General features: G+C 43.8%; 60 protein-coding genes, 1 tRNA gene and 1 pseudogene (2 of these 62 cut by a window edge). 9 read left to right on the forward strand and 53 right to left on the reverse strand.

The window, feature by feature from the left end; genetic code table 11:
* The 4 genes from PPM_RS16850 to PPM_RS16865 form a co-directional block, all read right to left on the reverse strand.
* Nucleotides 1-58, reverse strand: partial view of a GNAT family N-acetyltransferase gene (locus PPM_RS16850; protein WP_040103355.1) — the 5' end (the start) only. Its footprint begins 485 nt before the window's first position; the window shows 58 of its 543 coding nt (coding positions 1-58); the start codon lies at nucleotides 56-58; the stop codon falls past the left edge of the window.
* 200 nt (nucleotides 59-258) lie between these two features.
* A complete protein-coding gene (locus PPM_RS16855) occupies nucleotides 259-1,245 on the reverse strand; it encodes a ketoacyl-ACP synthase III (RefSeq protein ID WP_013371963.1) in 987 nt (328 codons plus the stop codon).
* Between the two features lie 31 nt (nucleotides 1,246-1,276).
* Nucleotides 1,277-1,627, reverse strand: coding sequence for a hypothetical protein (locus PPM_RS16860; protein ID WP_013371964.1), 351 nt, complete (start codon nucleotides 1,625-1,627; stop codon nucleotides 1,277-1,279).
* Nucleotides 1,628-1,813: 186 nt separating this feature from the next.
* The gene (locus PPM_RS16865) at nucleotides 1,814-2,467 is read right to left on the reverse strand and encodes a cell wall hydrolase (protein ID WP_013371965.1); all 654 of its coding nucleotides are present in this window, start codon (nucleotides 2,465-2,467) and stop codon (nucleotides 1,814-1,816) included.
* Between the two features lie 456 nt (nucleotides 2,468-2,923).
* Between PPM_RS16865 and PPM_RS16870 the strand changes: the two genes are divergently transcribed.
* Nucleotides 2,924-3,589, forward strand: coding sequence for a cupin domain-containing protein (locus PPM_RS16870; RefSeq protein ID WP_013371967.1), 666 nt, complete (start codon nucleotides 2,924-2,926; stop codon nucleotides 3,587-3,589).
* A 115-nt stretch (nucleotides 3,590-3,704) separates the two neighbouring features.
* Nucleotides 3,705-3,932, forward strand: coding sequence for a hypothetical protein (locus tag PPM_RS16875; RefSeq protein WP_013371968.1), 228 nt, complete (start codon nucleotides 3,705-3,707; stop codon nucleotides 3,930-3,932).
* Between the two features lie 190 nt (nucleotides 3,933-4,122).
* Here PPM_RS16875 and PPM_RS30425 read toward each other — a convergent pair whose 3' ends face one another.
* On the reverse strand, nucleotides 4,123-4,251 hold the full coding sequence (locus PPM_RS30425) for a hypothetical protein (RefSeq protein ID WP_013371969.1): 129 nt from the start codon (nucleotides 4,249-4,251) through the stop codon (nucleotides 4,123-4,125).
* A 169-nt stretch (nucleotides 4,252-4,420) separates the two neighbouring features.
* Here PPM_RS30425 and PPM_RS16880 point away from each other — a divergent pair, with 169 nt between their 5' ends.
* Nucleotides 4,421-4,687, forward strand: coding sequence for a DUF2642 domain-containing protein (locus PPM_RS16880; RefSeq protein WP_025676485.1), 267 nt, complete (start codon nucleotides 4,421-4,423; stop codon nucleotides 4,685-4,687).
* A 71-nt stretch (nucleotides 4,688-4,758) separates the two neighbouring features.
* Here the strand turns inward: PPM_RS16880 and PPM_RS16885 are convergent, their stop codons facing one another.
* Both PPM_RS16885 and PPM_RS16890 read right to left on the reverse strand, forming a co-directional pair.
* A complete protein-coding gene (locus tag PPM_RS16885; protein WP_013371971.1) occupies nucleotides 4,759-6,303 on the reverse strand; it encodes a GH25 family lysozyme in 1,545 nt (514 codons plus the stop codon).
* A 190-nt stretch (nucleotides 6,304-6,493) separates the two neighbouring features.
* Nucleotides 6,494-7,519, reverse strand: a complete 1,026-nt coding sequence (locus PPM_RS16890; RefSeq protein WP_013371972.1) for a YeiH family protein — start codon at nucleotides 7,517-7,519, stop codon at nucleotides 6,494-6,496.
* A 118-nt stretch (nucleotides 7,520-7,637) separates the two neighbouring features.
* Here PPM_RS16890 and PPM_RS16895 point away from each other — a divergent pair, with 118 nt between their 5' ends.
* On the forward strand, nucleotides 7,638-8,525 hold the full coding sequence (locus PPM_RS16895; RefSeq protein ID WP_013371973.1) for a LysR family transcriptional regulator: 888 nt from the start codon (nucleotides 7,638-7,640) through the stop codon (nucleotides 8,523-8,525).
* 58 nt (nucleotides 8,526-8,583) lie between these two features.
* Here PPM_RS16895 and PPM_RS16900 read toward each other — a convergent pair whose 3' ends face one another.
* The 7 genes from PPM_RS16900 to PPM_RS16930 all read right to left on the reverse strand — a co-directional run bounded on the left by PPM_RS16900 (nucleotide 8,584) and on the right by PPM_RS16930 (nucleotide 16,763).
* The gene (locus PPM_RS16900; protein WP_013371974.1) at nucleotides 8,584-10,161 is read right to left on the reverse strand and encodes a glycoside hydrolase family 43 protein; all 1,578 of its coding nucleotides are present in this window, start codon (nucleotides 10,159-10,161) and stop codon (nucleotides 8,584-8,586) included.
* Nucleotides 10,158-11,135 (reverse strand): pectinesterase family protein, encoded by a 978-nt coding sequence (locus PPM_RS16905; RefSeq protein WP_013371975.1) that lies wholly within the window; start codon nucleotides 11,133-11,135, stop codon nucleotides 10,158-10,160. Before PPM_RS16905 ends, PPM_RS16900 begins: the two co-directional genes overlap by 4 nt.
* Before the next feature lie 25 nt (nucleotides 11,136-11,160).
* On the reverse strand, nucleotides 11,161-12,045 hold the full coding sequence (locus tag PPM_RS16910) for a dienelactone hydrolase family protein (protein ID WP_013371976.1): 885 nt from the start codon (nucleotides 12,043-12,045) through the stop codon (nucleotides 11,161-11,163).
* Nucleotides 12,046-12,068: 23 nt separating this feature from the next.
* Nucleotides 12,069-13,430, reverse strand: a complete 1,362-nt coding sequence (locus tag PPM_RS16915; protein ID WP_013371977.1) for a glycoside hydrolase family 28 protein — start codon at nucleotides 13,428-13,430, stop codon at nucleotides 12,069-12,071.
* 173 nt (nucleotides 13,431-13,603) lie between these two features.
* Nucleotides 13,604-15,124 (reverse strand): extracellular solute-binding protein, encoded by a 1,521-nt coding sequence (locus PPM_RS16920; protein ID WP_013371978.1) that lies wholly within the window; start codon nucleotides 15,122-15,124, stop codon nucleotides 13,604-13,606.
* Nucleotides 15,125-15,152: 28 nt separating this feature from the next.
* A complete protein-coding gene (locus PPM_RS16925) occupies nucleotides 15,153-15,776 on the reverse strand; it encodes a YesL family protein (RefSeq protein ID WP_013371979.1) in 624 nt (207 codons plus the stop codon).
* 21 nt (nucleotides 15,777-15,797) lie between these two features.
* Nucleotides 15,798-16,763 (reverse strand): ABC transporter permease, encoded by a 966-nt coding sequence (locus PPM_RS16930; RefSeq protein ID WP_013371980.1) that lies wholly within the window; start codon nucleotides 16,761-16,763, stop codon nucleotides 15,798-15,800.
* A 269-nt stretch (nucleotides 16,764-17,032) separates the two neighbouring features.
* Here PPM_RS16930 and PPM_RS16935 point away from each other — a divergent pair, with 269 nt between their 5' ends.
* Nucleotides 17,033-17,932: a carbohydrate ABC transporter permease gene (locus PPM_RS16935; protein WP_013371981.1), complete on the forward strand. Its 900-nt coding sequence runs from the start codon at nucleotides 17,033-17,035 to the stop codon at nucleotides 17,930-17,932.
* On the opposite strand, the gene PPM_RS16940 is transcribed toward PPM_RS16935, so the two are convergent.
* The gene (locus PPM_RS16940; RefSeq protein ID WP_013371982.1) at nucleotides 17,929-20,190 is read right to left on the reverse strand and encodes a helix-turn-helix transcriptional regulator; all 2,262 of its coding nucleotides are present in this window, start codon (nucleotides 20,188-20,190) and stop codon (nucleotides 17,929-17,931) included. The two genes, PPM_RS16935 and PPM_RS16940, sit on opposite strands and share 4 nt — an antisense overlap.
* Nucleotides 20,191-20,355: 165 nt before the next feature.
* Between PPM_RS16940 and PPM_RS16945 the strand changes: the two genes are divergently transcribed.
* The 3 genes from PPM_RS16945 to PPM_RS16955 all read left to right on the forward strand — a co-directional run bounded on the left by PPM_RS16945 (nucleotide 20,356) and on the right by PPM_RS16955 (nucleotide 23,848).
* Complete coding sequence (locus PPM_RS16945) at nucleotides 20,356-21,852, forward strand: GDSL-type esterase/lipase family protein (RefSeq protein WP_013371983.1); 1,497 nt, start codon at nucleotides 20,356-20,358, stop codon at nucleotides 21,850-21,852.
* Nucleotides 21,853-22,139: 287 nt separating this feature from the next.
* The gene (locus tag PPM_RS16950) at nucleotides 22,140-22,472 is read left to right on the forward strand and encodes a hypothetical protein (protein ID WP_019688017.1); all 333 of its coding nucleotides are present in this window, start codon (nucleotides 22,140-22,142) and stop codon (nucleotides 22,470-22,472) included.
* A gap of 578 nt (nucleotides 22,473-23,050) precedes the next feature.
* A complete protein-coding gene (locus PPM_RS16955; protein WP_013371985.1) occupies nucleotides 23,051-23,848 on the forward strand; it encodes a DUF4352 domain-containing protein in 798 nt (265 codons plus the stop codon).
* 247 nt (nucleotides 23,849-24,095) lie between these two features.
* Here PPM_RS16955 and PPM_RS16960 read toward each other — a convergent pair.
* From PPM_RS16960 to PPM_RS16970, 3 genes are all read right to left on the reverse strand, one after another.
* Nucleotides 24,096-24,161, reverse strand: a tRNA-Met gene (locus PPM_RS16960).
* A 270-nt stretch (nucleotides 24,162-24,431) separates the two neighbouring features.
* Complete coding sequence (locus tag PPM_RS16965; RefSeq protein ID WP_013371986.1) at nucleotides 24,432-24,632, reverse strand: hypothetical protein; 201 nt, start codon at nucleotides 24,630-24,632, stop codon at nucleotides 24,432-24,434.
* A 27-nt stretch (nucleotides 24,633-24,659) separates the two neighbouring features.
* Entirely contained in the window at nucleotides 24,660-25,631 is a 972-nt protein-coding gene (locus PPM_RS16970) for a radical SAM protein (RefSeq protein WP_013371987.1), read from the reverse strand.
* Between the two features lie 418 nt (nucleotides 25,632-26,049).
* On the opposite strand from PPM_RS16970, the gene PPM_RS16975 reads away from it, so the two are divergent.
* Nucleotides 26,050-27,267, forward strand: coding sequence for a caspase family protein (locus PPM_RS16975; protein ID WP_013371988.1), 1,218 nt, complete (start codon nucleotides 26,050-26,052; stop codon nucleotides 27,265-27,267).
* Nucleotides 27,268-27,367: 100 nt separating this feature from the next.
* Here PPM_RS16975 and PPM_RS29300 read toward each other — a convergent pair.
* The 35 genes and pseudogenes from PPM_RS29300 to PPM_RS17145 all read right to left on the reverse strand — a co-directional run.
* A pseudogene (locus tag PPM_RS29300) lies at nucleotides 27,368-27,593 on the reverse strand (hypothetical protein).
* A 188-nt stretch (nucleotides 27,594-27,781) separates the two neighbouring features.
* Nucleotides 27,782-29,197 (reverse strand): helix-turn-helix transcriptional regulator, encoded by a 1,416-nt coding sequence (locus PPM_RS16985; RefSeq protein ID WP_013371991.1) that lies wholly within the window; start codon nucleotides 29,195-29,197, stop codon nucleotides 27,782-27,784.
* A gap of 866 nt (nucleotides 29,198-30,063) precedes the next feature.
* A complete protein-coding gene (locus PPM_RS16990; RefSeq protein WP_043886004.1) occupies nucleotides 30,064-30,615 on the reverse strand; it encodes a hypothetical protein in 552 nt (183 codons plus the stop codon).
* Between the two features lie 16 nt (nucleotides 30,616-30,631).
* Nucleotides 30,632-33,253, reverse strand: a complete 2,622-nt coding sequence (locus PPM_RS16995; protein ID WP_013371993.1) for a lipase family alpha/beta hydrolase — start codon at nucleotides 33,251-33,253, stop codon at nucleotides 30,632-30,634.
* A gap of 440 nt (nucleotides 33,254-33,693) precedes the next feature.
* On the reverse strand, nucleotides 33,694-33,912 hold the full coding sequence (locus tag PPM_RS17000) for a hypothetical protein (RefSeq protein ID WP_013371994.1): 219 nt from the start codon (nucleotides 33,910-33,912) through the stop codon (nucleotides 33,694-33,696).
* The gene (locus PPM_RS17005; protein WP_013371995.1) at nucleotides 33,893-34,675 is read right to left on the reverse strand and encodes a M15 family metallopeptidase; all 783 of its coding nucleotides are present in this window, start codon (nucleotides 34,673-34,675) and stop codon (nucleotides 33,893-33,895) included. Before PPM_RS17005 ends, PPM_RS17000 begins: the two co-directional genes overlap by 20 nt.
* Nucleotides 34,632-35,129 (reverse strand): phage holin family protein, encoded by a 498-nt coding sequence (locus PPM_RS17010; RefSeq protein ID WP_013371996.1) that lies wholly within the window; start codon nucleotides 35,127-35,129, stop codon nucleotides 34,632-34,634. The genes PPM_RS17005 and PPM_RS17010 overlap by 44 nt, the downstream gene beginning before the upstream one ends.
* A 235-nt stretch (nucleotides 35,130-35,364) precedes the next feature.
* Nucleotides 35,365-35,691, reverse strand: a complete 327-nt coding sequence (locus PPM_RS17015) for a hypothetical protein (protein WP_148266406.1) — start codon at nucleotides 35,689-35,691, stop codon at nucleotides 35,365-35,367.
* Between the two features lie 71 nt (nucleotides 35,692-35,762).
* Nucleotides 35,763-36,692 carry a phage tail protein gene (locus tag PPM_RS17020; RefSeq protein WP_013371998.1) on the reverse strand — a complete coding sequence of 310 codons (930 nt, stop codon included), beginning with the start codon at nucleotides 36,690-36,692 and terminating at the stop codon, nucleotides 35,763-35,765.
* Between the two features lie 14 nt (nucleotides 36,693-36,706).
* Nucleotides 36,707-37,096 carry a phage tail protein gene (locus PPM_RS17025; RefSeq protein ID WP_013371999.1) on the reverse strand — a complete coding sequence of 130 codons (390 nt, stop codon included), beginning with the start codon at nucleotides 37,094-37,096 and terminating at the stop codon, nucleotides 36,707-36,709.
* A 9-nt stretch (nucleotides 37,097-37,105) separates the two neighbouring features.
* A complete protein-coding gene (locus tag PPM_RS17030) occupies nucleotides 37,106-37,858 on the reverse strand; it encodes a putative phage tail protein (protein WP_013372000.1) in 753 nt (250 codons plus the stop codon).
* The gene (locus PPM_RS17035; RefSeq protein ID WP_013372001.1) at nucleotides 37,855-38,679 is read right to left on the reverse strand and encodes a baseplate J/gp47 family protein; all 825 of its coding nucleotides are present in this window, start codon (nucleotides 38,677-38,679) and stop codon (nucleotides 37,855-37,857) included. Before PPM_RS17035 ends, PPM_RS17030 begins: the two co-directional genes overlap by 4 nt.
* Nucleotides 38,676-38,996 carry a DUF2634 domain-containing protein gene (locus tag PPM_RS17040; RefSeq protein WP_013372002.1) on the reverse strand — a complete coding sequence of 107 codons (321 nt, stop codon included), beginning with the start codon at nucleotides 38,994-38,996 and terminating at the stop codon, nucleotides 38,676-38,678. Before PPM_RS17040 ends, PPM_RS17035 begins: the two co-directional genes overlap by 4 nt.
* A 71-nt stretch (nucleotides 38,997-39,067) precedes the next feature.
* Complete coding sequence (locus tag PPM_RS17045) at nucleotides 39,068-39,493, reverse strand: hypothetical protein (RefSeq protein WP_013372003.1); 426 nt, start codon at nucleotides 39,491-39,493, stop codon at nucleotides 39,068-39,070.
* Between the two features lie 2 nt (nucleotides 39,494-39,495).
* Complete coding sequence (locus PPM_RS28695) at nucleotides 39,496-40,014, reverse strand: hypothetical protein (RefSeq protein ID WP_148554143.1); 519 nt, start codon at nucleotides 40,012-40,014, stop codon at nucleotides 39,496-39,498.
* A gap of 5 nt (nucleotides 40,015-40,019) precedes the next feature.
* Nucleotides 40,020-40,472 carry a hypothetical protein gene (locus tag PPM_RS28700; RefSeq protein ID WP_016324535.1) on the reverse strand — a complete coding sequence of 151 codons (453 nt, stop codon included), beginning with the start codon at nucleotides 40,470-40,472 and terminating at the stop codon, nucleotides 40,020-40,022.
* Nucleotides 40,473-40,478: 6 nt separating this feature from the next.
* Nucleotides 40,479-41,126: a hypothetical protein gene (locus tag PPM_RS17055; protein ID WP_013372004.1), complete on the reverse strand. Its 648-nt coding sequence runs from the start codon at nucleotides 41,124-41,126 to the stop codon at nucleotides 40,479-40,481.
* 3 nt (nucleotides 41,127-41,129) lie between these two features.
* The gene (locus tag PPM_RS17060; RefSeq protein WP_228392864.1) at nucleotides 41,130-44,675 is read right to left on the reverse strand and encodes a tail tape measure protein; all 3,546 of its coding nucleotides are present in this window, start codon (nucleotides 44,673-44,675) and stop codon (nucleotides 41,130-41,132) included.
* 158 nt (nucleotides 44,676-44,833) lie between these two features.
* Nucleotides 44,834-45,262, reverse strand: a complete 429-nt coding sequence (locus PPM_RS17065; RefSeq protein ID WP_013372006.1) for a hypothetical protein — start codon at nucleotides 45,260-45,262, stop codon at nucleotides 44,834-44,836.
* 64 nt (nucleotides 45,263-45,326) lie between these two features.
* Entirely contained in the window at nucleotides 45,327-45,773 is a 447-nt protein-coding gene (locus PPM_RS17070) for a phage tail tube protein (protein ID WP_013372007.1), read from the reverse strand.
* 3 nt (nucleotides 45,774-45,776) lie between these two features.
* A complete protein-coding gene (locus PPM_RS17075) occupies nucleotides 45,777-47,129 on the reverse strand; it encodes a phage tail sheath subtilisin-like domain-containing protein (RefSeq protein ID WP_013372008.1) in 1,353 nt (450 codons plus the stop codon).
* On the reverse strand, nucleotides 47,110-47,370 hold the full coding sequence (locus PPM_RS17080) for a hypothetical protein (protein ID WP_013372009.1): 261 nt from the start codon (nucleotides 47,368-47,370) through the stop codon (nucleotides 47,110-47,112). The genes PPM_RS17075 and PPM_RS17080 overlap by 20 nt, the downstream gene beginning before the upstream one ends.
* Nucleotides 47,367-47,861: a hypothetical protein gene (locus PPM_RS17085; protein WP_013372010.1), complete on the reverse strand. Its 495-nt coding sequence runs from the start codon at nucleotides 47,859-47,861 to the stop codon at nucleotides 47,367-47,369. Before PPM_RS17085 ends, PPM_RS17080 begins: the two co-directional genes overlap by 4 nt.
* On the reverse strand, nucleotides 47,861-48,355 hold the full coding sequence (locus PPM_RS17090) for an HK97 gp10 family phage protein (protein WP_013372011.1): 495 nt from the start codon (nucleotides 48,353-48,355) through the stop codon (nucleotides 47,861-47,863). The genes PPM_RS17085 and PPM_RS17090 overlap by 1 nt, the downstream gene beginning before the upstream one ends.
* Complete coding sequence (locus tag PPM_RS17095) at nucleotides 48,342-48,668, reverse strand: hypothetical protein (RefSeq protein ID WP_016324536.1); 327 nt, start codon at nucleotides 48,666-48,668, stop codon at nucleotides 48,342-48,344. The genes PPM_RS17090 and PPM_RS17095 overlap by 14 nt, the downstream gene beginning before the upstream one ends.
* Nucleotides 48,665-49,048, reverse strand: a complete 384-nt coding sequence (locus PPM_RS17100) for a DUF3199 family protein (RefSeq protein WP_013372013.1) — start codon at nucleotides 49,046-49,048, stop codon at nucleotides 48,665-48,667. The genes PPM_RS17095 and PPM_RS17100 overlap by 4 nt, the downstream gene beginning before the upstream one ends.
* Nucleotides 49,017-49,379, reverse strand: a complete 363-nt coding sequence (locus PPM_RS17105; RefSeq protein ID WP_016324537.1) for a Rho termination factor N-terminal domain-containing protein — start codon at nucleotides 49,377-49,379, stop codon at nucleotides 49,017-49,019. Before PPM_RS17105 ends, PPM_RS17100 begins: the two co-directional genes overlap by 32 nt.
* A complete protein-coding gene (locus tag PPM_RS17110; RefSeq protein ID WP_013372015.1) occupies nucleotides 49,379-50,311 on the reverse strand; it encodes a P2 family phage major capsid protein in 933 nt (310 codons plus the stop codon). Before PPM_RS17110 ends, PPM_RS17105 begins: the two co-directional genes overlap by 1 nt.
* 24 nt (nucleotides 50,312-50,335) lie before the next feature.
* The gene (locus PPM_RS17115; RefSeq protein ID WP_013372016.1) at nucleotides 50,336-51,595 is read right to left on the reverse strand and encodes an XkdF-like putative serine protease domain-containing protein; all 1,260 of its coding nucleotides are present in this window, start codon (nucleotides 51,593-51,595) and stop codon (nucleotides 50,336-50,338) included.
* 28 nt (nucleotides 51,596-51,623) lie between these two features.
* Nucleotides 51,624-52,454 (reverse strand): phage minor head protein, encoded by an 831-nt coding sequence (locus PPM_RS17120; protein WP_013372017.1) that lies wholly within the window; start codon nucleotides 52,452-52,454, stop codon nucleotides 51,624-51,626.
* Nucleotides 52,447-53,943 (reverse strand): phage portal protein, encoded by a 1,497-nt coding sequence (locus PPM_RS17125; protein WP_013372018.1) that lies wholly within the window; start codon nucleotides 53,941-53,943, stop codon nucleotides 52,447-52,449. Before PPM_RS17125 ends, PPM_RS17120 begins: the two co-directional genes overlap by 8 nt.
* A 3-nt stretch (nucleotides 53,944-53,946) precedes the next feature.
* Entirely contained in the window at nucleotides 53,947-55,632 is a 1,686-nt protein-coding gene (locus tag PPM_RS17130; protein WP_013372019.1) for a hypothetical protein, read from the reverse strand.
* Nucleotides 55,626-56,510: a phage terminase small subunit gene (terS, locus tag PPM_RS17135; RefSeq protein WP_013372020.1), complete on the reverse strand. Its 885-nt coding sequence runs from the start codon at nucleotides 56,508-56,510 to the stop codon at nucleotides 55,626-55,628. The genes PPM_RS17130 and terS overlap by 7 nt, the downstream gene beginning before the upstream one ends.
* A gap of 127 nt (nucleotides 56,511-56,637) precedes the next feature.
* Nucleotides 56,638-57,480, reverse strand: coding sequence for a hypothetical protein (locus tag PPM_RS17140; protein ID WP_013372021.1), 843 nt, complete (start codon nucleotides 57,478-57,480; stop codon nucleotides 56,638-56,640).
* 160 nt (nucleotides 57,481-57,640) lie between these two features.
* Nucleotides 57,641-57,671, reverse strand: the final stretch of a protein-coding gene (locus tag PPM_RS17145) for a hypothetical protein (protein ID WP_013372023.1). 470 nt of this gene lie beyond the right edge of the window; only the last 31 of its 501 coding nucleotides appear in the window; the start codon falls outside the window, past its right edge — the gene reads right to left on this strand; its stop codon occupies nucleotides 57,641-57,643.

Consider the following 57,671-nt stretch of genomic DNA (forward strand, 5'->3'; position numbering starts at 1 on the left):
CTTCCCTAACAGCGGCCAGTTTTATTCGTTCCCCGTAAAATAAATTTTCGATTTTAATGACTCTTCAGCTCCTATTATGAATTGTGTACGAAGTTTTCGTCATCATTGTCATGTTATCCAACGTCCGCAATATAAGCTCTCCCTAATGAATTCATTGTTTAAATTTTACAAAATAATCATACCTAACACAACCAAATCATTACAAATATCATGGTGGGATATACAAAAAGACCTTGCAGCTGCAAGGTCTTCGTATTCCTAATATTTAAACAACATAGCAACCAGTTGATATCCAGCTCCAATCGTCCAAAATAGCACATAATCGCCGCGCCGGATACGACCCGATTCGATACCTTCATATAGAGCAATGAACGGGCTGCTGGTACCTGTATAACCATAACGATCACCCACATAAATCATTTGATCATTCTCTAGCTCCAAATGATCCTGGATCTTCAACACATTGGCCAATGAAAACTGCGACAGACAATAAGCCCGTACATCCTGAGGTGTAAGCCCATTCTTTTTTATAATGCGTTCAAGCAGTTCAAATGTTGGAGGCAAGGCCATATTGGCGTCGAACGGAAGCCACTGAATAAATTTGCCGGGTGCGTTCCTTTGGAGGGTCGCCGCTAACCCCCGGGCCGGGTACAATATTTTATCTATATTGATGGGGTCCGTATAATACAGGGAATCTATAAATCCAGTGTCCTCTTCTGTACGCTCCAAAATAGCTGCACATGCAGCATCGCCATAGTTCGCATACGTAATCTCATCCGCGGGATCGGAAATGAGCGAATTATAATCTGAGCCGATAATAAGCGCTGTCCGCACATCGGGATTAGACATCATCGACCGACTGGCTTGATCGACAGCTACTGTCATCCCTGCGCAATTTGCATTGGAATCCATCACTGCCACATCATGTCTGGCCCCAATCGCCTGGTGTACAAACAAGGCATTCATCGGAAACAGCGACTCAGGAACTTGAGTGGAGAACACGATCATATCCACATCACGACCTGTCATACCGGCTTGCTCCAGAGCTTTTTGCGCAGCTGCTATTCCCATGGTTAGACCGTTTTCGTTCGGATCATCAATGATATAACGCTGTTTTCTACCCATATGCTCCATGAAGCGTCGAATATCCTTTCCCCGCTCGTCAAAATGGCGAACATAATATTCGTTATCCAACGAATGGGACGGATGGTGCACTCCCAGTGCTTTTATTCTGATATGGCTCATCAGGTTTCCCCCTTACACATACGTCAGCGCATTATTGTACTACAATATCTACGTTGTTTAATCCTGCTTCACGTGCTACACGACCAAGCTGCATTTTAATAATCGTTTGCTGGAGGCTGATGACAAAAATTATTTTGGCAAATCCAGTTTCTTTATAACGTGCAAAAGAACCCTTCAGTTTCTCTACTTCACCTGGTCCCAAAAGTGCCATTTGGGTGCAATCTACCCTGAGTGTAAAGTTCGATGCCTGAATAGATGAAGTTTTGGCTATATAATCCTTTACAAAGCTGTCATACTCCTCTTGGCTAAAAACTCCATTCACTGCCATATGTACCGTTTTAATGACTTGATCCACTTCGATGGTATAAGGATGTTGACTCATTTTAGAAAGACTCCTTTGATTTCATTTTTTGTCTATTAAGAGTATCGGAATAATAGGTAGAATTTTTAATATGAAACGAGATACATCATCCCTAACATATTACAAGTTTGTGAATACACAAAAAACCGTCACCGCTTCTAGAAGAAGCTACTGACGGCTGAAAAAAATACAAATGCTCATATGGAATTAATTCGTAAATGTATGACGACCAAGCGAAATGACAGCCGGACGGCTTTTACTCCATTTGGCTGTGGCAATGGCTGGGTTGTAATAAAACAAAGACCCATTGGTCGGGTCAGCACCATTAAGTGCCTGTCTGGCTGCTCGGTACGCAGTCTTGTTGGGTTTCAAGCGGTATTGACCATCCCGTACAGCGGTGAATTGACCCGGCTGTAAAATAACGTCCGGAATTGAGCTTGGAAACTCGCCGGACTGTACACGGTTTAATACGACAGCGCCGACAGCTACTTGTCCTTCAAACGATTCTCCGCGCGCCTCGGAATAAATGATCCGTGCCAGTTGATCCAATGCGGTTACGCGGACCTTTCCGAACGAATCGAGCTTGGCCTGTGTTGCCGCTCCGGCAATACCGTCAGGCGCCAGACCGTGATCCCTCTGAAAACGAGCCACCGCTTTGCTGGTCAAAGAGCCATAGTATCCCGTAAAACCAGCTTTGAAGTAACCGAGTGAATGAAGCTGCTGTTGAAGCTCCAGCACTCGTTCGCTTTGAATCCCTTTCTTTAAAGCTGACGATTGTGCCTGTGCTTGTCCTGGTGCGACTGATAATACAGTACCTAACATGCATGCGCAGGACAGGATTAAAATAGATAATTTTTTCATATTCCAGACAACCTCCTCTTTCATGTTCTGTCCGGTGCAACCATTCCGGCCTGTACAACTCAGGGACGTTTATCCGATGATGCTTCTTGTGCCATAACTTATGACTAGCTGCGGAAATGACGCGTGGCTACATATGGCATCGGACATTGATGCGTTCACACGTCCGTTGCAGTATACCACAAGCCGCATTTACGTATCATCCGGCTCTAGTCCTAAGAATACCCAAATCAATAAAACACTATCCAGCAAGGGATGACGTGTATGAGAAGCAATGGATCACATTTTGACTACACTTGAATACGTGACTTTTTTCGCTATTTTTCGATTCAATCTACCCAGGACCTGAACCTGACATTTGCTTTTTTAAACCACATTTTTGTGCACATATATATGGGCAAATGCATAGAGTAGCGTACGATCATTCATTTCGAGTAACAGAAAGGCAGGAAAGAACACGTGAATTCATATATGGATTACACCTCTCCCACTGTACAGTTCACCTATGATTTAAGCGACAATATTTTGTTTCAGAAAGATGCTCAGAACTCAATCAACGAGCTGTCGATCCAGCAGCTGAATACATTAGCAAATGTATCGCTACTGGATATCCGTCTCAGCACTGCTAATGTTGTAGAGCCTCACTACCATCAAAATGCCACAGAACTAATATACTGTATCTCTGGAGCAGTGACCGTGTCACTGATTAATCCTTTTACCCGCGAGTTACGACATTTTCCGATTACACCTGGACAGGTGGCTAACGTCCCTCAGGGATGGTGGCACTATCTAGTCGCCACGGTGGACAACACTCACTTGTTGGCGATTTTTAACGCTCCAGTCCCTGAATTCATTTTGGGCTCCGATGTTTTGCGGCTCACGCCAAGTAACATTATGGCTCATACTTACTGTCTGGATGAGAAAAAGGTCCAGGAAGCGCTCGCCCCTATAAAAAAACCTATCATCATCGGTCCTTCCAATGACTGCAAACAGCAGCCACCTCGAAAACCAGGGATTCACGTAAGGCTAACCGATACTTCATCACATCGTCAGGTCGCCCCCCAAAGAGGCTACATCTATACCCATGGATATCCTGGCTTTTCCTTTAATCCCTATCAAGAGTAAGATTAACCCTAGTCAGACCTTAAGTACGACGGAATCCCCCTTCCCTGTATGTTCGCCGTTACCATAAGGCTTTCTCTCTCATAAAATGCCAATGTGTATAAGAGGGGGTGATTGAATGGACGCTTACTACAACTGTTTGAACTGTATGAATAAAAGGGTGCGTATTCTCACCATTGATGGAAAACAGTACGAAGGAACCATTACAGATGTGGATCGTAATAATGTGTACTTAAAAACTGAACGGAATGGACGTGTACAAACGTCTGCCTTTTATCCTTACGGGTACGGTAATCAAATCTTAACTTTAAGCCTGTTCACCCTGTTGGCGATTGCTTTAATTTAGTCCTCAATCCATTGCCCGTTCCTGTCTATAGATGCCAAAGCACCTCATGTGACAGCTGCCCAGCCCGGCACAGTTTGTGTAGGGCTTGTACGCTGTTATTTGGGGTGTTTTATCATACGATCCATTCTCTAAAACACTTAACCCCCCATCGGTTATATCCCAATGGGGGGTTAAGCTAACTCAATTCAATTTAGACCCACAAAGACTTTGTAATGATAACGAGCAGAATGAACAGCACCAGAATAGCTCCTGTCGATGTCCAAACGCCTGGGTAGCCCCCTACTGAACCGCCACCGCAACCTCTTTCACATTCACTCATGGATCATTGCCTCCTTCAATTCAAGGTACAACATAGCTTATGTATTGAGCTTTCCTATGGACCGGGCTTTTTGGCAATGTTATGAATATTCTCGCTGATGGGCATTAGCCTACACCTTTTCTAGGCAGGAGCATAGGATATCACAACTAATTCTGAAGGAGTGAAGCAATTGAATTCAAATCAAATGTTCAATTATAACGTTAACCAACCTTTTCCTCACCATCCTACCTCCCACCATGTCGTGGTACACCCCGTAGATCCGTATGTCGTAGAAACATTAAAATCGATGATCGGCAAGTACGTTGTACTTGAAACAACACGTGGCAGAATTGATGGATGTGTAGTAGATAGTAAGCCTGACCATGTCATCTTGGATGTATACGGTAAAAAATTCTTTGTTCGAATCAGCGAAATCGTATGGATCATGCCTGGCTAACCAAATCAGACATTAAAAATCCTCGCAGATCCTAATTCGGATTCGCGAGGATTAATCATGACATGAACCTGCTAATCAAGCGAGCCTGCCAATGAAGCACGAAGTTCATCTATCGTTCCATTGTACTCATCTAGATCGACTTGGCCGCTAATACCTGGAACACTGCCTGTACTACTGTACTGCCAAGCCCACCAGCTATTCCAAGCTGGAACTGCGGTCGGCTTTTGCGTAGTGCTGTATCGCGCTACCCACAATTTATACATAGAAAACGTAGGATCAAACTTGGAAGCAAAGACGTTTCCCGTGTATACGATCGGCTCACGCCCGGTAAGCTTCTCCATTTCATCCAAAAATGCATGAGCCACTTCACTGATCTGTGCGGAAGTAAGACCTTTGGGATTATTTTCATAATCCATCACAGGGGGCAGATCTAGCCTTCCTCCTGCTGAATCTATAGCCCTAGCAAAATTAGCTGCTTCCTGACGAGCTCCATCCACGGTAGTTGCGTTCAAAAAGTGGTAAGCGCCAACCAGGATGTTAGCATCTCTGGCCCCCTGAACATTTGCTAAAAATTGATTATCTTGATACTTGGTGCCCTCTGTAGCTTTAATAAAAGCAAATGTCTTGCCTGCCGCCGCCACTTGCTGCCAATCAATATTGCCATTATGGTGCGAGACGTCAATCCCCTGCGCATGTCCGTCAGAAGAAATCGTAGGCTCAACAGGTATAGTAGATATAACAGTATCGGTAGATGCTGACTCCTCCGTTGCCTGATCCAACGCTACGATCACTTTACCATCATCTGCATTAATAAGATGAAAGGGTGTGCTGTGATCAAGATCAACTACAATACGTACCGAGGCTGGGTTTGTACTAAACATGGAGTATCTTACCTTGGAAACATCTAGATCTTCTGTGACTGGAAAGCTTCCTTGTCCACCATTGTTAAATGATTGTGAGGCTGGAAATTCCTCACCAAACTTCGAATCAGGTATATCTACAACAATACGATCTGGTTGAGTTAACTTGGTGACTTTGGGGCTTACTTTTCCATCCACCGTTATCGTCAATTGGTGATTGTTGAAGCGAATTTGGTTTACAGCCGTACGCTCACTCTCTATAGCATCGCTTGCAGCTTGAGTAGCAGAGTGATCACGGGTGGTCACGCTATTTCCGCTTGAAGCAGGCGGAGTCGTCAAGAATACGGTTTTAAGTTCGTTGTTCCAGACCACTTCCACTCCTGTCTGTTCAGATACAAAGCGAAGCGGAACATAAGTCGTTCCCCCGTTAAGCAAAGGAGCTACAGCCAACCCCATCGGTTGATCATTGACCGAGGCAATGGGATTGTTGACCTGAAGGCTCAGGTTAAGATTTTCTTTATGTATAGTTATAGTCCCTGTCTTGGACTCCCAATTCACACTATAACCCAATTCTTCTACAATAAGACGAAGTGGAACCAGCACATTGCCCTTTACTTCCTGGATCTGCACCCCCTTGCTGACACTTATATCTTTACCATCCAGCTGAATATGTGAATTTGAAGACGCAGCGTGACTTTCTCTTGGAAATGCTAATAGAAACAGAAACAAAAAAGCAAATAAACAAATTTTCTTCATATGTACCCTACCAATCTCTAATTTTTCACTATGTAAATTTTACATTCTATGCCCCTCTAAAGCCTCCATTTTGATAGACGCGACTCCTATGTAAAAAGTTACGATTCATTCATTATATATTTCAGCCTTATAATACGAAAGCACTAAAAAGCTCTGCCAGCTATACGCAAGCAGAGCTTATTCCAGTTATTCATACGGTTACAAATGTTAGTCCTACAAGAATAATCGAAGTAACAGATAGTACCAGTAAGGGCAGCATTGCTTTCTCTCGCAAAGTCTTAAAGCTCACATTTAGCCCCATGCCTACCATAGCCATCGTTAACATAAAGGTAGTAAGCTGAGAAAGTTCGTTCATTAGACTAGGTGAAACTACAATATATTTTCCAAAAACATAACTTCCCAAAATACTTGCCGCAATAAAGCCCATGAGGAACCAGGGGAACTCTACTTTAGTACCTGTACGAATCTTTCCGGTTCGTTTCATCCAATACATTAAAATAAAGCTAAGCGGTATGAGTAAGAAGACACGCCCCAATTTGGCTAATAAACCCATGGCAAGAGCATCCTGTCCAGCAGGTGCTGCCGCTAAGGCCACATGTGCAATTTCATGTAAACTGATGCCTGACCAGATTCCATACTGTATATCTGTCAGAGGAAGCCAAGGTCGAAGCACTGTAAACAAAATAGCAAATACCGTTCCAACCAAGGCAATAAGTCCAACTCCTATGGCTGTGTCCTCATCGTCGGACTTCAACAAGGGAGAAACAGCTGCAATGGCTGCTGCACCGCAAACTCCTGTTCCAATCCCAAGAAGAAGCGAAAGCGAAGCATCTGCCTTGAATCGTTTTGCCAGCCAAACCGTAAAAAAAATGGCAAATACCACAGTGCCTACATCCCGTAAAAGCAAACCCAGCCCATGATGAATAACAACATCCATATTTAGCTTCAGCCCATATAACACAATAGCTCCGCGCAGTATTTTCTTGGCTGAAAATTCAATTCCTGAGCGTACAGCTTCAGGGTACCCCCACAACTGTCGGTATAGTATAGCGAGAAACATTGCACATGCCAATGGACCTACATAATGAAAGCCCGGCACTTCGTTCAGGACGTATCCTGCCAGTGCAAAGATCATCGTTAGCACAATGCCAAATAAAAACTGAAATAATCGACCCCTGTTCAATAAAAATTTGACGTGTTGAATATGACTCTTCATGCTGATTCCCTCCAATTCTACATGCATACAGCTTAATATGTATTTTGTCATAAGAAAAATAAATCATTATAATAATGATGATAAGTAAATATGCATGATAAATTTGGAGGAATAGACTTTGGATCAATCTTTAATCGTCTTTGTTAGGGTTGCGGAGAAACAAAACTTCACACGAGCTGCTGAGGCACTACATATGACCCAGCCTGCGGTAAGTCAATATATTCAAACACTGGAACGCAGTGTAGGAACCCGGCTCCTGGAGCGAAGTAATAAATATGTGCGCTTAACTAAAGCAGGTGAAATTGTGTATCATCATGCCCAGGAGATTATCCGACTCCATACACGTATGCAGTACTTGGTGGACGAACTAATGCATACGGCAAAGGGTAACCTGTCTATTGGTGCAAGCTACACGTATGGTGAATATGTACTACCCCATGTAATTGCGCAAATGAGAATCCAGTACCCGCTCATTCAGCCCTCTATTACCATCGGCAATACATTGGAAATTGAAAAGCTCGTAATTCATAATCAACTGGATGTGGGCATTATCGAAGGAGAATTTCAGCATGACCATTTACACATTGAATCCTTCGCCGATGATGAAATGGTTATTGTCGTTCCGCAAAATCATCGTTTGGCCGGTACATCTCAAGTGGATATAAATGAGCTGCATGATGACATCTGGATTCTGCGGGAAGAAGGCTCTGGAACCCGGGAGGCGGCTGAAAAGATGTTTGCACAGCTTCGATTTTATCCTTCTCATATGATGAATTTTGGCAGTACACAGATCATCAAAGAGTCTGTAGAAGCAGGCTTGGGGATTTCTTTGCTGTCCCAATGGGTAATTCAAAAGGAACTTGCTTTGGGAACATTAGAAGTATTGGATATTCTCAATCTCCCGTTCATTCGGAAATTCTCCTTTCTGACCCCTTCTGCGGTATTTGAGACGAAAGCAACCACTGCTTTTTTGGAGATTTTGCGAGATTATAATGTAAAAAGGTAACCTGTAAAAGAAAAAAGCACCGATTAAGGTGCTTGCAATATAGTCAGTATTATATTTTTTATGAGGAGAGATGGTCCTTACCATAGTATAAGAAATGGGAAAAGTCAGCGTAGCTCCCTTGGAATTGTTGCATATCATGAGCAGCAATACCTACAAAATTCCCTGTAAATCCTCCCGACAAAAAGCTGATATCCTGTATTTCAAAAAGTCGCTTCCAGGAAGGCTCATCTCCGACTCCATAATAAAATTGTGCATAGGAGGCATGGACCTCTACAGCCAAATGTACAGGAAGATCATTCTGAAGTGCAATCACTTGCGGAACTAACGTAAATGAATTAGCTTCACAGCGCATCATGCGCAGCACTTTTCCCACTCCCTCTTCATAGCTGACATACGTATACAAATAGTCCTCTTCATTGAGATACAGCAAAAGTCCCGCCATTTGCAAATAGCTTGTTGGCTGATACTCCAGTGCTGTTTCTACCCGAAAATGATGATCCGTTTGCCGAATGGCAAGCATGTGGTGCTTGAATAGACTTTGTATGGATTCTCCAGCATGAATTCGAAGGTAGCCTGGGCGCTGACTTAATGAACACCAGCTATCGTCCGCCAGGATACGCAATGTGTTCCACGATTTATCAATTGTGGGGCCCTCGAAAAAGTCTTCGAAAATATACTCCTGCTGCTCTTGCTTAATCGAAACTGTCCCTTGAGGCGCAGGCACCTCCAATTGAGGTGTATGGCCCCCGGCGGTTAATCGCAGCCAGCCTTCATCATTCCAATAGACTTGTTGCAACGCTGTCTCGCGCCCTAAAATGGCGTATTTCCCCTCCACTGGACGTGTGCATAAATGGGCCATATACCATTCTCCGTCAGGTGTTTGCACAAGACTGCCATGTCCTGCGCATTGTAACGGGAAATTCAGCTGATCACGAGATGTAAGCATCGGATTATGCGGGTCCACTTCATACGGGCCGGATATTTGCTTGGAGCGTGCTACGGTAACTGCATGCCCCGTACCTGTTCCACCTTCCGCTGTAATAAGATAGTAATAACCGTTCTGCCTGTAGATGTGGGGCGCTTCTGTCTTCTTCAATGGAGTGCAATCAAAAATTTTAACAGGCTCGCCAACAAGCCGCTGTTGACTGCTGTCATACTCCTGCATGACGATACCTGAAGACTTATTGCTTTCCAACATGCGGTAATCCCATAAGGCGTTCAATAGCCATTTGCGTCCATCCTCATCATGAAATAAAGACGGATCAAATCCACTACTATTCAGATAAACGGGTTCCGACCACGGCCCGTGAATCGTAGGCGCTGTTATCACAAAATTATGAACGTCCTTGAACGGACGCTTGGTGCTTTTCACATCCGTATAGAGTAGATAAAATAGGTTATCCGCGTAGCTCAATTGCGGTGCCCAAATGCTGCAATTTTTTGGGTTCCCCCTCAAGTCAACCTGGTCAGTCAAAATATCCGTGCAGTGCTCCCAATGAGCCAAATCTTTGGACTGGTACACCCGTACTCCAGGCAGCCACTCAAACGATGACACTACAATATAGTAAGTATCCTCGACTCGCGTAATACACGGATCGGGATTAAAGCCTTTTAATATAGGGTTTTGGATCATCATGAGACATCACTTCTCCTTGCTTTCCAAAATGCGACTCCCTCAAAAACCTGTTCCTTGCTCCATGCTTCTGTCCTCGCTTCAAAACAATCCGCCCACGGAACACGCTGCTGACGTAATGAAGCTATTTCATCAGATCCGCCATATTCCTGATAGCATACGGTTTTCTCGTTCGCTACAGTGTCCCAATTGTCCCAGCCACGCGGATCGATATGGTCGCCCATTTTACAATTGACAAATACGGTTTTGGCATATTCCCGCCATGGACGACCCAAAAAAACAGGGGTAATATCAGGCTCTGCGGTTAAATAGCAATGATCAAATACATAGCCGTACGTTTGTCCTTGCGGTGTAGAGGCGGCTGTAACGTAGCTTGTATGGTTCTTATGATGACGCAAACTACGAATCTCGCAATCTTCAAAGTAAGCGGTAGCCCCGCCAAAAATGAAGTCTATCGTACCCTCGATGTAACAATGCTGATAAAGCTGGCGATAGTATGCGTGATGTTCTTTCAAAGGAATTCCACCAAACTTTAATCGTTCTTTGGGTGCAGGAGGCAGAGGGCCTGTAAATAACGTGTCCTGGTACCCTTTAAAGGTGCAGTTTCTAAAGATGGTTTGATCACAATGAGCGTATACCGCAACGGCCTGCCCAATGTGTTCTCCCTGTCCGGCCGTGTTGGAAATGATGAGATTTTCCAAGATCAAATGGCTGCCGCCTACAAATAAAGTGGGTGTTGCAAAGGTTCCTATTTCCTCACCTGATTCATTCCGCTCCCTGGCGTACCGATTCATTCGAATTTCTACCTGTCCGATGCCTATGATATGTAGATTTGAACGGTAAATCCGCACCTCTTCCTCATAGGTACCCGATAAAATAGTTAGCGTTTCCATTTCGTTGGAAGGCGATTGCTCCAATACATTAATCGCCTCCTGAATGGTGTGGAAATCACAAAAGGATTCTTTTCCGACTAGCATGGTTACCCCAATCCTTTCATTTGATTTACAAGTGTTCAGCTAAAAATGACTGCCAAGCCGTTCGCATTTCCAATGTCTCCATATGACCACCGCTCGCAATCACAGGCTGCCAATGCTCAGGGTGACCTGCTTTCTGATAAGCTTCCAACAACCCGTTTGCCAAATGCTCGACTCCTTCTATAGGACACATGCGATCATTTTGACCTGTTATACTCATCCGTGGGCGAGGTACGATCCGCTTTTGAATATCCAACGTGGTGAAATGCTTCAACAAGCCGGGAACATAGGAATAGAACCCATGATGATCCAATCCCCTTTTGGCGATCAGCGTATGGGCATCTACCTGTCCGCAGATATCAACCGTGATCTGTATTCGTTCATCTAAAGCAGCCATCCACCATGCCATAAGTCCACCCATCGACATGCCGATCGATGCGATGCGGGAAGCATCAATGTCCTCACGCTGGCACATATAATCTACCAAACGACGGTTATCATACAGCATCATGCCCCACAGCACCTGGCCCTGCCAGAGCATTTCTTTTACCAGCTCGCTCTCGGTTTTGCCCCCACGTTCATTGAAGCACCACATGTCGATACAGCACACGCAATATCCCATATCTGTCAGAACTGTAGCAAAAGAGGGCTGCTGTAGGTAAGGACTGCTATGGAGCAACTCCTTACGTCCATTCGTATAGTTGCCCCCGTGCGAATGGTTAAAAACGACCAATGGGAACGGGCCGTTCCCTTGTAAGGGTGTAGCTACATAAGCGGGCACAGACTCGATTCCGTTCAAGTCCAATAGGAGACACTCCAGTCGATATCCCTCCCGCTCTTCTTGATTCAGCAGAGTTGCCGTTATAGGGCGATCTGCCGGAAGGTCGCCCAGCAATGCTTGCAACTTATCCACGTTTTATTCTCCTTTCATCCCTCCTAGTTCAGCACATTCTGTTCAGAAGGTTGTACCGTTACTTGTTCTATCAGCTTTTCAGGCTGAGCTGTATTCTTCGAATGGCAACGATTGATTTCAACGTTTTCCCCATTTTCAATATAAAAGGCAGGACCTTCATGATTCTCAATCGTAACCTGTTGAAAACGAATATCCTTCACGTTACCCAGATAAAAACCACGGTTATTCATATCTTCAATCCCTGTCATCATGGCCGGACGACCGGGAATCGCATTTTTAGCCATAGAAATATCAATATTGGAAAATGTGATTTCAGCGATATATTGCTCTGCAAGTCCGTACAAGAAGCCAGCCGCCGCATGAACCTGTCTTGCCGTAATATCAGAAAAATGGATTCTTCTAAAGCACGGAGTTTCATCAGTAATCGGATAGGGATTTTTATCCCAAACATATTTGTCTTTGCCCCGAGGTCCGCAGAAATAATACAGGTTTAGAATAAATGGACAAATGACCTCCTCCATCACAATGTTGCTGATGCGAATATCCTCGATGATTCCACCGCGTCCCCGTCTTGATTTCAGACGTATACCCCGATCCGTTTGCTTGAACACGCAATTGCTAATCGTAACATTACGAATATCTCCGCTCATTTCGCTTCCCAGCACGACAGCACCATGACCATGTACCATTGTACAGTTGGTAATCGTAATATTTTCACAAGGAATCCGTTCTTGCGTATCTTCGGTTCCTGCTTTGATCGCAATACAATCATCGCCTACATCTATATTGCAGTTGCTAATACGAACATTGGAACAGGATTCGGGATTAATACCATCCGTATTGGGAGAGTCCGCCGGGTTAAGAATGGACAAATTATCAATCGTAACGTTATAGCAAGCAATGGGGTTTACAGTCCAACTGGGGGAATTTTTTAACATAACATCTTTAATGGTAACCCGCTGACAACGGTCAAAGCTGATTAATTTGGGTCTCGGATACTGTAACTCCTCTGGATGATTCCGATGCTTTTCCCACCACGGCTGACCATTTCCATCCAGCGTTCCGCTGCCTGTAATCGAAATATTCTCAAGGTTCTCTCCATAAATACACGATGCATGTACTTCCCGCTGAACGCCCTCCCATCTGGATTCTACTACAGGGTAATCAGCCAGTTCCGTACTGAAGGAAAGAATAGCGCCAGGGCTTACATGCAGCTCAATGTTGCTTTTCAGAAAAATAGCGCCCGTTAGGTACGTTCCAGCCGGAACAAAAACGGTGCCTCCACCAGCATTACTTGCCGCTTCAATAGCAGCCGCAATCGCCTCTGTTGCCATCTTCGTACCATCCTGAACTGCTCCATAATCTACAATGTTGTACAATTGCATTTCGTTCTCTCCTGTCTTTATTTTTTGTGAATACGAAAATGATTTATAGACTGGGCTGGAAAACACACTGGAAAACGGAGTAGGCGGAATGGTGCTGGACAAGTGTCAGCAATGATAAGCACCATCCGCCTGCGTAGTGACAATTCATGTACACTAATATTCAACCTATATATTTATTTTTTCGATTTCTTATACGCTTCTTCATACTCAGTGGTAATTCGTGCTCCGCCTGATTGTTTCCAATTTTCTACAGCTGCCTTAAATCCGGCTTCATCAATTTCACCCATAATAAATTTGAAGGAGGCGTCGGTAATGATTTTCTCCAGCTCTGTCCCTTGTTCATTAGCGGTAGCTGAATCCAGTGGCACTGTCGGGTCTAGAACAGCAAATTTATTATTTTCTCGCACTAATTCGTTAGCCAGTTCCTTTTCCGGATTGGCATCCTTTAAGTTATAAGTCACTTCACTTGGTCTAGAGCTTGAAAACGGCTGAACATCTGCTTGCCACAAATCTGTATTCGTAATTTTGAAGGAACCATCCTTTTCAATTTTATAATGAGTACCTTCAAGACCACCGGTCATATACATGTATACATCTTTGTCAATTAAGTCATCTACAAATTGCAGCAGTCTCTTCAACTCAGCTTCTGTCTTTACTTCAGATTTCGGAAATGCCAGCAAGCCTCCTACCCCGCTTCCCTCAGACCATACGTGGTATTGTCCATCTCCATTCGAAATCTTGTTGACAGGTACCAGCTTTAGCCCTTTTTGTAAGCCTTGAGACAAGGTTCTGAGGTTAGAAATATCGATCATGCCTGTATAAATCCCTGCTTTACCTTGTGCAAATTGTTGTTGCTGGTCCGTTTTAGCGGTTACAGCAAAGTCTTTGGAGAGATACCCGTTTTTGTATAATTTATTGGAATACTTTAAGGTCTCCAAATATTGAGGAGTATCAAATTCCGGCGTAAACTTTCCGTTTTCATCTACTTTCCAGCCATTAGGTGTACCAAAATAGGAACTTAACGTTTTGAAACTGCTGTAGCGCAGATCCGATCTGTCAACAAACCCAGTCGTATCATTTTTTCCATTGCCATCCGGATCATCTTCTGTAAACGCTCTCGCAACTTCATACAACTCATCCAGTGTGGTCGGCACCTTCAGTCCTAAGCGATCGAGCCAATCCTGACGAATGACCAAACCCGCCCGAGCCAGATTCTTCTGGAACGGAACACCATATAGCACCCCTTCAATAGAAGCGGCTTCTCGCACTTCAGGTGGGATCTTTTTCAAATTTTCGTAATCATCCAAGTATTTGCCTACATCCCAGAATAGTCCTGATTTCAATGAACTACGTACTGAGGAATTTGTCATCATCGTCAAAGTCACCATATCTGCCAATTCACCAGAAGCCAGTGCGGTGGTAATTCTCTCTTCCTTGGAAGCATCCGGTACCCAGTTAAACGTAATTTTGGAATTGGTGTATTCTTCGATTTTACTTTTAATCGTTTCTGTAGGCGGAGAGGCTGTATGCAATACGTTTAGCCAGGTAAACTCCAGTTTGGATTTAGGATCATAGGTTTGACTGCCTTGATCTTCAGTTCCCTTGTCACCACAAGCAGCTAGAAAAACACTCATGACCATAAGTGCGGCAAGAAGACCTGACACTCCCTTTTTCATCTTGATTCCTTTTTTCATCGTGTTTGCTCCTTTTTGGTTTGTATATTCATACCATATCTTCCTCTTTCACCAGAACCTCTCGCTCTATTTTGCTGAATACCTGATGCGTCATCCACATCACGAGATAACCGATGATGCTCGCTCCGGCAAAAGTTAGAATTCCTGGGTACAAGCCTAGAATCAATGCATAAAGCACGACAATGGCTACAAAAAGAACAAGTGTATATTGTAAATACGAAAAACCAATCACGATCGACATCTTGATCTTCAGCTTGATGCCTTTCCAATCATAGTGAGCCAGCAACGGAAAAATGTATGCCAAAGAGATAAGATACAAAAAGGCACCCATCAGCGTCACCACACGAATATACCAGGATGAGACGTTGACGATATCCACGTAGAGCACGTAACCCACAAGGCTGTAAAGCCCGCCAATGATGGCTGCTTCTTTAAAGCTTTCTTTAAAGTAACGTACAAACGTCGAGAAAATGGCGACTTCCTCATTGCCCCGAATCCACTGCCTAAAAATGCTAAGCATAGCAACGGTTGCAGGCCCAACACCTATAAAACCCAAGCCCAGGATCGTCGCAATCGTCCACAGCAAGTTAAGGTAGACCAGGCGTAGCAGGCGCATGCACCATTTGTTCATGTTTTCTACAAACCGTACCATTTTGCATCCTTCCCGTCGTCATTAGTAAACGCCGTCTTCACCAAATTTCTTAGCGAGTCGATTGGAGAGCATAATCAGAATTAAACCTACTACACCTTTAAAAAGTCCTACTGTCGTACTGAAACTTAATTGTCCATTCTTTAAACCCGCAGTATAAATATAGGTGTCAAAGATTTCAGCAACCTCGCGGTTTAATGAATTCAATAGCAGATACATATGCTCAAAGCCCAAATCCAGCGTGCTACCAATTTTCAAAATTAACAATGTAATAATAACCGGGCGGATCGCTGGCAACGTCACGTGCCATGTCTTTCGCAAACGTCCAGCGCCGTCCATTTCTGCTGCCTCATACAATTGCGTATCCACCACTGTAATTGCAGATAAATAAATGATGGTAGACCAGCCGAGTTCCTTCCAAATCACTTGCCCGATATATACCGTTCGCAGCCACTGCGGAGATGTTAAGAAGCTGATCTTCTCACCGCCCAGCGCGGCAATCATTTCATTCAGTACACCGCCGTCCACTGTCAGGAATACATAAGAAATCGAAACAATGATAACCCATGACATAAAGTGCGGAATGTAGATAATGGTTTGAATAATGTTTTTGAAAAACATCTTCCTAACCTCATTCAGCATGAGCGCCAATATGATGGGCAACGGAAAAAAGATTACAATATTCAGTGCAAATAAAATCAGCGTATTGCGAAGCAGCATAAAAAACGTAGGCTCAGTAAACAAACGAATAAAATGCTTCATTCCTACCCATGGACTGCCTGTGATTCCCTGAAATGCTTGATAATCCTGAAATGCAATTACCAATCCCCCCATAGGGAAGTACTTGAAGATAATGAAGTACACCAATCCGGGTAAAACCATCAGATAGAGCAGCTTGTGTTTCTGCATTCGTAAAAGGCTTTCCGTCGTTCTTTTGTTCTTCTTCATTTTCATCTTCATGTTTGGTGCGGGGACACTTGAAACTTTCATTAGTTCGACCTCCTTCAAACGTTCCTGTATACGCTTTCAAGAGTACGTTATTTTCGGCATTCCGCATATAATCATCAAATGATAGCGTTTACAAAAGTAGGCCAACAGCCTACTTTATAGCCTCTTCACCTTAGCTAATGATTACTACACAACTTAATGATCATCCTCTTTATTCCACGCTTAGAGAACACCTCAAGATTTGATTATATACGGAATTCTTTCCTCTTGATAAGGTTTACATGTAAACGATTACAAGGAGGTCAACCACATTGGAACAACCATTACTCAAACCAAAATTACGAAAAAAAGAATCACTGGGCAGTCGTATTTTCAACATTGTAAACAGTACACTTTTGATTCTCATTGCCCTCACTTGTCTCTTGCCTTTTTTGAATATCATCGCCAGCTCATTTGCCTCAACTGAGGAAGTAGTGGCCAAGAAGTTTATTTTATTCCCTGTTACTTTTTCTCTGGATGCTTATCGCTATATCCTATCCACTCCAACGATTTTTAGAGGACTTGGGGTTTCGGTCGGAGTAACGATCGTGGGTACAGTTGTAAGTATGATTTTTACCGCTTTTATGGCTTATGGATTATCCCGGAAATATCTGCTTGGCCGCAATACGATTAACTTCATTGTCGTGTTCTCTATGTTGTTTAGCGGGGGGATGATTCCGACATTCCTCGTTGTCAAAAGCATGGGGCTGATCAATTCGTATTGGTCCTTGATTTTGCCCGTAGCCATTAATGCATTTAACCTGATTATCATGCGTAACTTTTTTCAGGCGTTGCCGGATGATTTGGAGGAATCGGCCAAGATGGACGGGTGCAACGATTTTGGTATCTTCTTTAAAATTATGTTGCCATTAGCCCTGCCTTCTATTGCAACTATTTCTTTATTCTACGCTGTTGCCTACTGGAATACGTATATGCACGCTATTCTCTATATCAATGACTCTGCCAAATGGCCAATTCAAGTCTTACTTCGCCAAATTGTTATCGTCTCCAGTGGTATGCAGGCAGAAGGAACCGCGGTAGATGTCATCCCGCCTGCGCAGACGATTAAGATGGCGGTCATTGTTATAGCGACCGTTCCAATGTTAATCGTGTATCCATTTGTGCAAAAGCACTTTGTCAAAGGAGCTTTGCTGGGGGCGGTTAAAGGTTAATTGGCTTGCTTCATCTTTCGATAAGCCCCTGGTGTAACCTGTTCTTTTTTCCGAAAAGAGCGGATGAAGTTTTGCGAATTATGATATTGCAATCGCTCGGCGATTTCTTTAATTGTCATATCTGTCTCAACGAGCCACTTTTTGCTCATTTGCAGGCGATAGCCCATCAAATATTCACTAAACGTCGTTCCGTATTCTTTTTTGAAAATGCTGCTTAAATAATTCGGATTGTAATGCAGTCGATCTCCAATGAGTTCTAATGATAATTCCTGGTCATATTCAGCACGGATAATCGCGGCAATTTTCTCTGAGAGACAGCGGAATTGCTGGTTGGTCTTCTCCTTCATGCTTTTTACCATGGGGAAAATAACCTGTTCTAACAGCATGCGTTCTATCTCCTCCGGGTTACGGATATCCAGCAAACGGTGATACAAGGCATGATTGTCTTGCGTCAGCAGCACTTCAATCCCTAATAGCTGCTCTAATTGGATGAGGTTATTCACAAATCGTACCAATAGCACTTCAAAGTTCATGGAATGATTGTTCTTCGTCATCATTTCTGCCAATAAAGAGTGCACGGTATGATATACCTGCTCTTCATCCCCTATGCGAATGGCATCAAACAGTTTCGATTCCAATTCCGCAGGATAATGAAGCAGTACCGGACCTGAAATGACCATGGAAATATCCTCATAAAAAATAATCGACTCTTTACCTAGATTTAAACGGTGATGTAATGCTTGCTTGCTCATCTCACAAGCTTCTTTGCTTTCTAACAAGTTATCATACGCTGTGCTAATACCGATGCTGATGGATACATTCAAATACTCTTTTACATGCTGAATCAAAAGGGCCGCTCGATCCAGCACTTGCTTTCTCATTTCCTGTGCACTCTTACCTGCCAAAATTAAAATGGTAGCCTGGGTGTTATCGTTTAAAATGATCGGAAGCATACGCTGCTGCTCTGGAATCGTTTCTTCTACGATTTTGTTAATAGCCAGCAGTAAAATATCTTTATCCGAAGGTTCTCGATCTCCCAGATTATCCAGTTGAACTAACAAGGTAATATACATTTGATTCTCGATCTGCGGGTAGCCCAGACGTGGCATTTTTCGTGCCAATTCCTCTGCGGAAATACGTTTGCGAAACAGGTTGAGAATCAATTGCGTTTCCAACTGTGGCATTTCGGACTGAATGAGACTTTCCAAGCTTTCCTTCTCAGTTACAATGTTGTCGATGGAATTAATAATCCACTCAATTTCATTTTTAGAAGGTTCATTTTTGAATGCGAAATTAGGATTTTTCGGCAAGCTGCGTTTTATTTGCTGAAATGGCTTGGTAAAGTAAATGGCAATGATGTAGGCCACCACCACTATTAAAAGCGTTAATACAAGGCCCATCATGATAATCCCAAATTTGGTCGTTTGAAACGCGTTTGCAATCTCTTTTTTATCTAATACCGTTAAGTAAGTCCAATTGTTGTAAGCAGATTTAGCATAAATGATTTGCCGTGCTGGCTGATGCTCCGTTTTCTCCAACGTTAGCATGCCTGTATTGTCTGATTTAGCAGTTACTTCTGAAATGTGCTGAAGCTGCTGAGTAGACAATAAGGGAGTAGCAGGCTCCGTTTCGTACATTAAGTCGCCTTTGTTATTCAAAATAATCACAGGCATATGATCCTCTGTTTGAATGGTATGACTTAACGTCTGCGACGAAATATCAGACAGCGCAATGGCCTGCTTCTTTTTGGAAAACACAGGCAAGGTATTCACAAAACGGATTCCTTTATCTGTTTTAATCCAGAATAGTCCCTTATCCTGGTGGTCTATATAGGTGCTGATCAGCCTTTCTCGTTCCGTTTTCGTCAAATAAGACAGGCTTCCATTGGAGATTCTCCAATTCTGATTTAGGCTGATCAGTGAATACTCGGTTCCTTCTAATCCCATCGTAGCAATATAATTGAGCTGGGTATTCACATTCCGATATGCTACAAAATCTTTTTCTGTAATGGGATTTTTGACAACTTCATTAAAGGAACTGGTCGTGCTATACGTATTAAAAGCGTATTCAATCGTTTGAATCTTCTGCTCCAGGCTATTTCTAATCTGTGCCATGTAGCTTTGCTTGGTATTGGAAACTCTCTCCACAACGGAGCTAATTGTTGTAAAATAGATGTAGCTGCCGAAGCTGGCCACCAATCCTATTCCCAAAACCAGAATCGTAATAAAAATAGTGTAGAACATTCTTCCTTTTTTCATTGCGCTCCCCCTTTGGTTCTTGGTATCACACCAAATTATAGCGCTTTCATAACAAGGTTTAAATCATTTTTTTCACGTGTGCATTATTTTTTACATCCGTATCATTCCAATTTAAGTTGATTTAGTTTGGTTTGCGGCAGATAAAAAGAAATTTGGAGGTCTCTTATGTTACATGTCGTTAGTTCTAAAGAACAGATTGTAAAAGAAGAATTTCCGTTAGACACTTCCTTTCTCTCCCTCTATCCTGTAGCGGTCCGTGAAGCTCGTCCTTTTGTATTGGTGTTACCTGGCGGTGGCTACGAGCATTTGGCTTCACATGAAGGAAAGCCGATCGCCCGATGGTTAAATGATTTAGGTATTCACGCGGGTGTGCTGGAGTATCAGGTCGGCGATTTCGAGGTTACCTCCTTGCTGGAAGATGTAGAACATGCGTTGCAATGGATTCGCCAAACATCGCATGACTGGCAAGTGATCCCTGATCAAGTGGGTCTCATCGGTTTCTCAGCAGGCGGTCACCTGGCCTCCATTGTGTCCACGATTGGAGCGGAAAAACCAAATCTTCTGATGTTGGGATACCCTGTAATATCATTCCATGAGCCTTATACGCATTTGGGAAGCCGTACGCACTTTTTAGGCGAACAGCCGAACTCGGAGCAGCTTCAAGCCTTTTCATCCGATCGGCAAGTGACTGCACAGACACCCCCAACTTTTATGTGGACAACGGCCAATGATGGCGCTGTACCGGTAGAAAATAGCCTGTTGTTCGCTTTCTCGTTATCCAGAGAGCGTATTCCGTTTGAACTGCATGTATTTGAAGAAGGGCGGCACGGATTGGGACTGTCTGAGGACAACCGTGAATGCCGACAATGGCTCGACCTGGCGGAAAAATGGCTTCAAAAACATGGATATGCGCAGACAAGACAGCGGATGACAACTCGACTGTTTATCGCAGGAGACTCTACTGCAGCCCAAAAAGGAGCAACCGAAAAACCGATGACAGGCTGGGGCGAACATTTGCAGACTTATTTGGACCCAGCTGTGCATGTGGACAATCGTGCCGTCAATGGGCGAAGCACCAAATCCTTTATAGCAGAAGGGCGATTAGCTGATATTGAAAAAGATATTCAAGCTGGCGATTATCTGTTTATCCAATTTGGACATAACGATGAGAAAAAAGAAGACCCCACGCGCTACACCGATCCTGAGGGAGAGTACCGTCTAAACTTAATTCAATTCATTCAGTCCGCTCGGGAGCGTGGCGGGATTCCTGTGCTATTGACCTCGGTCAGCCGCCGCCGCTTTACCGCAGACGGTGAACCTGATCCGCTGGCCGTAGGAGCCTATCCCGCTGCCATGAGAAAAGTAGCCGAGGAAACCCAAACACCGTTGCTCGATATTTTCGAAGCATCACAGCAGCTTTATCGTTCCATGGGTGAAAAAGAGTCCCAACTTCTATTTATGCATTTGCCTGAAAAAATGCACCCTAATTACCCAGCCGGGGTAGCAGATAATACCCATTTTTCTGACGAAGGAGCAAGGAAAATTGCCCAACTTGTAGCAGAAGCAATTTGTCAAAGTACGGAGCTATCTGCATTAAAGCAATGCATGATCGATAGAAATCTAAATATCAGTGAGTCGGTTGCACACCAACTTGTCAACTGATATCAAGTGCCAGGTATGTTAATACGAAAACGGACTTCGAGCGTATCACGCTGATGTCCGTTTTTTATTTCTTTTTAGCAAAGATAGCCAATCTATAGGGAATAGTTCAAAAATACAGTACACATAATAAATTTCTTTAATTGTTATATTTTAATTATTTTGTATCTAATAGGACTTTAGGATCATTTTATTGTATTGTTTTGACAACATTTGTCGAATGAAGTGAAATCAACAATTTTACATGGTATATTTTAGGAGCTCATATCATACATAAGGAGGATTTTTTAATGAATACTAAGAAAATATTATTATCAACAGCTATGTCTTTGGGACTCCTTGGAAGTATTATCGTTCCTAGTGCGTCCGCATCAGTAGGCCCTTCTCCAGTAATTACACCTATTGTAGAAGTTAATGGAGTATACTACAGAACGGCTACGTTGCCACGTAATTATTCCTATGCGCTGTCAAATTACCCAGGGGATACTTATAAAGTGGCGAGCGGAAATGTCACCGTTTCTGCATCCGGCGTGGTAACTACCACTACTGCAACGAATGCAAGAGTTGAGATTTACGCCGGTAATGGTAAATTGAGAATGGTGTATACCGTTAAGGTAAACTAGGAAAAAGCCTTAAAAAAGCACTGTTCGTTTATTCGAGCAGTGCTTTCTTTGTTGGACCTATATTCCTACTAGCTATAGCGACGTTATCATGAGAGGCTTCAAAATTAATATACTCGGAACTTATTAAAAACGGATGGGCTGAGTCACCCCTCTCTTTGCTCCCCAATGTCTTGTTCTCTGACCTTTAAAGATCATATTTGGACCGAATCCAATAAAAACAAGGCCTAGCTTTATCAATAACAGTTTGTACTCTCTGAGACATTAACTAGTTCCTTACATAATAAGATTTTGGCAAACCAAACCACAAAAACAACTACATAAAAATCCCATAAGCATAAATTGCAGACTTGAATTGTAGTCCGCATAGTAAATTGCGGTTTAAATATTAGAAAAAATAGTGAAATTAGTTATTCTTTAAATGTACTTACAGACCATTAGAGAAATCTTATTTTTGTATTTTTTGTTGGGTAGCAAGATTCAATATCTTGAGTTAGCCTGTTTTAAATTTTTATAGAAAAATAGAACTAGTTCTGATAGACTATTGCTACTATATTTTTATACTGGAGGATATTGGGTTCGTGAAAAATAAAACTTTTTTCTCTCTTTTGTGTGCTTTTATTATTTCTATAATGGGATTAACAGCATGTGGAGTATCATCAAGTAAAGATCATTCATTACTATCAAAAGAAGAATTTGAACAAATGTATGTAAATGCTGATCAGTTTGAAGATCGCTCTATTAATTTTTATGGACAAATCACCTATGGTCCTAAGGAAAATAGAAATGGAATTTATGTTCAAGTGAATGCTGATCCGAAAAATAATGAAAAAAACACTTTTGTTTACGGCGATAGTTTTTCCAGCTTCTCTAATGTAAAAGAGAATGATTTTATCCACGTAACTGGTACTGTCATAGAAAAATATCGTTATAGAACGACCCACGGCAATTACACCTCAGCTCCTGCCATCGCAGCAAATAAAATAGAAAAATCTATGTTTATTGATCCTACATTGAGCACTATAGAAGTAAATAAGTCAGTAAAACAAAAGGGCTATATCATGACTCTTCAAAAAGTCGAGTTTGCTGAAGAGGAAACTCGGATTTATATGGCAATCGAAAACAGATCTACAAGCACTATAAATTATTATGACTTTTATACTAAATTGGTTCAAGGAAACAAACAATACGAACCAACGTTTGATCGCGTAAGCTATACTTACCCTGAATTACAGTCCGAAATACTACCTGGTGTGAAGACAGAAGGAATCCTTACATTCTCAAAAATAGACTCTTCTAAGGATTTAACCTTAATTGCAAAAGGTTCTTCAGAGGAACTTGAATATAATCCATTCAAGTTTAAGATTTCAAAAAAATAGTCTTTTCGGAGCTCCTTCTAGCGAATTGCATCCCCTAGAATAGATACTGCCCCCTTCGGGTAATGCAATATATTCTACGGGATGCATTCTTGATGGCAATAAAAGATCAAAAAATAAATCGAATTCATAAAAAGTAAAAAAGAGAAGATTCGTTAGCAACTTAGAATTCCCTCCTCAAATTGCGATTTTACTTCCGCCCTCTGTAAACAACAAAAAAACCCTTGCTTAGCAAGGGTTTTTGAGGAAATGGGCCCTGAGGGACTCGAACCCCCGACCAATCGGTTATGAGCCGACCGCTCTAACCAACTGAGCTAGTTATAACGTTATTATTAGTTCTAGTATGCTCGTAAAATCTTTAGAGACAGGATTTTTTTCATCTCCTATATTACTAAATTTTCATGAGTTCGTTAGCAAATACGTTAGCATATTTTAATTTTCTTTTGAATTCTAATACCATCTTTCATTGTATTGTAGCCTACTACTAACTTCTTATTAGAAATATCATATTTTTGTACATTAATAGCTCACAAAAAGGATATCAAGTCTTTTCTTGAAAGAAAAGACTTGATATCCTTTTTACGCCTTAAAAACAAATACTGAAAATATTGGTATCTCCTCTTGTACTGGTGCTCATAAGATTTTCAACTGTTTTAGTTTGCAGCTGTCTGATTTTGTTTGAAAGCTCTTTATTTCTAATCTGCACTGTACCATCTTCTTCCAAGAAAATGTCATTTGGAGTAATTGAGACACCAAATACTTTTCCGTGACCTGAGTCTTCTGGCATATTAAATTTCACCCCCTTTCAAATAAATTAAATGATGGAATGTTTGGGACAACCCAAATCTGATTTATTCAGTGTAAGTAAACCTTTTAACCAAGGTGCTAAACGTTCTTGGCTAATCTTTAAAGTCCCGTCATTCGTTATATACCCTATATTATTTTTTTCGTCATTTAAAGCAACCGTACATTTTCCGAGACTCCCATCCGACCTTATTACTAATGAGTTAGGTCTGGCAGCATAACAAATTTCTAACTCATTGGAATTTTTTCTTGGAGCAGTTTTACCATGAATTATTTCTTCTAACGGCTGTATTACTTTATTATGTTTGCTCTTCTCAATGATTTTGGGGTGCTCTTCATTTTTTCCCCCAAATTGGGCAATAGGTTTCAATAAAATTTTGAATCTTTGATCACTATAAAAATGTTTTTTCAGTAGTTCCAAAAAGTCTGGAATATAAGGTAAATTTTCATGAAACAAATGAACTCGGATAGTTACAAAAACATTCAAATTAGATTCCTTTATAGCTAGTAAATTGTTCCATACTGTATCAAAACTTCCCTCTGTATTCACTTTTTTACGGGTTTGATTATGTATCTCTTTTGGTCCGTCCAATGTTATTTGATATTTTGTAATACCAACATTGACTAGTTCGTTAAAAATAGATGGTGACAATAAATATCCGTTAGTTGTTATAGATATTAAATATGATGTTAAATTATTTTTCGTAGATAACTTTTGAGCATGTTCACTGATATTAAGAAGAATATCTTTGGCCAATAATGGTTCTCCACCGAACCAGCTTATTGTTAGATGTTTTAACTGAGGTACTCTTCTAGTTAGAAATTTTTTTATTGCTTGAATAGTTTCAGGAGACATACGCTTCATTTTAAAATCTTCATAGCAATATGTGCATCTAAAATTACATTGTTCTGTTGGAAGGATAATCAGTTCTTGAATTTCATTTGAAACAAGATAGGACAATATACCTGACTTATCTAACATTTCAACCACTCCTTTTTAATCATAAGGCTGCCCAGTTATCGTTTTATTATTCAGTAGTTTTTACATTCTATTAATTTTTTTCTATGGATCAACTTAATCTTTTCAAAGTAACTTTTAAAGAGAACTAATAACAGATTATAACAAGTCGACGATATAATCTGACCACGAATGAAGTTTATCTAACTAATTCTAATTTAACTTTTTTGATCTCAGATATGCACTTTTCAATAAATTAAAAAAAGATTAATCAATAAAATGATATAAGGAAGCGTTTGACTTAGATAACCTCCAAAAAATTCTCATGTTCTAATCAGCTAAAGTTAAATCATTGAAGAAGAATTTACTGATATCAGAATAATTAGATCGAATTTAGGAAAAATTGAATTTGAGAAACTAATACATTAAGGAGGTAATAAAAATGGCAAAAGGATATTCGTTACACATTGGATTAAATTTTATTGACCCTCAACATTACGCAGGATGGGACGGAAGATTGATTGCCTGTGAAGCTGATGCGAAGGATATGGAGTTGATTTCACGTTCATTAAATTACAATAATACCTCTACATTGTTAACTGCAAATGCAACAATAAATAATGTAGCTACAGAAATAAAAAAGGCGGCTACAGATTTAGAAAATGGAGATATCTTCTTTCTCACTTTTTCTGGACACGGAGGTACTTCAACTGACTTAAATCACGATGAGTTAGATACTCATGATGAAACATGGTGTTTATACGATGGACAAGTCTTAGACGATGAATTGTTCGAATTATGGTCATTATTCAAAGAAGGTGTAAGAATAATTATTTTGTCAGACTCCTGTTATAGTGGAACAGTATCTAGAGCTCGTCACTATGGTTTAGACACCGATACAAATATTGATACCGTAAATAACATTAGATACAAATTTATGCCGCTTGAAATCGCCAAAAGAACATATAAAAACAATATTAATTTTTATACAAACAAAGTAAAACACGTTATTAAAAACAAAAATTCCATTGAATTAAAATGTTCGGTTAAACTTATATCAGGTTGTCAGGACAATCAAACCTCCGCAGACGGAGACATCAATGGATATTTCACCGCAAAATTATTAGAAGTATGGAATGAGGGGAAATTTCGAGGTAACTATAAAGATTTCTATGAAAAATTAAAGTCTATAATGCCCCCAACTCAAACCCCAAACTATTATAATATTGGAATAACAAATACAGAATTTGATAATCAAAAACCCTTCACAATTCAAGATATTATAATACCTGTAAGAACGCTATATGTGGAAGATCCCATCTTTCCATCATCAAGATCAAATGTGACAGATGTAATTATTGAACAGATAAAGAGAGAGATAGAAAAAACTTTAGAGCCTCTTGCACAAGGAAATGAAGGATACGTACGATGTGAAAATCTAGAACTGAATGGAACAAATTTAAAAGCACGTGTTCTTATCCGACACAAACACAAATCTAACGGAATAACAATTTATGCAGCTAAAACTTGGGTGGATATTGACACTGATGTTATGAATCCAGACCCAGAAGATTTAAAAGTTTGCATAAACTCACCAATCGGAAATATATGCATAACTTTGGCTGATTTAATTAAATTGATTGCAACTTTATTGTTATAGTCTCATTTATGTGGTACATTGTCAGGTTCCTGGCTTCAAATAACATTTTCGTTTACATCTAGATCCATGGTACAGATGTAAAGAAGAACTCTATATTGAGCTACATATTAGTAGAGTCCCTCTTTACATCTACTCTAAATTCAAACTGATTCCTCATGAAAAAGATTCCATTAAGACTCCGGTGTAATCTTCTCCACTACTCCACCGTAGTCCACAATATCTATCAACTCCTCACCTAATGGCTGTACTACATATACTCTTGCCTGGCTTAATGCAGCTGCAAATAGTTCTATGTCTGACTTTAACACCCTATATGTATGATTCATGCTATCACCTCGATAATTCTTTCGCTGAACGGTGTAGTAATTCCTTCAATAAAAAAATCCCCGTCAACCAGTTAAGGTTAGCGGGAATTTGCTTTACTTACGTTTAAGCCCCTCCTTGTTGATCGAAAAGTACGATATTCTGATGGTGGCTATGAGTCTGAACAGGTATAGTCACGATAAACAAAAAACTAGCTGCGACAATCAATAGCGCCATTTTTCTTAACATCAGCTATCCACACCCTTTCAATAAATTCTAAATATGCTGCCTTGGTTTCGGATACTGCATAAGCTCGATAACGCTCAAACAATACCATACATTTTATAAAATAAGTCTCATTATTTAGTGTATGATAACTTACCATTGAATACATCAAGTATTTGAAGCCATCGTCGTATGTACCTCGATATAAATGATAATAAGCTAATTCATAACTCAAACGTGCATACTGTTCTGGTATAACTTGTTTCGTATATATGTCATTAGATTGCGGAAATAGCAAAAGTGAATTAACATCCGTTTCAAAACGCTGAAGTATATCACTTACGTCTATCTGGTATCGGTTTGCCGTCATCATAATGTTCAACAGTTGGGCAACTTTATCTTGTTCAGATGTATCTGATGGTGCACCAATGTATTTAACATAATCATATAAGGCGTTTATATCTCCAGATAAAAGCTTATTTGCGACAGCGTTAGCTTGCGCCCAACCTTTGAATAAATTAATCCAATATAATGTATCCTCGTCCATCTCTCTAACCCACTCTAAATCCGCATAGGCGTATGTATATTGTAGAGCTTGCTGATAATCGCCTTTGGCTTCACAGACACCTGCACACAGCAGGTCAGCATAAGAAATGTACACAAACAGAGGACGCGTTAGCTTGTTAGTAGATTCACATTCCCGACTCTTGTGTTCGTGTTTCAAATTATATTGAATTTCCGCTTTAGCTCTCATTAATTTAGCTATTTCGTCAACCTTATCCCATTTACGCAAAGACCTGTACACGTTAGCTAAATCCTTCAACGCGTCAAGCTGGTCTATTTCATCTAGGCGTTCCACGAAGGGTTCAAATAGTGTGGCAGCCTTAAGATTCTGGCTTTGATCGTCTCCAATCTGAATCGTGAATATGCGATATTGACAGACTGCCAAACGTTCAGAATGTTGATATTTTTCCGCTTCGGCTACCCCCTCATAGAGCACCAACGCAGCCTCATGACGTCCCTGCGCCAACAACCCTTCTGCAATTTCAAATAGCTTGGGTGAATACAGTAGATTATCCATGATGGCTCCCACTACTCGACGGATCGCATCCAACTTGTCCAACTCCGCACAGCGAAATATAAATGGCTCGATTCGTCTCATATTCGGGGGATGGTCGATGATGTAGTTTTCTACAAACAAGTCGTAAAAATAGCCTTCTGGCAAACCCATAGCCTCAGTAATTCGATCCAGTTGGTTAACAGACAAAGGCTTATTTCCTGTCACGATAGCACTTACTGCTCCCCTATTCATATCCGCAATATGACCAAATTGTGAAAAGCTCAAACCCTCTTGTTGTAGGAATCTGTCTAATTCTGCTCGAATCGTAGGTGTATGTTCCATGCCATAGCCACCCCTCGCATAAAAATTCCAGTATTTTATATTCATTTACTATTTTTGCCCAGCAATTAACCGATTGTCAATATCTTTTTTTGCGAATCATGTAGAAAGGCTACGTTTGTCATAAGAGCATTCCTAAAAACAAAAAAGTACCCCACCGGCACTAAGCCAGAAAAAGATAAGAGGCTTCTCAAAAGTTCGGAGAACTAATGAGAGCCTCTAAAAAACAGATTGGTTGTTAACAAATCGTTAACAAATCAATATAACCCCTTAAACCCTTGGTGCAAGAAGGGCTTAAGGGGTTATTACATCATGCCGCTCATCTTTGATTTACTCTCGCCGAGGAACGTCGTTAACCTTATCTTCTATTGTATAGCTTGTTTGGGCTTATCTTCAGAAAGTTTTATTCGTGTACATCTGCCCTCATTCGCCGGAATTGTGATTTTTTTGTGATTCAAACAGCCATGTTGCCACACACAATTCGGTCTCATCAACAACTTCCCTACAATTGTATATTTGGGTATACAAAGTAGCAATGATACTTCCTGATGTTAATATTCCCTAAAATACTTCGTTCCTGGGGTGTAACGATCTTTTGATCACGGCCCCAGCCCTCTATGATTACTATATCCGCAATGAGGACTTATCCCGCCCACGTAAAATAGTTATCCTTCTCGAGAGCAACCGGGTGAGAATGAATTCAACGGGAAGTTTAATCTTCGATTTCCCCGCAGCCTGCACTGGTAATTAGTGAGCATGAAGCTGGAGAGAATGTAATTTGAATCAATACTGTCAGTACAAATTGAGCAAGTAACCAAAGAGCCCTGCTGACTTATATTGGTTACAGGGCTCTAATCAATGGAACTTACTTAATGAATTAAGTTTTTGTTATCTTCCTTAACTGGATACACATCCAAGAATATTCCTTTAGGAAGATCTTGTTTTTGGGAGTATAATTCTGATGCTTGCTCTTCTGTAACATTTGTAATTATCATCTTACCTTCTGGTTTACCTTCTCTTAAGTGCAATTTCAATTGGGTGTTCTCTTCTGAAATAAAAGGAAAAGAAGAAGCCCACTGCTTACAAAGAACTGAAGCGTTTTTCATTCGTTTCAATTCCTGTCTAGTTATGAAGTAGTTCCTATATATCTTAATGCTAAAAAAAGCAATGAGGAGTATAGGGATACCCATAGTTAAAACAATTGTGGATACAGCCAAACCTGAGACTATGATCATTTTTATCAAACCAACAAAAAAAGAAACAATTGCCCACGTTATCAGAACAAGTTGGAGAAGTATAGATATAACATCAGAACTTCCAAAAAGTCCACTTACTTTCCATAACCTGCTTGAATATAAGATGAAGGCTATGAAGAATATGAGAAAAAGTGAGCCAAATTGCACCATTATCATAATATTCAAAGCCCTCACCCCCTAATTATATTTCTTCATCTTCTTTCATGATAAGTGGAATTTCCCTTAATGGCGGTCGAACGTTTTTCAAATCAGTTATTACGAGTTTAAAACGGTATTCAAGGAATTTTTCATCAACTATAAACTTCCCTTTGAACATACCACTATCGTCTTCAATAAGATCTAACTGTTTGTCAGGCACTTTATTAGTTCTCACTGCAACCAACTTTGCACGAGGTCGGGTATGAGTGATAGTCTCGTGAGTTCTTTCAGAAATTAATTCGAAGGAAAAATCATATTCTTCTCCCACTTCAAGAACTTCTGTTGGAGCGCCATAAAAATATAGGGAATATTTTTCCAAAAATCTAATATCAAGCTCCAATGAATCAGAATTAAATTTTACACTTCTGATGTTATCAGGTATGTCTTGATTTGGAGTTACTCTTCTCGAAACCTTGCTTCCTTTGCCCAGTAAAACAATTTCGAAATCATATATGTCTAATGTTTCGTATTTGAGTATGTTTTCCCAGATCATGATTGGTTGAGTTGCAGAAGAGTACTCTTCCCACATTAATATAGGAATATTACCCAAACTGAGTTTTAATGATTCAATGTCACCTTGTTTTCCAAATTCATTTACTGAGTAGTATTCAATTTCATAAAAGGAATTTGGGTCTCTACGTAACTTAGCTGGACTCAAATTCACTTTTCCACTCGATTCAAATTTCTTAAATTCACCTTCACTGTCTACTCTGTAATATGAATCTGCTCGGGCTCCGTTTGTTAATGGCTTAAAGGACAAATCTATTCCCTCCGGGTCTAAAGCAACTATTAACTTTGTGGAAGGGTTCCGGCCATCAACATTGAATGTGAATTTTTTTGTCTTTATTGATCTGTTAAAATTATCTTTACCAAATGCTTCAATTGTATGTGCACCTGAATCAAGATTTAAATCCACGGGTTCCAAATAACGCTTTGGTTTTCCACCATCGACAGTATAAAATAAGCTCGCTATGTTTTCAGGCTGGTCTACATCCAGAAACAATGTGACTAAACCGGAGTAAACCTGTCTGTATTTAACTTTTTGCCTCTGATTGCTTATTTTAATTTTTACTTGCGGAAGGTCATTTTGTACCTTTGAAACCTCTTCCACTTTCTTCCTTCTTATCACCTTCGGTTCAATAGTAGAACTATCTACTCGAAGAGAAGTTTCTGTGTTTTTATTTGATAAGGGAATTCTCATTGTAGCTGATGTTTCATCAGATACTGGAATTGGATCGAACTTTTCCTCTTTCACCGAATCCTCATCATAGATTTTAACAGAAATATCAGCTACCCCATTGTCATAAGAATTGATCTTTATAATCATGTCATCTTTAATTGTTTCATCAAAATAAACATACTTTGCTTGACCAATATTAATATATGTAACATTTCCCTCTATTGCATACGGGCTAATCTCTTCAATATTAGGATCAAATACTCCTGCTACATATCTATTCTCCTCGTCAAGGATTGTTGAATCAACAGGGCACATAATTTTTGCAAATACACCTTTTCTGAATAGATCTGTATTTTCCTCTTCATGTATACCTAGAGGCATATCTCCTTGCTTACCACTTAATGACCATCGGATAAATTTTATAACTTCTTTCTCGGAACCCATTTTTGTATGCTGTACTGGACAGTAATATAAATTCGCAGCATGTGCAGGAGTGGCACTAAAAACTGGAACAACACCATCGCCATTCTCAAACTTACAGTCCCTTTTAAAAGGATACCTTGTCTTGTTGCTCTCAATAGGCAACTCATATAAGGTTGGTATCTGACATCCGATCAAATTATCATGTTCGATATGAGGAGGAATAGATTGAAGCATCATTGTTTGAATTGGGCTCATGAAATCATTCCAAACATTAGATACCACTCCATGCGTTCCAACTAGTTCATCATAAAAGTTTTGTGCTTTCATCTGAACATCCTGATATGTTATAACCTTGTCTGAATTATCATCTTCATTTTGTAACAGGAATTTACCTTCTTTATGATCATTAAAGTAGTGTTCGCTTGGAAGTAACTGATAAACTGACGGCAATTGGCGAGCTAAATCCCTGGTTTTTTTATCGTCAAACATTTCAAATATGTTTGTAAAATCTTGAAAAAATCCAGGCTCACCAAATGATAGGGCCTTATATGAATCTGGAGCACCATGCCATGGTGTTCCAAGAGTAGTCAGTTTTTTTACCATACTAGAAATCCCAAGACCATCCATTTTTAAAATTGCTATCTTGGCAATCATCCCCCCCATACTATGGGCCACTAAATGGATATTATCGTGCTTCGCATTCAACCTAGTTATCGTACTTACCAGTTCGTCTGCGGTGAGGTTGATATCTAAACGCCAGTCATAGGGAAACATTTCTGCTTCCTCACTAGAGAATTCTTTAAGAATTCCCCGATAAATCCTTTTGAAATATATATTAAATCCATTAACGACACTTAATGGACTTTTAGCCTTCATTGGATTGCATATGTTAAGAGCCTCTACATCTTCAAGATTTTTAGGAAACCACCTCTTGTTCCCCCCTTCCCAGAGATCACTTCCTTTAATCCCCGGTATGAATATTACGTACGGTTTTCCGGTCATTGCTTTTCCCCCTAAGATATGCCAGTAAGTCTATAGAAGATCTACGCGACAACAAATTTCATTTCATTAGGTTTAAAGTAGCACATAACCAGTCACCAGTCTACATAATTTGCCAATATAGAAGTGGATTGTATAAGAAAGTAGGTACAAAGAACTGTCACACTTTTTGCTTTCTTTTAAATCATAATTATGACTATATTCATCTCATTTCATTTACATTTCTGTACAATTGGATATAGTCTATTATATAGTCTTTATTCTCTCATAATTACCTTTTCAAAAAGAAATACAAATAAGGGAACGTATGTTCTTTTCTTGTGATAAAAAAAAGCTCCTATGGATTTTGTCAGCGGAGCATTTTTCACCGATGCTTTCGGATATAGGATAAGTATAATTGATTTGGGTGATTCTGTAAATATTAAACTAGCAAACGTTTATGATTATTCCAACTTATCCGTACCCATAGCTCCAGACGATTTTCCATCCACATACGCCTCCGCTAAGATATACGCGATAACCGCACCGAGCGTACCGATCACACCAATCACTTGAATAACCGTGTCATTGTTCGCACCAAAAGCGGTGAGCAAGCTCGTGATCAATGCGGCCAATAACGCCCAAAACTTACGGCTGGATAATTTACGTTTCCAGTCTGTCATTATGCAACGCCTCCCTTATCTTGAATACTCCTGCTCGGTCAAGCAACGTGATCATACGGTAAAAGTCGTAGCTACCGTCATTTGCCATGTCCAATACTCCTGCAGCTTTAGCATTAATACACGCTTGCTCGGCCCACGCTGGAACCTTTGTAAGTTTGTTTGCAGATTCGAGCGCGATCACACGTTTCTGTAAAGCCTTAAACGCTGCTTTTTCTTCTGCTGTCATATGTTCATCCTCCATTTTAAGTGAGTTAATCTTAGCCAATATAGTGTTGAGCTGCGATTGAGTCGGGCGCTTTCCTGCCCGGAAATCTGCTGTTGAAAGTCCAAAGGTCATTTGAAGGTGGGGCATATCTTTAAAGCTACGCCAGTTGCCACCCCACTCAAGCCCGAGCCGCTTCGCTTCTTCAACGACCTCTGACCAATCCGGTAACGAATCTTTATCATCATCCCGTAATGTGTCCCAGGACACCGTACGGCCATCCCGAAGCAACAATGCAAAATCAGCAGCGAATCCAAAGTTATGATTGCTATATCCGCCCCTGGCTTTTGTTACTTTGGGACGCTTATCTCCATTCCGTCCCTGGGCATAGAGCGCGTCTTGCTCCGCATATGTTCGTAAACCTTGGGTAATCACGATCCTAACACCACGGGCATAGCAGCGCTCAATTAATTTTTCCACTACAATCTTAAAAACTGGATTCAGTCCCACAAGCCGATTAAGAGACTTTTTTTGTATCTGTTCCAGCGTCAGTTGTACCATCCTGTCCATCTCCTTTCTCGTTAAGCTGCTTCAAGAAACTTTTTAGCTTGAACGGAAGCGGGATGCCAATTGCTCCCAAGTTTTCAGCAAGTGATAACCCTTCACGACCAGCGTAAAAGTAAATGGCTGCTGTCCTAAAGAGGGGAGCTCCTGGTTGTAACCAATCATCCATTTGCGCAGATAATCCAACCACCATCAACACAGTAACTTTGCGGATACCTCCCCAAAACATCACGTCGCTATCCATCTTTTTATTTTTCAAAGCAGCAATTACGCCAGAAACATAATCCAGCAACATTGCGATAAGCAGCACCTGAAGCGGCTTATCCCACCCACCCAAAAATGTAACAATCAGACCAGTCAGCGCCGTCACTCCCCCTGCCGCCGCCTCCTTTTCCGATGCCCCAACCATTGCGGTCCATACGGTGCTGCCAAACATTTTTATTTGGCTCACTACCTTTCCCCCCTTAAAAAATAAAGCCCCCGAGCACTCCGAGGGCATAAAAATAGCGCATCCGATCGGATACGCTGGCTAAACATTTTGCGGTGTTACTAGAATCTCGTTTCGCTCTGCTTCTTGAATAAACTTAGGCGTGTATCGGTTAAGACGTTCCTCATCAACCTTGCCCATAATCCACATGTAATCCACATGTTCAGCAGAAATGTATACATAATGCCTCACCTCCTTGTTAGGTTGTAGTAGTGGTATCCATGAGAGCAAGCATAGCGGCCTCCGTGCTATCTTGGCGCGTCTTGAGCTCTGCCACCTGATCCGTAAGAGGTTTCGTAGGGGGCGAGTCACTACCACTGTTGGACGGGTATGTGAATTCCATTGTCTTAGTATCTGGATTCACTCTGTAACTGGTCGCGTGGTAGAAGTCTTCAGTATACTTATCAAACTCAAGTTTGAGGACGTCTACCTGTTCAGGATCATATCCTTTTAACTGAGGATAAAAGCCCATATCATCCTCTTTAGTGGTCTCACGTGCTGATTCTGATTCTATCTGTGGGGTCATAAAAATAACCTCACCGCTTGTTTTTCTCCAGTAAACCTTTGGCCCAATTTTCATATAAACCACCCTTTCTATTATTCGAACGCCCACCATTCATACGCCCACACCTTAGATACAGGCGATCCTCCGGCGTATGCGTCTATTCTGCTACCCGTGACGGTCAGATTAAAACCGTTTGTCAGTGTTGGTGGTAAAGTGTCAATTCCGACAGAATTACTTCGCCACCCACGGATAGTTTGATTCGTACCCTCACGGGAAGAAGTAACAAACCCTTCTACTTGGCTGAAACCATCTGATTCAGTCAATTTCACCCAAACGAATACACGAGAAACCACGAAAGCTAGATTATTAACAGCAACATTCATCGCAACAGATTGCCCCCAGCTACTAGCCTGAGCATTTTGTCCGTTGAATGTTCCTCTTGCCCATCTTTTTCCGGGCAAATTTGTTATTGCTGCTGCGAACTGATCGCCAGTCATGCTAGCGTTGGCGCTGCCGCCCTTGCCGTTGATCGCGCCTGAAATTTTATTTTTAAGATCAACGGCTTGCGTAAAAGCTTGGTCTGCCCGGCTGTATGCTTCATTTGCTCGATCATATGCCGTCTTGACCGCGATTGGCGCGGCTGCCTGATCTGTAGAAGTGCTGCTTACCGATGTATTAATCTGCACAATTCCGCGCGCCTGTGTTGATGCGGAAGGCAGATCCGATGCAGGATGCGTATGCGCCTTGGGTGCTGCATACTGCTCTGTATACTTCTTGGCATTTCCCTCTGCCGCATTCCACGTCGCTTGCTTGGCGGTAGTTACATGCAAGTTGGTATCAGAAATGTGACTGTCCAGTGCTGCCTTGGATGCAATGTCATTTCCGGCCGGATCGTTTTTAATGTTTTCAATCTGTTCGGCCAATGCTTGGTCATTTTCATAGAGCGTATCAATCGGTACATTCAGAACGTCCGCATGTCCCTGGTCTGTGGTAACAAAACGCCTTGGTTGCTTTATTGGCATGCTATCCCTCCTTATCAGTAGATATCATCGATCTCAAAAATAAACTCCATATCCGCATCCTTGATCTTATTGGTCATTGTACGGATAGCCGTCAGCTTCCCCGCTGAGTCTATCAGGGCCAACTCATTGATTGTTTTCCCGGCCAACTCCGCTTCTGCCAATGAGCATACATACCTAATAGTTGCAGGGGCAATAAATTCAAAACTGGAAATGTCCTTTTGCAGCAACTCCGCTTTTAAAGCCTGCTCAGTACCATCCAACGGCAGCGGCTTGCCTTCTGTGTCCACTCCACCACTACCGAATGCCATTTTGACAACCTTCGTTAGCGTGCTACCTTCAGCACGAGCCCGGGCCATCTGCTCCCTAGCGTATGCTGTTGTAATGGTTAAAATCTGATCTGCCATATTGACCTCCTATATTGTAGATATTTTCTCTGTGGAGCTGAGCAACCTGCTGCCATCTAGCGGAACACTTCCGTTCAACAGCCAATAGTTCTGCCGAACCTTTACAACGCTTTCCTGGCGATTCTCTTCCTGATGCCGCGTCCTGAGCTTCACCTGGTTTCGATATCGCTGGCGCTCGTTGGTCCATCCTGACAAGGATGCAGCACCGCTCAGTAACTCAACACCATCCAGATACCAAGGACGACCACCAAAAAAACGAACACGCGAACGGAAATGTATGCGGGAATGGATCTGATGTGCATGATGAAATTCAATGTGAATTGAGGGCAAAGCCTTATTGATGTGGACAGGCCGAATGTACTCAAAGTCTTCCATCAGGCTTTTAATATCCAAATCCGATTCGACTGAGTAAACAAAACGAATTTGCTTAGCGAGAAAATCCTCTTGTACGTCCAACAGATTGCCATACTTGTTGCCGATCAGCCGTAACGTAGGCAGCGTAAATGGCCGCTTGGCCCAACGTTTGCGACGTATCGCGTCACGGCGCTGCTCCAGTGTCCCAATCTGCTCCTGTCGGAAATACATCCATTCCCAAATGGGTAATGACCAGGTAGCGGTCTTCAAAACAAATTGATTTCCAAGATCGTCAATCGACTTTTCTCGGTCATCCACTACCAGCTCCATAACACCAAAATGCCGCTCGGCCATGTCGATCTCATACATGTGCGGCGGCAGCATTTCCCGATAGCGCAGAGGTATCATGTCAGGTTCACCTCAATCTGTAATACGGACGTCACTGGAACCTCAACATCTTTAGTCGTTCCATTAAGGGTGAGATTTTCATAATCCTCCACGCCTTTGACCAACAAAGCAGCACCAACGTAATTAAAGAAAAGCTTTGTACGGCCAAGAGCATAATCAGCAATACGCTTTCTGATTGGTTCGATCAGTTCAGTAAGCGGAAGAACAGTATTTAATTTCGCTGCTACTTGCAACGTGAACACTGGGGCAGGATGAACGGCCAGATCATGCCCGGCAATCCGCTTACTTTCCCATAAATCCGTCTTAACTTTAGCGGCGAACTCTTCTGTTACTGGTTTGCCCTGCAGGTCAATCAGGTACAAATCTATGGATACATCATTACGAGCCTTCTCAACAGCCACAGCACCACCGACACCCTCCAGTTCCTTCGCCCATGCCTCATAGTCCTTACGACGTCCACTGCCTTCCTCAGTAAACGCACGATCAAGTATTCGCAATCGGTACGTATCATCGTCTTCGCCCACTTTACGGGGCATTCCATCCGACCACCCGTGACCATCCAGAAATTCGCCATCTGCCCAAATGGGGAAGCCCTGAAGGAAAGCATACGTTAACAGTTCCTGCTGTTCGGAATATTCCATAGCTATCGGGTACCACAGATCATAGAAATATTCTCCCGGATCAGTAGGAGGCGGGGGCAAGCCTTTTTCCTGTGCCAATGTAATTGCACGGTTAACCCATCGGCGATAGACTTCCTCGGGGGTTTCCTCCAAAATTGCCATCGGTGGCAGTGCCGGCAGATCCGTTAATTTCACATTCACAGTTCAATCGCCTCCTTCAGCTCCGCTTCTCCGGCTAAGCCAGTTAATTTAATCTTCAAGTACATGTTCTGGCCGTCCCGTTCCATAGACAGCACCTCTGCTTGAGATATTTCAGCATGCGCGGTCAATGCTTCCTCGATGTCTCGCTTGATCTCGACATCCTCCCAGTTGGCCCATTCAGATCGTTCGACACCGATATCAGCGTCATACACCACATATTGAAATCGCTCTGTATTGAGGATTTTGAGCGCTGTCTGCACTAAATATTCAGCATAGGTGGCTGTCTTCTTGGGACGTCCATCATCTGTGGTGGCCATCTTCCTTGTACGGTAATCAATTACATACGTCCACTTCGGAAAGGTCCAAATCAGGGAACAGACTTTCCTCGTCAGCCATTGCCACCCACATCCTTCCCGTGTACGTAGTAGCGCTGGCCGCTCAGCCTGGAGACAATGAGACGGTCACCCGCCTGCAAAGGACTAGGAATAACCAGCTTGCCACGCAACGAGCTGCGTGGGGTCTGCTTGTAAGGCTCCCCTGTCTCGTATACCACACCGTTAGCCAATACGCCTGTAACGCTGCCTTTGGCTTCATCGCCCTCCAGATATTCAGCAGCTATAAAATCGGCTTTGACTTCCCGGTCTAACAAATAGTCAGCAAAGACTAACTTGTCCGCTGGATAGGGAGCAGGGTCACCATCCACCTCTATTGACGGGCTACCCGGCCAACTTAGAAGCGTAGCCCTTTCGGTGTCCCGTGCATCGATACTGTCTTTGGTTTGTTCTTTTATAAGCTTGAGCGCTTCATTCAGCACAGCTATTCCCTCCTTTCCAATTCCAGCGTTACGGTATATGTTCCATTCTTGTAGCTGCTATCAGCCGTGACGACAATCCACTTTGAGATATGATCGCTCTTAGTCAGGACAAGCCAACCGGAGCGTAAGCCGGATAACGTATGGTCCGTGTGCCGAACTGTAATTTTCTTGATCTGTTTGGCAGCGGACAAAACCTTTAACCGCTGAGCAGCGATGGTCTCCGGCTTTTCGTCCTCACCAACTTCAATGATCTCTTCCATTCGGCCCATCGCCTTCAACGCACCTGCTGCCGTTTTAGTAACAGCAGAAGCGATCTTATCATCCTTCCATTTTTGTGCGGTTACGACTGTATATGTTTCCTCGATGCTGTATCCTTCCGTGCTGGAGGTCATCTGTTCGGGTACAAAAATAGGGACCTTGGTATTGGTCCCTTCACGCATCACTTGCAGATAAAAGCTCTTTTCAGTCCTTACAAGGTCTACATAGTATCTGTAGCCGCTACGCTCATATGCCTTTTGCAATACGTCTAGCACAATTTCCGAATGGCCATCGTTCCATAACGCTCGTCCAAATTAAAGCCTAGAGCAGGGCAGCGAAAGTCAATGCCCGTGCTCTTGATGTATCGTTGCAGCTCCGCTCCAGCCTCGCCTTTAAGGTATGGCCTCGTACCCTTGTTCTTGCTCAAATACCAGCCGATCTCCCGCGCCTCAATTTCCCAAGCGTTTGTAAATTCGTCCTGCTCGTATTTGATAATAGGTCCGTGAAAAAATTGGTTTTTGTGATGATATAATGCACCACCGACCTTTTGCGAAAAGCACATCAGCATACCAGCTACCTTTATATTGCTCGCATTGCGAAGTCGTACCGTAGCGCTGCGGGCAATCTCATCACGGCCAGAAGACCAGGACACTTCCTCGATGCCATCCGTCAGCATTTGCCGGGCGTTCTCCTTGCCATACACAACCGCAAACCCGTCCATAATACATCACTTCCCTTTAGCCTTGGAAACCTTGTCTGATATTCGTTTTTTGGAACTGGTATAGTCAAAAGCGCCCCTAGCGTTCGGGTCCTCCTTGGCTTTTTTGCTTTTATCCTTGGCCTTCTTTTTTTTATCATCTTTTTTCTTTTCGTTCTTTTTGTCCTTCTTGCCCGTAGTATTAGGGCGACTTTTTGACGGTTTAGTGATCACGGTTCCAGGCTTGAGAACCTGTTTAGAGTTAGAATAGGAGACGATTTTAACAGGCTTATACTCCACAAATGAATAGTTACCATGAAGATTCCCCTGTCCATCCTTGTACGTCTGATCCATCCCCTCCAAGAGCATCGTTTGACTAAATAGGTTCTCAAAGTTAAGTACAACAGGCTTTCCTTTCCATTGCTCCAGCAGCTTCCACGTTACTTCTGGTGTTTTATAGGTGACCGTTTGTTTGCTATCCGTCTCCCAAATCTCTTCCCAATAGCGTGGAAGGATTGCAGAAAAAGAGACCCGTTTCACCTTCGATACGGGTTTCCCTGTGCGTTCCTGACCAGTTATGACAGTGAAGGTTTCAACTTCATTGCCTCCAGTTATTTGAATCTCTGCCGGGGTGATCGGAAAGGTAAGACGGATCTTTCCTTGCGATAGTGCCAGCATCGCTTATCCTCCATTCTCTAATGCTTTCAATACCTCTTCGCCAACCACCTTGCGGATCAGAGCTCGACCTTGCGGACTACTAAGCATTTTTGCAAACTCTACAAAGTTGGTTATTCCTTTCGCGAGTTCACCAAAATCAATATTAATATTCTCAATGCTGACAGACTTCGGGGCAGTCGAAGCTGATGGATTAAGCATCTGTGCCATTGGCATCATACTGGACGCACCTATCAGGCTTGGCCGTCCGACTTGGCCGCCGTTTGCATAAGGACGTACACCCATGATTATTCCAGCTCGTTCCCAAAGCTCGCGGCCCCGACTGCGGCGGCTGGCTGACAGCGGAATGATCATTTCCGGACCAGCTTCGCCGACCAAGCCGACGTGTGGACGGTTGATATAACCACCGCGGGCGTAAGGACGTGGCTTAGGTGTTGGTGTAGTACCACCGCCTCCACCACCTCCAGAATTGGCATCTTTCGCATCCTTTAATTTTTTCAAGGTTACAGCAACACTGCTGACAACGGAAGATAACGTGGGGAACTGGCCGCGCATACCAGCAATAAAATGGGACATTAGATCACTTCCCCAGCTATTGCCTTGGCTAGAAACGTTTTTAAGTGAGAACAGATACTGCCTCGTCTTATCAACAGCCGATTTCGCCGCAGCGCTGACACTATTAAAACTCTGTTTATTTTTTGCTGCCCCTTTGGCCACCTCATCCGCGCTGCTCTTAGAAGCGGTTCCTACATCTTTAATACTTTTCTGGGCTTTGCTGCTGTCACCCATTTTCCAGACAACACCCCACGCATTTTTAAGTGCATTAAGGCGCTGCTTAACTTCTGGTTGCTCAGCAACGGTTTTTAGTCCCTCTTTAAGACCTTTATCGACTATGCTTTTGCGCACATCGTCGCCAATCTGCTGAAGACGCTTCTGCTTCTGCTCAGTCAGATTGTTGATCGTAATTTTTGCTTCAGGAGGGGGGCCGGGCTTCTCTTCCTTCTTGTCGCCCGTGAACCAGTTCTTCACGCCAGTCCAGGTATCCTTGGCAGAATTAAAGATTCCAACCGCACCATCCACCACTTTCCGGGTCAATCCGCTTTCATCGGCAAATTTCCCGATCTTTTCACCGACAATGTTTCCGATGTATGCACCGGCCATTGTGCCGAGTGGTCCAAGAGCAGACCCTAAAGCCCCGCCAATAGCACCACCAGCCACGCCGCCAACCATCGCGCCGCCTTGCGTAGATACAGCCTCACGCAATCCCTTATCCTTGGATGCTTGGTAGAGGTCATATGCACCGGCTGCTACGCTTGCAACCGTACCAACGATACCGCCAACTTTAGCCGCTTTGCCTGCTCCTTTCAGGAAACCTCGCAGACGGCCACCGCCAGATGGCGGACTCGGTGGTGGCGGTGGATTTGGTGGAGCTGGACGACGAATACGATAAGGATTGTCACGCGATCCCCTTGGGCTTGGGTTCGGGTTAGGTGGATTTGGTGGAGTGGGACGGGGACCATTAATACGTATACGTCGTCTACCGCCACCGCCTCCCGCTCCCCTACGCCCTCCACGACGGTTTCGTCTACGGCGGCGATCTCTGTCTTGGTCGCCCCCATCGCCACCACCATCACCTGCCCCGCCGTCTCCGCCACCAGACACAGAGCCATTTATATAGACTTTCGTAGCGTTAACAGTCATGGAAGCGATAGAGCGTAAACCGCCAATACGATCATCGACAGGGTTACGGTTTCCACTCAATTGGCGTCTAATACCGCGTCCGCCCATCCGCTCCCGTATTCGGGCAGCTCGTTGGGCTGGGGTTTCTTCAGGTGGTGGAGCTGGAGGTTCAGGAGGTTTCCGTCGAATCCAATTCCAACCGGCTTTGACTCCTCTGCCTGTGGCATTTGCCCCCGCTTTTCCCTTCTCTCCTACCCATTTAGCGGCAGTTGAAAGATCATCGTTGAACTTCTTTACTCCTTGTGCAAAGGCCCATAATTTTTTAGCTACCAGTACAGCAGCCAACCCGATTAAGGCAGTATTTATGGCTTTAAAATGATCTTTATAGAAGCTAGTCGCTACGGTTATCGCACTGGTTATTCCAGTACCAAGCGCCTGAATGTTGTCCTTATTCTGCACTAACAAGGCGTTAAATTCTTTCATCGCTGGGAGGGCTGCCTGAGCAATATTGGTTCCAATCTCTTGCATCTGCAAGCTCATTTCAGCACGAGTTTGCTTCATTTCCGTCATTGGGTCAGCAGTTTGCTGCTTACGAAGCAAATTATCAGTGGTGCCCTTCATGTTTGGTGCTTTTTGAAACGCTGTGCCGAACGTCTTCAGGATGGAATCAGCATTGTCTTCACCAGCGCCAGAACCTAGAGTGACAAGAGACTGTTTTAGCTGACTTCTGGTTTGAGTGGCCAAATCCCCGACTAATGCTGCAATGGCTCCTTGCGCACGCTGTTTGTCACCTGAATTAATGTCGTCAGTAAAAGCCGACGCCTGGCGTTGGGCTTCATCCTTCCCTGCCCCACGACTGATAAAGTAATTCGCCATATCCCCTGTATTCAGAGCTTTGACACCAAACGTCTCTTTGAAAAAGTCGGCAGGCTTGTCGAAGTTAAATGCGCCATTCTGGACAGTTTTCGTTAAAAAATTTGCCATTTGCGCTGAATCGGTGCCGCTGCTTGCAAAGTATGGACTGTACTCCCAAAACGTATCGAACAGATCCTGCTGCTTGTCACCTACCTCCTTATAAGCATACATCATGCTATCAGCGACTTGACTGTAGGATTCTTTAAAACTGTTCGACGTTTGAGACAGCGCCCGCTGTACTTCCTCAGCTCCGGCATCCGGGCGAATGTACTGGATTTTAGCAGACGCACTTACGAAGTCACTCATCTTGGATTTGTCCTGTACTAGAGGAGCTGCATCGGCAAGTAGCCGGGTTCCTTCTATACGATCTGGAATAATGGCCTTTTTAACCAAGTCATCCACCGTATTAAGACTCTGCTGACGAATGTTCTCGGGCATGTAAGCTGCACTTCGCGCCGCCTCACGGCTGTAATCGGACACGCCTCCAAACATAGAATCACTCACACCGCTACCGAGCATAATCCCGCCCGCCAAAGCTGCCAAGGCTGAAATCTTGTCAGATACCTGGTCAACGACTGGACTTATAGAATCCTCAGCACGTAATTTCACATTAGCATCACGAATGCTGCGGATATCCGCGTCTGCACGATCAGCAGAACGCCTAAGATCATCAGCTCCAGCACGTGCACGACGAAAGATATCGTCCAGGTGGATCTGATTCATACGCCGTACTTCATCGGACGCGCCATTAATCCGTCTGCCTAGATCGTCCGCAGATTCCCTCGCCCGGCGGCTACCGGATACAAAATCATCAAACATGCTGCCCGATGCCCGGCGAAAATTCATCAGATCATCGTGAGCGCCCTGAAGCATACGCCGCATATTTCGGACAGCGCCGGTTATCATATCCCGTGCCTCAAATGGCACCGTAACTGACGTAGTTGCTATTGTTCCCACCCCCTTCCTGTTTCGACATGGCTATTTTCTATTTAGACGTGCCATTTCTTCCTCAGCGATCATCGACGCAGCCAGGCAAAAATAATACTGGCGCTGTTCGTCTACTTCATACGGCAAGACCTCAGAAGGCAGTTTTTTCTGGTTGACCCAAAAGTGAGCTATCCAGCTTGCTTCTCCGTCTCGCCGGATGAGTTTTTTGCATCATTGAGAAGAGAATCCTGAGTTTCTTTGAAATTTCGAACAGCCTTACTGAGTACAGCATAATCGTCCGTGTTGTCTAAAATACGTGGTGGCAATTCAAATTTGCTGGTAGCTCCGTACGCCAACATCAAATCTTTGTTATTCCAATCAAACTCATGCTCTGTCGCCTTGACAATCATCACGTCGATTTCGTTAAAATAAGGCGACTTATAATTACCATCCTCATCAAGAGCAAGATCATATGACCGACGTACGTCTAATGTTTTCAGACGTTTTACAGACCAGTCTTCGCCATCGGCTTGTACCGTAATGATGTCGTCCTTTTGTCCTTCTTTGGCTTTAGCTAAGTATTTCTGCAAGCGATCTTGGCTTTGTTGGCTGCTCATTGTTATTTCCTCCATATTGGTTGTATTTTAAAAAAACAAAAAGAGAGCTAATTAAACCGCCCTCTTACTCCCACATATAATCCGGGAATTTTTCGACAAAATCGAAGTCCGTCGCCGTGCCCTCCAAAGTAATATCGATGCCGTTGTTATCATCAATTTTGGCAATCAGGATGTCCATTTCTCCGTGAATGTGAACACCAGTAATCAATACTTTCTCTGTGTTGCCAGTGATCCGGTCTTCAAGACCGCCTGTAATACGTGCTAAAAACATGGTCTTACCCGCTTTAAAATCTTCTAACAAACGGTAGCGCAGCCGTGATTCTAATTTGGACATGACGATTTTGACCGGGATTTCGTAACCCGTCAATTGCTTTGTTTTCGTCATACGGCGTGCTCTGACAATATCCAATGTTTCCGTAGTCAGCTTAACTTCAACTTCCTTGACAGTATGAATGTCCTCGCCGTTGTCATCTTGGAGGGAGAGATTTCGTCCAATAAGTTCGCGTTCCATCTATTATTCCACCTCCCAGTCAGTATAGAAAATTTCGATAGCATCCAATGGCTTGGCCCCAAGCTTGAAATATGCATAATCATTTTCACTTGTCTTATCAGGGTTTTCTGCAAAACTGAATTTGTCTGCAATGGCCTTCTGCTGAGCACGAATTTTGAGATATTCCAACACAGCAGCAATAAACATGCCCCGGCCTTCTTTGTCGTTATCCAGTTTGGCCTTCCAACGCTTGCCCGCTTCGTAGATATCGTTCATTACTTGGTCAATCGTAGCGGAAACGCGAATCTTCCCAAAGTCCTCACGCTCATTTGATCCGATCGTGGTCAGAGTGTTAATAGCAGATTCGATAATGTATTTGTACCCATCTCGTGTAGCCATCAGCGTTCCTTCTGCCAGTCCTTTTAGTGCCTCAGTGTGACTCCAGTCCACTTTCGCCAATGTCATAGGCACTTCAACACCCGTAAATGACTTATTGGCAGGTGTACCCGCAACCAGCCCAGCCACCCATGCAGCCCATTCGACGGATGTGTAGGTCTTGCCGTTGGTGTGTTCACCAGCCAACGAGCAGTTAATTACATAACGGGCATTCATGGCCCGTGAACGTGCGTTGTGCGCCTCAATGTCGCCGTCCGTAGCTGCCGGGCCAGCGACAACCACCGTCGCCAGCTTATGACCCTTATCGCGACGATCTAGCAGCCATTGTTTGGCGGCAGCTTGTACAGCCGGATCAACAGCGGAGAGGTAAATAGTATCGAACGTCAGGCCGTACACCCGGTTAAAGATACGATTCCAGTCGGTCGCTGCCAATATGGCCGTGCCAGTTGTACCGCCATCCAGTTTGGTGTAAGCCACGTCTGCAAGAGCTGCTGCGCCAGTATCCTTAAAACGGACCATAGCGGACTTTTTAAGAGCTTCCACAGCAGCCGCCTTGTCTGCAACTAGATACGTTTCTGTGTCATACACGCCCTTGGTGTCGCGGATTACGATCTCCTTCTTGGTGTCATCGATAAGAGCCGGACGCACCATGTATTCCAAATCATTGCCTCGTGTTCCTGGATAACGTGCCTCAATAGTGTAGCTGTCAGCAACAGCGACAGATGCAGCCTTTTCTTCCCCGTTTGTAACCCGGTAGCCGATAACAGTCGCCCCGCTTTCGGCAGCAAGCTCCAATACATCAACAAGCTTGCCGGACTCCTTCAGGCGCTCCGAATCATTAGCCATATCTACGGCTTGGTTCGGTGCGCCCCATTCGGCCTGATAGGGAATGAGTACGCGGCCAGTTGTTGGAACAACCCGAGAACGTGCCTTTACTAGCAATTCAATGTACGCGCTGGGCCTAACCCGCTGAATTGTCATTTGGCGTTTCCTCCTTTGTTTTTTTCACTTGTGGTACTTCTGGTTTAACAGGCACAGAAGCAGGGGCTTCCTTGACCGGATGCAAATACGCATCCAGTCTTTGCTCCACTTCTGCCCGCGAAAGTAAGACGTCAGCAGCGCAATCAAAAAGAGCGCCCGCAATCTCGTAAGGCTCTGCCTTCAAGATCGCTGCGCTCTCTATCCATTCCTGCTTATTTCGTTTGTTTAAATCGTCAGTCATGCGTCAAATTCCTCCCCGTTGTGACTGATATAAAAATTGTTAATCTTCTGAATTGGGCTGCCATCGTCATTGACCAATGACTTCGGTACACTGAGCAAATACGAGTACCTAAAGGTAACCTCTACTTGATCGGCCTTTTTTCGGGTTCGTGGCGGCTCAATGACCAGCACAACCCCAAAACGCTTGGATGCTACGTTAAACCGTTGCTGCCGCAAGTAGAGGAACAACGGGTCAAGATCAAGCGGTATAGGCTCCCCCTCGTCCTGCTCGTCCGCTCGTTCCTTGTCATAGTGGAACACCAGCCCCACATCTTCAATGATCAGATCAGCTCGCGGCGTGTGAACCTTGTCCGAAACAAGATCCGTCTCGATAAACACGGCAGGCAGTTTAAAATCACCCGCCAGCCATTTAGACCGGTCTCGCAAGATAGAAAGCTCAGGATACACCCGTCGCACGATTTCGGCCCAGGCTTTTAAACCAACATCCATCATCAGCGTAACATCCTTTCCAGCTCAACCTCTAACCGCCGCATGATGAGTTGGTTCATTCCCCCCTCAAGGTGCTCCACAGCAATATCAAAATAATGCCTGCCGATGAAGCTGCGCGGCTTTGCCATAAACCCAGTCTTGGCAGACGGATCATAGACAAATGAGCCGCCACCATTCCAGTAACCCGGCACAAAATGTTTCTTCTCAATGGTGTAACCATCATTGACCAATTGTGCATAAGGAAGATTGGAACCAAGCTCCAACGTGATCGCGTTGCGGTCAACATCCCATTCCCACACGTTATTATTGTCGCCACGGGAAAAGGACTGCCACATGGCCCCCGTGTCGATCAAGCCCTGGCGGTCAATTTCATCAATGATTAGATTGAGCAGTGTTTCCCCGGCTGCCTCCGCGATGTTACGCAAAATACGTTCCATCCCTTCATCAGCTATACGACGGAACCGTCGGGCCAGTCCATCGAAATCATGCACGGTCATTTCCCTTCACCTCACATGTTACAAGCAGCTCGCGCCAGTAACGACGCGGAATGGAGTCGATCACCAGGTATCGGCGGCCTAGCAGCACCACTTCGTCACTTAGTTTAACGTCAGCTTGTTTCGGAATACCTATCGTCTTTTTGACGATGTACATTACCGGCTTAGAATCTGCTTTGGCTTCCGTCGTAGTTGTCACGACAAAGCATTTTACGTCAGTTATCTTATCGGATTTCCGATCGTCGAACAGGTCATCATCATCCCGCTTTTGACCAACACGATACACGGCCAATGGCGTTTTAAAACGGTGGTTCATAGGACGTATGCGGTGATGTTACCATCATCCGGTCCCGTTTGCTTCTTGACCCACAAGAACAGTATTGCATCCACATCTGGATTGCCGGTTGTTTTCCCCTCTACAGCCTGACGGGTGTACGTCCAAGCTCCATCGCTCTCGGACGCATAATTACGCGCCACGGATGCAAGATACTCCTCGCTGTCCTGCAATGCCAATCCCTCCGCCAGCTTGGTCCAAGCCAGCATAATCTGCTTATCAGGTTCGGCCGGGAAGGGAATTGGCAGATACAATTCAATACGTACTTGCGCGTCATCAATGTATTGCTGTAGCAGCTCAGCCGGTGCCTCTTGGATCGGGGTTACCCGGCTACGCTGTTGGAGGATTGTTGGCGTCAGCACTTTTACCGTCAGCCCCTTCCGTTTTCGACGGATCATCTGCAGGTGGCGTATTATCGGAAGGCTTACCACCGCCACGTAAAGCAGCAATTAGATCAGACTTGTTCATGCTGCCGAATCCTTCAATGTTGGCAGCCTTAGCCTTGTCTTTAAGTTGGACGAGGGTCAGGTCTTCCAGCGGAATAACCTTTTCTTCCTTGATATCAAAATCCGAGCGTTCTCGTAGCTTTTTAACGACCTCACCTTGTTCAACCTGCACCGGGACTTTGGCCGGGAAGCGGATGCCGTAAAGCATCAAAGAGGTGTTTTCTCCTCGATATGTGATATAGGCCATTAAAATTCCACCCCTTCGACGTATGCCACCGCTCCCGGCTCTTCAAAGATAGAGTCGTAATCGGAATGGATAGCGTAGAAACGCTTGTCTGCATAGATGGCCTCTCTGCCCTCGGTAGTTTTACGAATCTGCATATCGTACGTATTGACCAAGACAAAGTTCTGTTGGTACGTAAAGATGATAGCTCCCTCTGGCATATGAGCTACTTCCTCAACCTCATAGCTGTTCACCTTCTTCACTCCGCCCATAATTTGCAATTGAATGGATGCACTGGTGTCCTTCTCAGCCAAAGCCTGAAGCCGCTTAGAAAAGGTATTCGGGTGCATAAAATACTTGAATACACCACCAGTACGCAGACGAGTTGGAATTGCACGTTCTAGTTCAAACAGTACACCCTTTTTCTGAGGGTCCTTCAACGTGGTCCAATCAATGTAATTACCTTTGGTCTTCGCATGCTTCAACCAACCGTTATTCATACTTAGGAAAGCATAATCTGGGTCAGTATTCGGCGTAGCAGTATCCCCGTTAAATCCAATATCCTGCATATTTTCACCATAGTTTTTGGTCATGGCTGCCATAATAATATCCTCACCATTTTGACCGCGTACACGAGCTGTCTGACGGATAAATTCCTCAGTGATTTCGAATGGCAAAACAACTGGCTCTACAGCATACGGAACTTGCGGTAATGTTGGGGTAGGCGTATTGTCAGCCATAATATTTTCTTTTTTGCTGCGCAGGTTACGACCAGTCACACCGATTTTGTCAATTGTACCTTTAGAGCTGAGCTTATTAATCGTGCGAATCCCCTTTAGAAACTCCGTAGACTCATAAGCCATTTCAGTAAACTTGTCCACCTGTTGGTAATTCAGAGCGGTTTGATCCAACGTGCTCGTAATAGTGGATTTGATGATTTGTCCGTTTGTTCTCATATTTGTTTGTCTCCCTTCTTGGTATTAAAGCAGGCCGCCGAAGCTTACGCCGCCAGATTTTTGAATTTCGTCTTCTCCAGAGCCACCTTGAGCGGAACCACCACGGCTGTTCTTTACAACTTGTACGTCAGTAGCCAACGCTTGGACCTGCTCAGTCAGCGGTGCTAGTGCCTTAGTAATCGCATCAGTCAGCGCGTTTGCTTGCGGTTCAGCAGGTGCTTCTGTTCCCGCTGGCTGCCCAGGATCTCCCCCTTCTTGTTTCTTTAATTCAGTAACTTGCGTCGACAGGACTTCTACCTGTTTGGCAATTGGTGCTATGGCAGCTTGTACAGCCTTTGCAATATCTTCTGTGTTCAAATCTTCGTCCTCCTTAGGCTCAGCTTCTTCAGCAGGAGCAGTTTTTGTTTTTAATTCGGTCAATGAAGCAATGGCATCATCAATGTGTTTCAGATTGTCGGCAGAAATCTTCTTCCCTGCTTTAGTAATCTGTTCAGGCGGTTTTCCCATCGCCTTCATAATGTCCTCTTGAACCAAAACGGTTTGAGCAATATCAACGAAATCCTGTAAGGCTTCCCGGATCGCGTCCGGATCGGTTTCCATTCCACTGTTCCAACTGTCCCAATTAAAAAGAACCGTGTTGAGTGCATCCTGTGCAGCCCAAAATTCACGGCTCGGCCGGCCCTTGTTGTACTTATCAGCAACAGCGCCTTTGGCGATCTTCTCGCCTGTAAAAAATGATTTCATGAGATTAAAAAAGCCTGTTACCTCGTCGTTAGACTTGGCCGCAGGCTCTTTTTGCTTTTCAATTGTTTCAGCGGTTCCGGCCATAGAGTAACCAGTCACCTCCTCGTTCTGAATCTTTTCCCAAATGTCATCACTTGCCTTGGTAACAAGCACCCAAGAACCTTTCTTGATCGTCTCTTCTCCCATTTCAAAATCTACAGGAGCAACATAACATTCGACCACATCGCCAACACCTGGATCAAAGTCATGTTGAGTATCCATGACTGCTCCTTTGGCAATAGCCAGATTGGACATGAAACCATGCACAGCCTTTTCAATTTCATCGGCCGTCATGATATCACCGTGCGTATCCTCTGCGTCAGGTTCATATACAACGCCGTAAACTAGCTGCTTCGGATCATCGGTCTTGGTAATCAGGCGGACTTGCTTTTCAAAATCGGGCTTCTTCTCGCCTTTTGTAAGGAAAAACCGTTTTTTATTGGCTCCTTTGTCCACATAGCTAATGTGGGTAATATCCACATTTTTCAGTTCTCGCGCCATTTTGTTTGTTCACCTCCCCTCATGAATATCAGTTGAGTACCAACTGCAACGTGCAGCGACAGTTTACGATTTCCTTTGCCTCCCCGGACGGATCGCCGGGATACATCAGTTTGCTGTCACCAACTTTAAACGGTTCGTCCAACGGAACCACCTGACCATTGGCCTTGCGATGGCTCTTGCGGGTACGTGTGCCAGCAGCAGACCGCCATTTCTTTCCCTTGGCAATCTCCGACTGCTTCCAGCCCTCCAACTTGCCACCGTTGGCGGCTGCTGTGCTCATGGTACGTGATACCCGCTGCGCACGCTGCATACTAAATGGGCCATCTTCCCCGCTGGCCGCTTGAGCACTAACCTCCTGCACTAGTAATGCCCGCTCGGAAGGTGTAGCCCCTTCCTCAATGGCTTTGCCGAAGCTACGCAGCAACACATCCGTAGAAGCTTTGTTCATGTCTGGAACCAGCTTTTTAAGCTTCTTGGTAAAACGGCCAGCAGCCTTGTTGCTAGTGCTCCATACCTTTTCCTTGTCCAACGCGGACAGCTCTGTTTCCCCGGCCAAATGAAACAGCGGTTCAAAAGCCTCCTGTATGGCTTGCTCGAACAGCTCCGCAAACACATCTGTAGTGTGCAAAGCGATAAGCACCTTACCTAGCTCCCCGATATCACCCAGGGCATCCTCGCTTAGTTCCGAAATGGCATCATGAAGGGCTTGCCCCTGTAGCTCCAGAATCTCAGTTATGCGATCCTCGCCCTGCTTGTACAGTTCTTCCAGCACCTTGCGTTCAACATACGACAGTTCTAAGCTGTCTAAAAATTCATCGTCGTCTGCCTTGGCGATCAGCGCCCAACAGGACTCACACATGAACGCCTGCCTCCTTGTCAGCCTGTTTTAACAAGCGTTTGGCAATTGTAGCAATACGATTTTGCATGTCGTCTGTGTCCGTGTCTGGCTCTGGTTCAAGCAATGTGGGCTGACTGGCTGCAAGCTGCGCAATCGGCGTATCCAGATATTCCTCGCTAAACTTGGTCTCATCAATCGTTGTGCCAAGTACATCCTCGGCAATCGGAATCAGATCCCGCACCAGCATAATGCCCCGGTCAGCGATAAAGTCCAGCATAGCTTTGCGATCCGCGGGATCAATGATCTTCGGTCCCCGCAAAACAGCCCGTACTCGGAATATATCCATTGCCGGGAACAGGCGTTTATTAAATATCTCTGCCATAATCCACTTGCGGTATGGCTCAAAAACCTGCTCCTCAGCAAACCGTAGCGCGGCATCTGCAGTCGCCCGATTGTAGTCCGAGCTTTGACCGACCAAAATAGGCGGCAAACGGAAAGCGGACAGGATATCAGCTTTTTTTTCCTTCCCGTATTCCAGGAACAAGGCATCCTGCTGTAGAAGGTCATTCAACTTATCCAGCTTGATCTGCACTTTTTCAACCTTTTCGTCCATCGGGCCGCCTGTCTCTTCTCCTTTTGCCTCCAAATAAAGAATGCCGCCCTGTGAGTTGGAACCTCTCACATTCTTAAGCAGTTCCAGAGATTGCTTGGTCAGCTTGCCATTGGTAACAGTCAAGAGCATGGACAGCATCCGTCCGTTGCTAAAGTAATTCACATTCAATTCCTCAGCTTCCCGGCTGCCGACCACACCAGGCGCATTGCCAAACCAGCGCGGCTCCCCATAAGGGCCATCATGACCGATACGAAGCGGGATGATCTGATTTTCCTCTTTACCTTCATCTGCCTCCGTCCCAAACAGTCGGAACCACACGACAGATGTATTGCGCTTCATAGCATAACGTCGGGCGTAAATCTCCTGTGAAAACTCCTCTACTTGCTTTGTGGAGCTGATACGCCGCTTGCGTTTGATAGTCGCCTTATTACTTTCCTTAGTACAGCGGACATATTTCGGGTTCATCCGGAAGATAGTCGGGAACTCAGAACCCACAGGCCAAGCTATCTCAACATGAGCCATTCCCGTACTTTCCAAATCGTCAATCAACTGGCTAATGATTTCGTCCGGGGTATCCTCCAGATTGCAAGTTTCAAGAAACTTCTCAGCCTTATCCCACTCGGCCTTGGCTGTCTGATCACTCTCGCCCGGCAAATACTCTAGGGCAATACCATAACCAGCGATATTGCGTTTGTATGCCTCTATGCATTGCGGTATGATGTTGGAGTTTTTGACCAGCAGCTTACAGGAAGCAGGGTCATTGCCGAGTGCGAAGGGTAACAGCCCGTGAGCATCGTATAGATCGTCAAATAAATCCGGCAATTGAGCACTGGACGGTATACGCCGTTCGTCATCCGCCTTGCTGATCTGAAACCACTGTGCATTTCCTTCACTCATTGTTTAAATCCACCCCACTCCCTCGTTGTAATCATCACGGGACTCTGCCCGCTGCTGCTGTTTCTTCTTAAACCATTCAAACCATTTATCAGCCACCTGACGGACCTGCAACGCAATGGAATACGCCAAGATTCTGTCATCATGGCACCCACTGTCTGCCTCAGCCCTGCCGTTCTTATCGATCAGCGTCATACACTCGCTGTACAGTTTGGGGCAGTAGATATCATAGAGCTGGTCCCGAATCGCTTCTTTGAAATCACTTATCATGACTGGTCGGGTCGCTTGGTTGGTATTCCAGCCTAAACTCTTCTTGTGCATGAACAACAGCGGATAGTGGCAAGTATTGAATAACGTATTCAGAACGGATTCCCCAGTGTTGTTGTTCTCCACGGCCAATAGTGCCGTGTTGTAATACAAACCAAGCGTGTTCAGCTTTTTACCATATAAGTCGGTGTCCCACTTGCCATGCAAAGCCGCGCACATTTCCCCTGTGCGCTCCTCAATGACATAAGCAGCATCATAGTCCCCGTCTTCCTTACCCTTGGCTGTATCGGCAGCCAACACGTACCGTTTACCTTGTTCTGGCTGTCGATACATAACCAGCTCGCCAGAAGGCGCCGGGATGATCTTGTTTTTAACAAAATCAATTTCGTGTCGGCTACCAATAGCACTGATTGCATCCCGCAAACTTTTAATAAATTTGTTGTCGAAGATACCTTCACCAGATAACAGAAAGGCATCGTCGGGCTCAGAAGGATACTCCTGGTCGAACTGCCGCGGATCGCCGCCACAGTCGTTCCGAATGGTATACCGCCGCCACTGCAATTGTTCGTCGTCCAGAGCATATTTTTCTTTCAGCTTCCACTCCTCTTCCGTCAGCTCAAAGCCTGGCGGTACCGGCTTGCGATAGTCAGGCATTTCGAACCACGCAAAAAAGAGCGGAGTAAAATCACTCTCGCCCTTAACGGCTGCATCCCACATTTTTTTGAACTCTTCTATGCCATTAGCTGTAGATTCGATCACGCCCAAACTACCGGGCTCCTTGGACAGAGCTGCCAGCAGGGATAATAGATGCTTTTTTTTCTTCTTGGCTGGCCAGAATGCCACCTCTGAAGCATGCAGGTAATGGATCGTGTCCGAACGGGCAAGCACCCGGCTTTCCGCAGTCTGTACAGTGATCTTCGATTTGAGCCCCGGATTCATCCGGCGGTCCGCTGTCCGAATCGTCGGATTTTCAAAGGTGAGTTTTTTAGCATTGTTCTTTCGACTCATTGGTTTGATGATTGCCGGCACTTTTTCATAATAGAACTGGAACATATCGTACAAGTTGCTAGAGGCATCAGAAGACTGCGCGACGATAAAGGCGTTCTTAGCCTCTTGCAGGGACGTGAAATAATAGATAAGTGCTTCCGTGACAGTGGAAAAACCCATCTGCCGGGCTTTAAGAATGATAATACGGACAGGTTTGCCAGCTTCGATTTGTCTAAATACTTCACGGACGAATGTCCGCTGAGCATCATTGAGCGTCAGCGGCATAATGCGCCCGCTCTTCGTCTTGATCTTGAGCATACGCCAGCAGAATTGTTCAAAATCGGCTAGGATTCCCTTTAGCTCATCCAGTTTTTCAGGCCGATCCCTTAGCCGTCGCTTGGCTCTTCTTCGATGCTCCTTAGCAAGAGTAATTACCATTCGTCGTCATCTTCCTCATCATCATCATCGCCTTCATCCCCTTCCGCACCGCCATAGCCTAACAACTTACGTTTCTCCAGCTCCAGCCGTTCGCGAGCAATCTCCAGCTTTTCTTCCTCCTGCTGCAAGCTGGCAATAAGGTTAATGACCCGAAGCTTTTTATCACGGGTTTTGACCAGTGCTTCTTCCTGTTTCAAAATCTTATCCAGCTTGGAAGTAGTGACGGTCATAATTTCCGTGACCTTCATACCTTCCGTTACAACGGGAAGATCAATTTGCTTCCCTGTCTTCGGGCTAGTGTAAGGAACCTTGTCCTTGCGCTGGTGTAGCTCCTGTTTGATCTTCTTTTCCTCGTCGGTCAGACCAGCTTCAAGCTGCTTGACTCGGCGCATGTGCCGTCGCTCTTGGATAGACAGCATAATAAGCTGTTCGTTGAGCTGTGCCAAAGGAGAAGTATCAATCTGATCAAACAGCTCTTGTTCGTCTTCCTCTAAGGCATCCAGAAAGATAGTTTCATACATCCCTGTCTTGAGGGCCTTCTTGTTACGATAGGGACCGCCCGGCCCACCACTATTCCCCTTGGCGTTTTGGTTACCTGGGGGAGCACCGCCGCGATTGCCAACAGCATTTTTGTTTCCCTTTGGCGCTCCCCTTGGATTAGGAGCGTTCCCTTTCGTTCCATTTGGAACGTTCCCATTGGAGGAATCAAAAACGTTCCCTTTCAATTGATCCTGCCAGCGGTCCATAGACTTCCATTTGCGTACCCTTCCCTCAGGAATAGAAAGAGCAGCGGCGATGTCTTTTAGCTTCATCGCTCCGCCGCTCTCCAGCCACATCTGTTTTGCTTTGTCCCGTTCAGGGCTCCGTTCTCTCGCCATGCTACACAATCACCACCCCCACGAATGTAAATGATGTGACCTTGAAAAAAAAGAAGAAAAGCTCCAGACCATATGAAGGTCTGAAGCTCCCCTTGCTTCGTTTACAGTATAAAAATTAATTCAGAAGCTATTGGACATCCCCAGGTTGTGAACCAACGACTCCCCAAACATGTCCATCTACTTTATAATCGGCACCCCGCCATTGAAATGTATAATATCCAGAACGCATACCAGATGAGTAGCCTTCATCTGTGCTTCTCCAAATAACTGTGTCATGAGGAGCGATTGGTAAAGCACTGATGTATTCTTTGTTTGAACCTTCATGTGTCAAACTAACTTTGACAGGATGGTCCGAATAGTTCTTTATACTGAGTTTGACATGTCCATGCCCCTTAGGGATAACAAAGCCAGTTGCTGCGGTAGCACCTCCGGTTAATCTGACATCAATAACACCTATACCCCTTTGAGGCGTTACTTTGGCAGAATCAGTTCCTGACACACCCCATGCTGTGACATGCACAATATCGCCGCCAGCTCTCCACTGTATTTCATAATTTCCAGAGCGCAGCCCTTGTGAAAAAGAATTTACACTATCCCAGGTCAAACTTTTATGAGCGCCAACAGTCTTAACAATATATTGTTTATTACTGTCTGTATGCACCAGGCTAAAAGTCATTGTTGAATCACCTGTATTTTTTACCATAATTTTAAGATGCCCGTATCCAGGATCTAAAACAAAGCGTGATACTGGGTTCTTCTCATTTTCGAACGTGTCATTAAAAACATCTCTTGCTCTTTGCGGAGTGATTACATGGTCACCAGTAGTTGTTTTACCAGCATTTTTGATCGCAATACTGGATGTATTTGCAGAATCAGACGCATCTGAACTTGCACAGATCACACTCGGCACAACAACAGCCCCTAACAAACAAAAAGATAAGGCTGATGAAAAAAATGTTTTCTTTTTCAATAAATATCATTTCTCCTTTGAGTTATAAACGAAGCAAGAAAAGCTTCAAACCGAATGGCCTGAAGCTTTCTCACCTCGTTCCAGTATAAGTAAAAAAGTTCTCCAATCAAGCGAGATACCAGTTAGCTTTTTTTATACAAAACTTTATAACTTGGTTTAATTAAAGTTCATCTGAGCTAGTGGCTGATATA

Origin of the sequence: Paenibacillus polymyxa M1 (genome assembly GCF_000237325.1) — a bacterium.
Lineage (GTDB): Bacteria > Bacillota > Bacilli > Paenibacillales > Paenibacillaceae > Paenibacillus > Paenibacillus polymyxa_C.

Bases quoted from the DNA above. Each gene is read 5' to 3' on its own strand.
- PPM_RS17130 (WP_013372019.1), bottom strand. From the start codon at position 55,632: ATGGTAATTACTCTTGCTAAGGAGCATCGAAGAAGAGCCAAGCGACGG.
- PPM_RS16970 (WP_013371987.1), bottom strand. From the start codon at position 25,631: ATGTTAGATAAGTCAGGTATATTGTCCTATCTTGTTTCAAATGAAATT.
- PPM_RS17040 (WP_013372002.1), bottom strand. From the start codon at position 38,996: ATGGCCACCACAGATGATGGACGTCCCAAGAAGACAGCCACCTATGCT.
- PPM_RS16855 (WP_013371963.1), bottom strand. From the start codon at position 1,245: ATGAGCCATATCAGAATAAAAGCACTGGGAGTGCACCATCCGTCCCAT.
- PPM_RS16865 (WP_013371965.1), bottom strand. From the start codon at position 2,467: ATGAAAAAATTATCTATTTTAATCCTGTCCTGCGCATGCATGTTAGGT.
- PPM_RS16950 (WP_019688017.1), top strand. From the start codon at position 22,140: ATGAATACTAAGAAAATATTATTATCAACAGCTATGTCTTTGGGACTC.
- PPM_RS17110 (WP_013372015.1), bottom strand. From the start codon at position 50,311: ATGAGAACAAACGGACAAATCATCAAATCCACTATTACGAGCACGTTG.
- PPM_RS17065 (WP_013372006.1), bottom strand. From the start codon at position 45,262: ATGAGCAGCCAACAAAGCCAAGATCGCTTGCAGAAATACTTAGCTAAA.
- PPM_RS17015 (WP_148266406.1), bottom strand. From the start codon at position 35,691: ATGACCCCACAGATAGAATCAGAATCAGCACGTGAGACCACTAAAGAG.
- PPM_RS17095 (WP_016324536.1), bottom strand. From the start codon at position 48,668: ATGAACCACCGTTTTAAAACGCCATTGGCCGTGTATCGTGTTGGTCAA.
- PPM_RS16940 (WP_013371982.1), bottom strand. From the start codon at position 20,190: ATGAAAAAAGGAAGAATGTTCTACACTATTTTTATTACGATTCTGGTT.
- PPM_RS16915 (WP_013371977.1), bottom strand. From the start codon at position 13,430: ATGCAATTGTACAACATTGTAGATTATGGAGCAGTTCAGGATGGTACG.
- PPM_RS17075 (WP_013372008.1), bottom strand. From the start codon at position 47,129: ATGACAATTCAGCGGGTTAGGCCCAGCGCGTACATTGAATTGCTAGTA.
- PPM_RS17025 (WP_013371999.1), bottom strand. From the start codon at position 37,096: ATGGCAGATCAGATTTTAACCATTACAACAGCATACGCTAGGGAGCAG.
- PPM_RS17055 (WP_013372004.1), bottom strand. From the start codon at position 41,126: ATGCTGGCACTATCGCAAGGAAAGATCCGTCTTACCTTTCCGATCACC.
- PPM_RS16920 (WP_013371978.1), bottom strand. From the start codon at position 15,124: ATGAAAAAAGGAATCAAGATGAAAAAGGGAGTGTCAGGTCTTCTTGCC.
- PPM_RS28700 (WP_016324535.1), bottom strand. From the start codon at position 40,472: ATGGACGGGTTTGCGGTTGTGTATGGCAAGGAGAACGCCCGGCAAATG.
- terS (WP_013372020.1), bottom strand. From the start codon at position 56,510: ATGGCGAGAGAACGGAGCCCTGAACGGGACAAAGCAAAACAGATGTGG.
- PPM_RS16925 (WP_013371979.1), bottom strand. From the start codon at position 15,776: ATGGTACGGTTTGTAGAAAACATGAACAAATGGTGCATGCGCCTGCTA.
- PPM_RS17030 (WP_013372000.1), bottom strand. From the start codon at position 37,858: ATGATACCTCTGCGCTATCGGGAAATGCTGCCGCCGCACATGTATGAG.
- PPM_RS17070 (WP_013372007.1), bottom strand. From the start codon at position 45,773: ATGGAACGCGAACTTATTGGACGAAATCTCTCCCTCCAAGATGACAAC.
- PPM_RS30425 (WP_013371969.1), bottom strand. From the start codon at position 4,251: ATGAGTGAATGTGAAAGAGGTTGCGGTGGCGGTTCAGTAGGGGGCTAC.
- PPM_RS16890 (WP_013371972.1), bottom strand. From the start codon at position 7,519: ATGAAGAGTCATATTCAACACGTCAAATTTTTATTGAACAGGGGTCGA.
- PPM_RS17125 (WP_013372018.1), bottom strand. From the start codon at position 53,943: ATGAGTGAAGGAAATGCACAGTGGTTTCAGATCAGCAAGGCGGATGAC.
- PPM_RS16975 (WP_013371988.1), top strand. From the start codon at position 26,050: ATGGCAAAAGGATATTCGTTACACATTGGATTAAATTTTATTGACCCT.
- PPM_RS17120 (WP_013372017.1), bottom strand. From the start codon at position 52,454: ATGTGTGAGTCCTGTTGGGCGCTGATCGCCAAGGCAGACGACGATGAA.
- PPM_RS16860 (WP_013371964.1), bottom strand. From the start codon at position 1,627: ATGAGTCAACATCCTTATACCATCGAAGTGGATCAAGTCATTAAAACG.
- PPM_RS17115 (WP_013372016.1), bottom strand. From the start codon at position 51,595: ATGGCGCGAGAACTGAAAAATGTGGATATTACCCACATTAGCTATGTG.
- PPM_RS16995 (WP_013371993.1), bottom strand. From the start codon at position 33,253: ATGACCGGAAAACCGTACGTAATATTCATACCGGGGATTAAAGGAAGT.
- PPM_RS16905 (WP_013371975.1), bottom strand. From the start codon at position 11,135: ATGCTAGTCGGAAAAGAATCCTTTTGTGATTTCCACACCATTCAGGAG.
- PPM_RS17080 (WP_013372009.1), bottom strand. From the start codon at position 47,370: ATGACTGACGATTTAAACAAACGAAATAAGCAGGAATGGATAGAGAGC.
- PPM_RS16885 (WP_013371971.1), bottom strand. From the start codon at position 6,303: ATGAAGAAAATTTGTTTATTTGCTTTTTTGTTTCTGTTTCTATTAGCA.
- PPM_RS17085 (WP_013372010.1), bottom strand. From the start codon at position 47,861: ATGATGGATGTTGGTTTAAAAGCCTGGGCCGAAATCGTGCGACGGGTG.
- PPM_RS16985 (WP_013371991.1), bottom strand. From the start codon at position 29,197: ATGGAACATACACCTACGATTCGAGCAGAATTAGACAGATTCCTACAA.
- PPM_RS17020 (WP_013371998.1), bottom strand. From the start codon at position 36,692: ATGCCAATAAAGCAACCAAGGCGTTTTGTTACCACAGACCAGGGACAT.
- PPM_RS16900 (WP_013371974.1), bottom strand. From the start codon at position 10,161: ATGATGATCCAAAACCCTATATTAAAAGGCTTTAATCCCGATCCGTGT.
- PPM_RS17090 (WP_013372011.1), bottom strand. From the start codon at position 48,355: ATGACCGTGCATGATTTCGATGGACTGGCCCGACGGTTCCGTCGTATA.
- PPM_RS16965 (WP_013371986.1), bottom strand. From the start codon at position 24,632: ATGCCAGAAGACTCAGGTCACGGAAAAGTATTTGGTGTCTCAATTACT.
- PPM_RS16930 (WP_013371980.1), bottom strand. From the start codon at position 16,763: ATGAAAGTTTCAAGTGTCCCCGCACCAAACATGAAGATGAAAATGAAG.
- PPM_RS16875 (WP_013371968.1), top strand. From the start codon at position 3,705: ATGGACGCTTACTACAACTGTTTGAACTGTATGAATAAAAGGGTGCGT.
- PPM_RS16945 (WP_013371983.1), top strand. From the start codon at position 20,356: ATGTTACATGTCGTTAGTTCTAAAGAACAGATTGTAAAAGAAGAATTT.
- PPM_RS17105 (WP_016324537.1), bottom strand. From the start codon at position 49,379: ATGGCCTATATCACATATCGAGGAGAAAACACCTCTTTGATGCTTTAC.
- PPM_RS17000 (WP_013371994.1), bottom strand. From the start codon at position 33,912: ATGACAGACTGGAAACGTAAATTATCCAGCCGTAAGTTTTGGGCGTTA.
- PPM_RS17005 (WP_013371995.1), bottom strand. From the start codon at position 34,675: ATGGTACAACTGACGCTGGAACAGATACAAAAAAAGTCTCTTAATCGG.